At 58.1% G+C, this 52,691-nt stretch carries 63 protein-coding genes and 9 pseudogenes (2 of these 72 cut by a window edge); 36 read left to right on the forward strand and 36 right to left on the reverse strand.

All coding sequences use genetic code 11. The features are described 5' to 3' along the window. On the reverse strand, nucleotides 1-299 hold the 5' portion of the coding sequence (locus DTW90_RS28520; protein WP_149342760.1) for a hypothetical protein. The gene continues 253 nt to the left of window position 1, outside the view; 299 of the gene's 552 nt are visible here — the first part of the coding sequence; its start codon is at nucleotides 297-299; its stop codon lies off the left edge, out of view. A 122-nt stretch (nucleotides 300-421) separates the two neighbouring features. On the opposite strand from DTW90_RS28520, the gene DTW90_RS28525 reads away from it, so the two are divergent. Continuing rightward, nucleotides 422-1,003, forward strand: coding sequence for a TetR/AcrR family transcriptional regulator (locus tag DTW90_RS28525; protein WP_132528272.1), 582 nt, complete (start codon nucleotides 422-424; stop codon nucleotides 1,001-1,003). Between the two features lie 129 nt (nucleotides 1,004-1,132). Here DTW90_RS28525 and DTW90_RS28530 read toward each other — a convergent pair whose 3' ends face one another. From DTW90_RS28530 to DTW90_RS28540, 3 genes are all read right to left on the reverse strand, one after another. Continuing rightward, nucleotides 1,133-1,975, reverse strand: a complete 843-nt coding sequence (locus tag DTW90_RS28530) for a hypothetical protein (RefSeq protein ID WP_149342762.1) — start codon at nucleotides 1,973-1,975, stop codon at nucleotides 1,133-1,135. Between the two features lie 294 nt (nucleotides 1,976-2,269). Further along, complete coding sequence (locus DTW90_RS28535) at nucleotides 2,270-3,364, reverse strand: DNA topoisomerase IB (protein ID WP_149342764.1); 1,095 nt, start codon at nucleotides 3,362-3,364, stop codon at nucleotides 2,270-2,272. A 172-nt stretch (nucleotides 3,365-3,536) separates the two neighbouring features. Continuing rightward, entirely contained in the window at nucleotides 3,537-3,938 is a 402-nt protein-coding gene (locus tag DTW90_RS28540; RefSeq protein ID WP_149342766.1) for a response regulator, read from the reverse strand. Nucleotides 3,939-4,330: 392 nt separating this feature from the next. Here DTW90_RS28540 and DTW90_RS37790 point away from each other — a divergent pair. Beyond that, a pseudogene (locus DTW90_RS37790) lies at nucleotides 4,331-4,513 on the forward strand (hypothetical protein); the annotation flags it as partial. 200 nt (nucleotides 4,514-4,713) lie between these two features. On the opposite strand, the gene DTW90_RS28550 reads toward DTW90_RS37790, so the two are convergent. The 3 genes from DTW90_RS28550 to DTW90_RS28560 are packed head-to-tail and all read right to left on the reverse strand — an operon-like array spanning nucleotide 4,714 to nucleotide 6,118. Then, nucleotides 4,714-4,962 carry a hypothetical protein gene (locus tag DTW90_RS28550; RefSeq protein WP_132528764.1) on the reverse strand — a complete coding sequence of 83 codons (249 nt, stop codon included), beginning with the start codon at nucleotides 4,960-4,962 and terminating at the stop codon, nucleotides 4,714-4,716. 59 nt (nucleotides 4,963-5,021) lie between these two features. Beyond that, a complete protein-coding gene (locus DTW90_RS28555) occupies nucleotides 5,022-5,429 on the reverse strand; it encodes a hypothetical protein (protein WP_132528763.1) in 408 nt (135 codons plus the stop codon). Between the two features lie 26 nt (nucleotides 5,430-5,455). After that, entirely contained in the window at nucleotides 5,456-6,118 is a 663-nt protein-coding gene (locus tag DTW90_RS28560) for a hypothetical protein (RefSeq protein ID WP_149342768.1), read from the reverse strand. A 10-nt stretch (nucleotides 6,119-6,128) separates the two neighbouring features. On the opposite strand from DTW90_RS28560, the gene DTW90_RS38095 reads away from it, so the two are divergent. After that, entirely contained in the window at nucleotides 6,129-6,320 is a 192-nt protein-coding gene (locus DTW90_RS38095) for a DUF892 family protein (protein WP_132528761.1), read from the forward strand. Between the two features lie 453 nt (nucleotides 6,321-6,773). Here the strand turns inward: DTW90_RS38095 and DTW90_RS28570 are convergent, their stop codons facing one another. The 3 genes from DTW90_RS28570 to DTW90_RS28580 all read right to left on the reverse strand — a co-directional run bounded on the left by DTW90_RS28570 (nucleotide 6,774) and on the right by DTW90_RS28580 (nucleotide 9,430). Beyond that, nucleotides 6,774-6,971 carry a hypothetical protein gene (locus tag DTW90_RS28570; protein ID WP_132528760.1) on the reverse strand — a complete coding sequence of 66 codons (198 nt, stop codon included), beginning with the start codon at nucleotides 6,969-6,971 and terminating at the stop codon, nucleotides 6,774-6,776. A gap of 240 nt (nucleotides 6,972-7,211) precedes the next feature. After that, nucleotides 7,212-7,880, reverse strand: coding sequence for a hypothetical protein (locus DTW90_RS28575; protein ID WP_149342770.1), 669 nt, complete (start codon nucleotides 7,878-7,880; stop codon nucleotides 7,212-7,214). 620 nt (nucleotides 7,881-8,500) lie between these two features. Then, nucleotides 8,501-9,430: a cation diffusion facilitator family transporter gene (locus DTW90_RS28580; RefSeq protein WP_149342772.1), complete on the reverse strand. Its 930-nt coding sequence runs from the start codon at nucleotides 9,428-9,430 to the stop codon at nucleotides 8,501-8,503. A gap of 350 nt (nucleotides 9,431-9,780) precedes the next feature. Here DTW90_RS28580 and DTW90_RS28585 point away from each other — a divergent pair, with 350 nt between their 5' ends. Next, a complete protein-coding gene (locus DTW90_RS28585; RefSeq protein ID WP_132528695.1) occupies nucleotides 9,781-10,014 on the forward strand; it encodes a hypothetical protein in 234 nt (77 codons plus the stop codon). An 85-nt stretch (nucleotides 10,015-10,099) separates the two neighbouring features. Here DTW90_RS28585 and DTW90_RS28590 read toward each other — a convergent pair whose 3' ends face one another. Both DTW90_RS28590 and DTW90_RS28595 read right to left on the reverse strand, forming a co-directional pair. Continuing rightward, nucleotides 10,100-10,450, reverse strand: coding sequence for a type II toxin-antitoxin system YafQ family toxin (locus tag DTW90_RS28590; protein WP_348642667.1), 351 nt, complete (start codon nucleotides 10,448-10,450; stop codon nucleotides 10,100-10,102). Further along, on the reverse strand, nucleotides 10,425-10,706 hold the full coding sequence (locus DTW90_RS28595; RefSeq protein ID WP_132528693.1) for a type II toxin-antitoxin system RelB/DinJ family antitoxin: 282 nt from the start codon (nucleotides 10,704-10,706) through the stop codon (nucleotides 10,425-10,427). Before DTW90_RS28595 ends, DTW90_RS28590 begins: the two co-directional genes overlap by 26 nt. 290 nt (nucleotides 10,707-10,996) lie before the next feature. Here DTW90_RS28595 and DTW90_RS28600 point away from each other — a divergent pair, with 290 nt between their 5' ends. After that, entirely contained in the window at nucleotides 10,997-11,545 is a 549-nt protein-coding gene (locus DTW90_RS28600; protein WP_188080091.1) for a winged helix-turn-helix domain-containing protein, read from the forward strand. A gap of 157 nt (nucleotides 11,546-11,702) precedes the next feature. On the opposite strand, the gene DTW90_RS28605 is transcribed toward DTW90_RS28600, so the two are convergent. Further along, nucleotides 11,703-11,900, reverse strand: a complete 198-nt coding sequence (locus DTW90_RS28605; protein ID WP_207910671.1) for a hypothetical protein — start codon at nucleotides 11,898-11,900, stop codon at nucleotides 11,703-11,705. Between the two features lie 335 nt (nucleotides 11,901-12,235). Between DTW90_RS28605 and DTW90_RS37300 the strand changes: the two genes are divergently transcribed. The 7 genes and pseudogenes from DTW90_RS37300 to DTW90_RS28635 all read left to right on the forward strand — a co-directional run bounded on the left by DTW90_RS37300 (nucleotide 12,236) and on the right by DTW90_RS28635 (nucleotide 15,480). Continuing rightward, nucleotides 12,236-12,397, forward strand: a complete 162-nt coding sequence (locus DTW90_RS37300; protein ID WP_165928053.1) for a hypothetical protein — start codon at nucleotides 12,236-12,238, stop codon at nucleotides 12,395-12,397. A gap of 167 nt (nucleotides 12,398-12,564) precedes the next feature. Then, nucleotides 12,565-12,798, forward strand: a complete 234-nt coding sequence (locus DTW90_RS28610) for a hypothetical protein (RefSeq protein ID WP_348633773.1) — start codon at nucleotides 12,565-12,567, stop codon at nucleotides 12,796-12,798. 351 nt (nucleotides 12,799-13,149) lie between these two features. After that, nucleotides 13,150-13,650, forward strand: a pseudogene (locus DTW90_RS28615) (Ku protein); the annotation flags it as partial. A gap of 12 nt (nucleotides 13,651-13,662) precedes the next feature. Next, nucleotides 13,663-14,474: pseudogene (locus DTW90_RS28620) on the forward strand (Ku protein). Continuing rightward, complete coding sequence (locus DTW90_RS28625; RefSeq protein ID WP_149342776.1) at nucleotides 14,471-14,806, forward strand: hypothetical protein; 336 nt, start codon at nucleotides 14,471-14,473, stop codon at nucleotides 14,804-14,806. Before DTW90_RS28620 ends, DTW90_RS28625 begins: the two are co-directional and overlap by 4 nt. An 11-nt stretch (nucleotides 14,807-14,817) precedes the next feature. Next, a complete protein-coding gene (locus tag DTW90_RS28630) occupies nucleotides 14,818-15,063 on the forward strand; it encodes a hypothetical protein (RefSeq protein WP_149342778.1) in 246 nt (81 codons plus the stop codon). Between the two features lie 222 nt (nucleotides 15,064-15,285). Further along, complete coding sequence (locus DTW90_RS28635; RefSeq protein ID WP_132528689.1) at nucleotides 15,286-15,480, forward strand: hypothetical protein; 195 nt, start codon at nucleotides 15,286-15,288, stop codon at nucleotides 15,478-15,480. 112 nt (nucleotides 15,481-15,592) lie between these two features. Here the strand turns inward: DTW90_RS28635 and DTW90_RS28640 are convergent, their stop codons facing one another. Then, a complete protein-coding gene (locus tag DTW90_RS28640) occupies nucleotides 15,593-15,880 on the reverse strand; it encodes a hypothetical protein (RefSeq protein WP_132528631.1) in 288 nt (95 codons plus the stop codon). A 280-nt stretch (nucleotides 15,881-16,160) separates the two neighbouring features. On the opposite strand from DTW90_RS28640, the gene DTW90_RS28645 reads away from it, so the two are divergent. The 3 genes and pseudogenes from DTW90_RS28645 to DTW90_RS37305 form a co-directional block, all read left to right on the forward strand. Then, a complete protein-coding gene (locus tag DTW90_RS28645; protein ID WP_132528630.1) occupies nucleotides 16,161-16,460 on the forward strand; it encodes a hypothetical protein in 300 nt (99 codons plus the stop codon). Nucleotides 16,461-16,507: 47 nt separating this feature from the next. After that, nucleotides 16,508-16,756, forward strand: coding sequence for a hypothetical protein (locus DTW90_RS28650; protein ID WP_149342779.1), 249 nt, complete (start codon nucleotides 16,508-16,510; stop codon nucleotides 16,754-16,756). Nucleotides 16,757-17,245: 489 nt separating this feature from the next. Further along, a pseudogene (locus DTW90_RS37305) lies at nucleotides 17,246-17,358 on the forward strand (helix-turn-helix domain-containing protein); the annotation flags it as partial. A 218-nt stretch (nucleotides 17,359-17,576) separates the two neighbouring features. Here the strand turns inward: DTW90_RS37305 and DTW90_RS28655 are convergent. Then, nucleotides 17,577-17,930: a metalloregulator ArsR/SmtB family transcription factor gene (locus DTW90_RS28655; protein ID WP_165928049.1), complete on the reverse strand. Its 354-nt coding sequence runs from the start codon at nucleotides 17,928-17,930 to the stop codon at nucleotides 17,577-17,579. Between the two features lie 1,063 nt (nucleotides 17,931-18,993). On the opposite strand from DTW90_RS28655, the gene DTW90_RS28660 reads away from it, so the two are divergent. Further along, nucleotides 18,994-19,632, forward strand: coding sequence for an acyloxyacyl hydrolase (locus tag DTW90_RS28660; protein WP_149342781.1), 639 nt, complete (start codon nucleotides 18,994-18,996; stop codon nucleotides 19,630-19,632). A gap of 267 nt (nucleotides 19,633-19,899) precedes the next feature. Here DTW90_RS28660 and DTW90_RS28665 read toward each other — a convergent pair. Next, nucleotides 19,900-20,505, reverse strand: a pseudogene (locus DTW90_RS28665) (ABC transporter ATP-binding protein); the annotation flags it as partial. Between DTW90_RS28665 and DTW90_RS28670 the strand changes: the two are divergent. Then, nucleotides 20,499-20,909: pseudogene (locus tag DTW90_RS28670) on the forward strand (IS21 family transposase); the annotation flags it as partial. The pseudogenes DTW90_RS28665 and DTW90_RS28670 overlap by 7 nt on opposite strands. A gap of 12 nt (nucleotides 20,910-20,921) precedes the next feature. Continuing rightward, nucleotides 20,922-21,659: an IS21-like element helper ATPase IstB gene (gene istB, locus DTW90_RS28675; RefSeq protein ID WP_104825865.1), complete on the forward strand. Its 738-nt coding sequence runs from the start codon at nucleotides 20,922-20,924 to the stop codon at nucleotides 21,657-21,659. A 206-nt stretch (nucleotides 21,660-21,865) separates the two neighbouring features. Here istB and DTW90_RS37800 read toward each other — a convergent pair. From DTW90_RS37800 to DTW90_RS28710, 8 genes and pseudogenes are all read right to left on the reverse strand, one after another. Beyond that, a pseudogene (locus DTW90_RS37800) lies at nucleotides 21,866-22,061 on the reverse strand (LysR family transcriptional regulator); the annotation flags it as partial. A 48-nt stretch (nucleotides 22,062-22,109) separates the two neighbouring features. Next, nucleotides 22,110-23,600, reverse strand: coding sequence for a phospholipase D-like domain-containing protein (locus DTW90_RS28685; protein ID WP_149342783.1), 1,491 nt, complete (start codon nucleotides 23,598-23,600; stop codon nucleotides 22,110-22,112). A gap of 146 nt (nucleotides 23,601-23,746) precedes the next feature. Beyond that, nucleotides 23,747-24,367, reverse strand: coding sequence for a BA14K family protein (locus DTW90_RS28690; protein ID WP_132528624.1), 621 nt, complete (start codon nucleotides 24,365-24,367; stop codon nucleotides 23,747-23,749). Between the two features lie 60 nt (nucleotides 24,368-24,427). Next, nucleotides 24,428-24,826, reverse strand: coding sequence for a DUF1236 domain-containing protein (locus DTW90_RS28695; RefSeq protein WP_132528623.1), 399 nt, complete (start codon nucleotides 24,824-24,826; stop codon nucleotides 24,428-24,430). Nucleotides 24,827-25,287: 461 nt separating this feature from the next. Continuing rightward, nucleotides 25,288-25,698: pseudogene (locus DTW90_RS28700) on the reverse strand (low affinity iron permease family protein). A gap of 15 nt (nucleotides 25,699-25,713) precedes the next feature. Then, complete coding sequence (locus DTW90_RS28705; RefSeq protein ID WP_132528622.1) at nucleotides 25,714-25,944, reverse strand: hypothetical protein; 231 nt, start codon at nucleotides 25,942-25,944, stop codon at nucleotides 25,714-25,716. A 68-nt stretch (nucleotides 25,945-26,012) separates the two neighbouring features. Then, nucleotides 26,013-26,165: pseudogene (locus tag DTW90_RS37805) on the reverse strand (cysteine hydrolase); the annotation flags it as partial. A 22-nt stretch (nucleotides 26,166-26,187) separates the two neighbouring features. Then, complete coding sequence (locus DTW90_RS28710) at nucleotides 26,188-26,472, reverse strand: MarR family transcriptional regulator (RefSeq protein ID WP_246665090.1); 285 nt, start codon at nucleotides 26,470-26,472, stop codon at nucleotides 26,188-26,190. Nucleotides 26,473-26,500: 28 nt separating this feature from the next. Between DTW90_RS28710 and DTW90_RS28715 the strand changes: the two genes are divergently transcribed. Further along, a complete protein-coding gene (locus DTW90_RS28715) occupies nucleotides 26,501-26,770 on the forward strand; it encodes a helix-turn-helix domain-containing protein (protein WP_246665091.1) in 270 nt (89 codons plus the stop codon). A gap of 112 nt (nucleotides 26,771-26,882) precedes the next feature. Beyond that, nucleotides 26,883-27,107 carry a hypothetical protein gene (locus DTW90_RS28720; protein WP_149342785.1) on the forward strand — a complete coding sequence of 75 codons (225 nt, stop codon included), beginning with the start codon at nucleotides 26,883-26,885 and terminating at the stop codon, nucleotides 27,105-27,107. 1,725 nt (nucleotides 27,108-28,832) lie between these two features. Here the strand turns inward: DTW90_RS28720 and ligD are convergent. Both ligD and DTW90_RS28735 read right to left on the reverse strand, forming a co-directional pair. After that, nucleotides 28,833-31,493 (reverse strand): DNA ligase D, encoded by a 2,661-nt coding sequence (ligD, locus tag DTW90_RS28730; protein WP_149342787.1) that lies wholly within the window; start codon nucleotides 31,491-31,493, stop codon nucleotides 28,833-28,835. Between the two features lie 150 nt (nucleotides 31,494-31,643). Beyond that, nucleotides 31,644-32,033, reverse strand: coding sequence for a DUF2934 domain-containing protein (locus DTW90_RS28735; protein ID WP_149342789.1), 390 nt, complete (start codon nucleotides 32,031-32,033; stop codon nucleotides 31,644-31,646). Nucleotides 32,034-32,180: 147 nt separating this feature from the next. Between DTW90_RS28735 and DTW90_RS28740 the strand changes: the two genes are divergently transcribed. From DTW90_RS28740 to DTW90_RS28755, 4 genes are all read left to right on the forward strand, one after another. Continuing rightward, nucleotides 32,181-32,393, forward strand: coding sequence for a hypothetical protein (locus tag DTW90_RS28740; RefSeq protein WP_132522647.1), 213 nt, complete (start codon nucleotides 32,181-32,183; stop codon nucleotides 32,391-32,393). A gap of 24 nt (nucleotides 32,394-32,417) precedes the next feature. Continuing rightward, nucleotides 32,418-32,675 (forward strand): hypothetical protein, encoded by a 258-nt coding sequence (locus tag DTW90_RS28745; RefSeq protein ID WP_132522649.1) that lies wholly within the window; start codon nucleotides 32,418-32,420, stop codon nucleotides 32,673-32,675. A gap of 158 nt (nucleotides 32,676-32,833) precedes the next feature. Beyond that, nucleotides 32,834-33,541, forward strand: a complete 708-nt coding sequence (locus DTW90_RS28750; protein WP_149342791.1) for an MgtC/SapB family protein — start codon at nucleotides 32,834-32,836, stop codon at nucleotides 33,539-33,541. Nucleotides 33,542-33,652: 111 nt separating this feature from the next. Next, a complete protein-coding gene (locus DTW90_RS28755; RefSeq protein WP_149342793.1) occupies nucleotides 33,653-33,967 on the forward strand; it encodes a plasmid stabilization protein in 315 nt (104 codons plus the stop codon). Between the two features lie 137 nt (nucleotides 33,968-34,104). Here the strand turns inward: DTW90_RS28755 and DTW90_RS28760 are convergent, their stop codons facing one another. The 3 genes from DTW90_RS28760 to DTW90_RS28770 all read right to left on the reverse strand — a co-directional run bounded on the left by DTW90_RS28760 (nucleotide 34,105) and on the right by DTW90_RS28770 (nucleotide 37,718). After that, entirely contained in the window at nucleotides 34,105-36,036 is a 1,932-nt protein-coding gene (locus DTW90_RS28760; RefSeq protein WP_149342795.1) for a PAS domain-containing sensor histidine kinase, read from the reverse strand. 162 nt (nucleotides 36,037-36,198) lie between these two features. Beyond that, the gene (locus DTW90_RS28765; protein ID WP_281025482.1) at nucleotides 36,199-37,113 is read right to left on the reverse strand and encodes an SDR family oxidoreductase; all 915 of its coding nucleotides are present in this window, start codon (nucleotides 37,111-37,113) and stop codon (nucleotides 36,199-36,201) included. Continuing rightward, entirely contained in the window at nucleotides 37,110-37,718 is a 609-nt protein-coding gene (locus DTW90_RS28770; RefSeq protein ID WP_149342797.1) for a flavodoxin family protein, read from the reverse strand. Before DTW90_RS28770 ends, DTW90_RS28765 begins: the two co-directional genes overlap by 4 nt. 181 nt (nucleotides 37,719-37,899) lie before the next feature. On the opposite strand from DTW90_RS28770, the gene DTW90_RS28775 reads away from it, so the two are divergent. After that, a complete protein-coding gene (locus DTW90_RS28775) occupies nucleotides 37,900-40,176 on the forward strand; it encodes an FdhF/YdeP family oxidoreductase (RefSeq protein ID WP_132522659.1) in 2,277 nt (758 codons plus the stop codon). Nucleotides 40,177-40,245: 69 nt separating this feature from the next. On the opposite strand, the gene DTW90_RS28780 is transcribed toward DTW90_RS28775, so the two are convergent. The 4 genes from DTW90_RS28780 to DTW90_RS28790 all read right to left on the reverse strand — a co-directional run bounded on the left by DTW90_RS28780 (nucleotide 40,246) and on the right by DTW90_RS28790 (nucleotide 42,315). Then, nucleotides 40,246-40,440 (reverse strand): hypothetical protein, encoded by a 195-nt coding sequence (locus DTW90_RS28780; RefSeq protein WP_132522661.1) that lies wholly within the window; start codon nucleotides 40,438-40,440, stop codon nucleotides 40,246-40,248. Nucleotides 40,441-40,494: 54 nt separating this feature from the next. Continuing rightward, entirely contained in the window at nucleotides 40,495-40,731 is a 237-nt protein-coding gene (gene rpsU / locus DTW90_RS28785; protein WP_132522663.1) for a 30S ribosomal protein S21, read from the reverse strand. 36 nt (nucleotides 40,732-40,767) lie between these two features. Beyond that, complete coding sequence (locus DTW90_RS37310) at nucleotides 40,768-40,920, reverse strand: hypothetical protein (protein ID WP_165927805.1); 153 nt, start codon at nucleotides 40,918-40,920, stop codon at nucleotides 40,768-40,770. A 267-nt stretch (nucleotides 40,921-41,187) separates the two neighbouring features. Then, the gene (locus DTW90_RS28790; RefSeq protein ID WP_246665092.1) at nucleotides 41,188-42,315 is read right to left on the reverse strand and encodes an NADP-dependent oxidoreductase; all 1,128 of its coding nucleotides are present in this window, start codon (nucleotides 42,313-42,315) and stop codon (nucleotides 41,188-41,190) included. Here DTW90_RS28790 and DTW90_RS28795 point away from each other — a divergent pair. From DTW90_RS28795 to DTW90_RS28810, 4 genes are all read left to right on the forward strand, one after another. After that, a complete protein-coding gene (locus DTW90_RS28795) occupies nucleotides 42,302-42,832 on the forward strand; it encodes a DUF4142 domain-containing protein (RefSeq protein ID WP_132523297.1) in 531 nt (176 codons plus the stop codon). The genes DTW90_RS28790 and DTW90_RS28795 overlap by 14 nt on opposite strands. A 46-nt stretch (nucleotides 42,833-42,878) precedes the next feature. Beyond that, on the forward strand, nucleotides 42,879-43,448 hold the full coding sequence (locus DTW90_RS28800) for a type 1 glutamine amidotransferase domain-containing protein (RefSeq protein WP_132522665.1): 570 nt from the start codon (nucleotides 42,879-42,881) through the stop codon (nucleotides 43,446-43,448). Between the two features lie 65 nt (nucleotides 43,449-43,513). Then, on the forward strand, nucleotides 43,514-44,371 hold the full coding sequence (locus tag DTW90_RS28805) for an SDR family oxidoreductase (protein ID WP_149342799.1): 858 nt from the start codon (nucleotides 43,514-43,516) through the stop codon (nucleotides 44,369-44,371). A gap of 253 nt (nucleotides 44,372-44,624) precedes the next feature. Beyond that, the gene (locus DTW90_RS28810) at nucleotides 44,625-44,900 is read left to right on the forward strand and encodes a hypothetical protein (RefSeq protein ID WP_188080093.1); all 276 of its coding nucleotides are present in this window, start codon (nucleotides 44,625-44,627) and stop codon (nucleotides 44,898-44,900) included. A gap of 122 nt (nucleotides 44,901-45,022) precedes the next feature. Here DTW90_RS28810 and DTW90_RS28815 read toward each other — a convergent pair whose 3' ends face one another. Next, nucleotides 45,023-45,664 carry a TetR/AcrR family transcriptional regulator gene (locus tag DTW90_RS28815; RefSeq protein ID WP_132522668.1) on the reverse strand — a complete coding sequence of 214 codons (642 nt, stop codon included), beginning with the start codon at nucleotides 45,662-45,664 and terminating at the stop codon, nucleotides 45,023-45,025. A 104-nt stretch (nucleotides 45,665-45,768) separates the two neighbouring features. Between DTW90_RS28815 and DTW90_RS28820 the strand changes: the two genes are divergently transcribed. Next, complete coding sequence (locus DTW90_RS28820; RefSeq protein ID WP_149342801.1) at nucleotides 45,769-46,173, forward strand: VOC family protein; 405 nt, start codon at nucleotides 45,769-45,771, stop codon at nucleotides 46,171-46,173. Between the two features lie 223 nt (nucleotides 46,174-46,396). Beyond that, complete coding sequence (locus DTW90_RS28825) at nucleotides 46,397-47,020, forward strand: DUF5666 domain-containing protein (RefSeq protein WP_149342803.1); 624 nt, start codon at nucleotides 46,397-46,399, stop codon at nucleotides 47,018-47,020. A gap of 33 nt (nucleotides 47,021-47,053) precedes the next feature. Here DTW90_RS28825 and DTW90_RS28830 read toward each other — a convergent pair whose 3' ends face one another. After that, complete coding sequence (locus DTW90_RS28830; RefSeq protein ID WP_149342804.1) at nucleotides 47,054-47,938, reverse strand: helix-turn-helix domain-containing protein; 885 nt, start codon at nucleotides 47,936-47,938, stop codon at nucleotides 47,054-47,056. A 115-nt stretch (nucleotides 47,939-48,053) separates the two neighbouring features. Here DTW90_RS28830 and pobA point away from each other — a divergent pair, with 115 nt between their 5' ends. Next, nucleotides 48,054-49,226, forward strand: coding sequence for a 4-hydroxybenzoate 3-monooxygenase (pobA, locus tag DTW90_RS28835; protein WP_149342806.1), 1,173 nt, complete (start codon nucleotides 48,054-48,056; stop codon nucleotides 49,224-49,226). A gap of 53 nt (nucleotides 49,227-49,279) precedes the next feature. Here pobA and pcaQ read toward each other — a convergent pair whose 3' ends face one another. Next, a complete protein-coding gene (gene pcaQ, locus DTW90_RS28840) occupies nucleotides 49,280-50,206 on the reverse strand; it encodes a pca operon transcription factor PcaQ (protein ID WP_149342808.1) in 927 nt (308 codons plus the stop codon). 94 nt (nucleotides 50,207-50,300) lie between these two features. Here pcaQ and pcaD point away from each other — a divergent pair, with 94 nt between their 5' ends. The 4 genes in view from pcaD to pcaG are tightly spaced (at most 1 nt apart) and all read left to right on the forward strand, a layout consistent with a single transcriptional unit that may run on beyond the window. Further along, nucleotides 50,301-51,110, forward strand: a complete 810-nt coding sequence (gene pcaD / locus DTW90_RS28845) for a 3-oxoadipate enol-lactonase (RefSeq protein WP_149342810.1) — start codon at nucleotides 50,301-50,303, stop codon at nucleotides 51,108-51,110. Next, nucleotides 51,107-51,523, forward strand: coding sequence for a 4-carboxymuconolactone decarboxylase (gene pcaC, locus DTW90_RS28850; RefSeq protein ID WP_149342812.1), 417 nt, complete (start codon nucleotides 51,107-51,109; stop codon nucleotides 51,521-51,523). The genes pcaD and pcaC overlap by 4 nt, the downstream gene beginning before the upstream one ends. A 1-nt stretch (nucleotide 51,524) precedes the next feature. Then, nucleotides 51,525-52,274 carry a protocatechuate 3,4-dioxygenase subunit beta gene (gene pcaH / locus DTW90_RS28855; protein WP_149342813.1) on the forward strand — a complete coding sequence of 250 codons (750 nt, stop codon included), beginning with the start codon at nucleotides 51,525-51,527 and terminating at the stop codon, nucleotides 52,272-52,274. Beyond that, nucleotides 52,274-52,691 carry the 5' portion of a protocatechuate 3,4-dioxygenase subunit alpha gene (gene pcaG / locus DTW90_RS28860; RefSeq protein ID WP_149342815.1) on the forward strand. 197 nt of this gene lie beyond the right edge of the window, so the window shows 418 of its 615 coding nt (coding positions 1-418); it begins with the start codon at nucleotides 52,274-52,276; its stop codon lies off the right edge, out of view. The genes pcaH and pcaG overlap by 1 nt, the downstream gene beginning before the upstream one ends.

Consider the following 52,691-nt stretch of genomic DNA (forward strand, 5'->3'; position numbering starts at 1 on the left):
CGTGAAGCCGGACTTGTGGGGCTCTCCGGACGCTTTGCCAGAACGAAACGTCGATTTACTGTCGAACCAATGATCGCCATGGCGAACAATCTCCAAAAGAAAGTGAAATTTGAAAATGAATTGCGGGAAGCGGCCGTGGCGTCGCCCTTGCGATAGTCGTTTTTAAGCTCGTCGAGCTTTGCCTTGAGGTCCTCGTCAGTCTGCATTCCGAAGATGCCGGTGCCGATGCAGAGCTCCGAAACCGTCAGCCCGTTCGGCTGAATTTTGTGTATTTCATTGCGGCGTCCTTTCGCAGCCACGCGATCAAGTGGCCGCTGGAAGTCAACTATAGTGATCGCTATATTTGAAAGGGCTGGAAGTCGTCAGGAATTTTTTGTAGTGATCACTATATATGACAGATATCTGAAGGCGGATCTGAGGCATGGCACGTTCGAGGGCATTTGATGTGAATACGGCGATCGAAAAAGCGACGACGCTTTTCTGGCAGAACGGCTACGATCGTACATCGCTCGCCGACCTGACTGCATCGATCGGCATCAAGCCGCCGAGCTTCTATTTCGCTTTCGGCAGCAAGGACGGCCTCTTCAGGCAGGTTCTCGGCCGCTATTATGACACCTATCTCGGCTATGCCGAAGAGGCGCTGAAAGAGCGCACGTCCCGCCGTGTTGCCGAAGTCATGCTTTACCGACTTGCCGAAATTTATACGGACCCGTCCCATCCTCCGGGATGCCTTGCAGTCAGATGTGCAATGTCTGGGTCCCAAACCGGCGAAGCCGGCGACAGCAGGCACTTGGAACTGCGCGCTGCTCGCCGGGCAAGGCTCCGGCAACGATTGGAGGAGGCCGTTGCAAGTGGTGATTTGCCGCCTGAGACGGATCCGGAAGAACTCGCAAAATACCTGCTGACAATCGGGTGGGGCATGGCTGTGGATGCACAATCGGGCACCAGCAGAGAAGACCTATACCGGACCGTCGCCCGCGCTCTTCAAGCTTGGCCCACCTGATATTGGGAACGGCACAAATCCGTTCTACTAAGTGCTTGTATTCTTTGAAAAAGAAAGCGAGGTATGATTCTAATGCCAGGGCAAAAATTGATTCTGCGTCATGATCGTCCTGCGCGCCTGGGCTTCGCATCATACTCGCGCGGCCAGCCTATTGCCATAATAAGCTTCCACGGCGGCTCTCTCCCGAAGCGCTATGCTAGTTCTCCGGCGTTTGGCGCCGATCTTGTCCGAGCCAATCAATTCCAATTCATTGTTGATGTATGTGGGGTGACGAACCTCTCCGGCAATCCTCAAGCGACGCTGAACTTCCGAACTGGAGACGAACGCCTCTCGGAACGAAAAAACGTCTGCAAGAGTAGGATTGCTGGGGAGAAACTCACCTCGCCGAAGTAAGAGGACGCTTGCTTTGCTCAGATCGAGAACCGAAGACACAGATCGGACATCTGCTGGCATATCACAAAAACCTGCCGTCTCAGCTTCGCCTTGAAGCAACTGACTGACCACAGCGAAGTCGCGTACGCGAAGCCTGGCCATCAGAGGCAATTGGCCCGGGACAAGCCAGACTGACAACCGCGCAGACAAGATTGCCGACATAGCTGCAGCTAAGCAGTTCACCCTTCTTCTGGAAAGGGTAGCCAAAACGTCGATCAGCGGCAGTGCCTCAACAGGAGCGTCCTCCTTCACCGCATTCTGAGCCACCCTCACCTCTAGCATCTGTGATGGCGGCGTTGCGACCGACCCAAATGCTGCTCGATGTCGGGGTCGAGATCCTCGATAACATTCCGAGCAAAGAGATCGACGATAAAGGGCGCTGGTATTCCCGTTCGTGTCGAAAAATCGCTGATAGCCGGGCGGTGTCGAATACGACAGCATCTTGGCCACGCTGTCGCGCGATACGTTGAAATGCTTTGCTGCCTGACGCTGCGTCATCCCTTCGGAAACAGCCAGGCGAACCCTCAAATAAAGTTCCACGGTGTAGATCCCCTGTCCTCCTGCGATCATTGCAGAAAGGAAATAGGTGGCCGGATTTTACTCCGCCCGCGGCTGGACTATTCCGCCGCTACCGTGGCCGACTTTTCCACCGCCGATCTCAACAGTGGCGCGGATGACGAAATCAGACCAGCGAGGGTGTAGATCCCGGTAGGTCCAGATCCGATGATGGCAATTCGTGGCATGGAGGTCGTTGGGTCCGGAAGCGAGGTTAGAGACTTGAATGGCACCGTTGAGCAACGTCGCTGCGATCGGGTCGTTCCGCTTGCCGGTACTTCACGTTGATCCCGGCGGTGTCGGAAGAAGCTGCTTGCGGTCCCGCTTCTTGAGCCAGCGGAGAACGCGGATTTCCTCTTCATCCATCCAAGTCAGCAACCGCTCGCTTCTGATCCTCATCTTAACGACCTCCGAAAGCATTCCCGCTTCGAAGTCCTCAAATACGGCGGGATGTATGTAGGATGCACGGCAAACCGATCGTGTGTTGACGAGCCTGGCAGCAACAGAGTCGATTGCTTCGTTGAGTTGGCGAGCGAGCGCTCGTTTCGAGGGAGCCGCGTGCAATGAGGCCAAGGCTTCAACTGCCATGCAAGTTGCGCCCCAGGTACGAAACTGCCGTGAGCTAAAATCCTCACCCGTCGTCTCTTTGATGTAGGAGTTGACGTCGTTCGACGAAATCTGACGGCATCCGCCCTCGTCGCACAGGTACTGAAATAGGTGCTGTCCGGGTAGCTCCTGCAGTTTGCGGACGACATTGGCGATCCTGCGGTCGCTGTGAGCGAGGTTCCATTCCTTGCCCGACTTCCCCTTGAAACGAAATTTGACGCTACCGCCCTCGACCTTGACGTGACGGCTTCGAAGGGTTGTGAGGCCGAAGGACTTGTTTGCTTCGGCGTAGGCCGCGTTCCCGATACGAATATAAAGATTGTCGAGCATCCACACGACCGTGGCGATCGCCTTCTCCATGTTTAGACCGCGCGATCGAAGCCCGGCGTCAACCCTCTCGCGCAGGTCAGGTAATCGTTCCGCGAAATCCCCGAGGCGCTCGAACTTCGCCTTTCCGCGCTCGGCGTGCCAGTCAGCGTGATATCGATACTGCCGCCGTCCCCTGGCGTCCGTTCCGATCGCCTGGAGATGCGAGAACGGATTGGTGGATATTATAACGTTCGTATATGCGGGCGGAATTGCCAGCGAATTCAGGCGAGCGATATCCGAAGTCTCGGTGATCCGTTTACCGTCGGGCTTGTAGTAGAGGAAGCCGTGCGCGCCCATCCTACGGGTGATGCCTGTCTCCAGCCCTGGGATATAAACAAGGCCAGAAGCAAGCTTGGCCTCGGCTGCGATCGTATCGATTTCGGTAAGGATCTGGTTCATCCTGTTATAATTCAAAGGCAGGTTCCCGGTTCCACAAAGGATGTTCGCGCAGTGGATTGGACCTCGGCTAGCAGATGTCACTCGCCTGACTTAGAAAACTTCTTCTGCCCACTCCAACTGGGTCACCAGTTTCGGTCGGCAGTCGGGCAAGATTCTGACATTGAACCGGCCACTATGCTGCCTGAAGCGCTTGGCTGCTCGCATCGTCAAAGGTATCCGTTTCGATCATCGCCTTCAGCATTGCGGTCATGTTCTGAAGGTCATACGGTTTGGAAACGAAGCGCGCACGATCGGGCAGCTGCTCTGGCCCGAGACGATGGCCACCCGACGCGATAATGAGCGCGACGTCGTGATGGGTCGAGGACACAATGCGAGCAAGTTCGAGGCCGTTCAGTCCTCCGGGCATGTCGATGTCGGTGATGACTGCAGCGAATGCGGCGTTCGCCAACAACGCGATAGCCTCAAGGGCGTTTCCCGCTTCCATCACGTCGTAGCCCTCGTCGATCAGCGCATCGGCAAGCGCCATCCGGAGCAGAGGTTCATCTTCCACGATAAGCACAGTACGTTGATCCATGGCTGTCTCCATTGTCCGCTGCGAGATGAACTCGCGCGCCCAGATCAAGATCGCCCTCGCACACGAATATTTGAGAACAAACTTAATAAAATGCGAACAATGCCGAGGAGGATCAACATGCGGGTCGTTTCCAGCCGGTTGCTCCGTGGCGGCTGGCCCCCTAGTCGTCGCTCCGCTGTTGCCGCGCGGGCCCACCGGCCCCCCTATACTTGCTGCAGAGGCCGGGTCCATCATCTGGATCGATCGGATCACTCACGGCCAGCTTCTCCGCTCGGAGCGTTCTCATTTGCAGCGGGCCAGTCGTTCGAGGGCTCATCGACCTCCTATCCAGCTGTTCCCCAGACGGACGCGAGACGCCAGCTATGGTCTAAGAGCACCGTCTGAGGCGTACCCTTGCAGTCCCAGGCGTCGGTCCGTTCGTTGCTGCAGGACGGCTTGCGGCGACGGCTGCAGGTGCAGTCGCAGATGCGGTTGCAGGCGGAGCCGTTGGCGGCATCGTCGGTGCCATGGTTGAAGCCGGCGTGCCTGAAAAGGATGCCAACTTGTCCGCCGAAGGCATCGGTCGCGGCGGATCGACTGCAACGCTGGGGCTCGGCGACATGGCTCAAGGTCTTGAAACGCTCCTGTGATCCCTACGTGTTTTGTAGGTCTCCAGAGCCTAGGCCGCTACAAGGGGGAAAACAATTGACTTTACGTTGCCGCCCAATTGGCGGCCAATCTTTAGTTTTTATGGCGCGCGAAAGCCGAAGCGAAACTGCTCGGCGCCAAGCCAGTTCTACTGAAGCTTCGCGTGTAGTGTGAATCGCCGCGCCATTTCGGGCGTCGCTTCGAAGGCGCGACCCAGATTTCGAACTTGTGCTTCAAGAACCAAGAGAACATCGGTCATCTTCTGCGATTCCACGTAAACGTTATAGCTCTCGACTTCATCGAGGCGGCCGCTCGCGACAGCGCGATGCGCCTTCCGCACAAGATCTTCGGTTCGACGTATCACCGAAGACAACCCGATTAGGATGGTGTCCAGCATAATTGTCCCCACATTTGCCCTCCGCCGAGTTGAGGGCGAATCAAGGCATATTGCAAGTATCAAATATTAAGTCGGGCGCGCAAAGCTTCGACGAAATCGGCGACATCGTCGCGTGATCTTTCGTATCGCGATCTCGGCGGTTGCGAACGACCGCCCGCAAGCGCAAAACCGACGGCGGTGGCGATAGCGGCCACGGTCAGAAGCGACGAGACCGGGTAGAGCTTGACCGTGGCTTCACCCTGCCTTGCAAGGTGGACCGTCTTTTTTCTGGCGTTTTCGGCTAGTGCTGCAATCTGTTCGTTGAGCGCGCTCATCTGTGCGCGGAGATCACTCAACTCGGCCTCGTAACCCGCATGTCCGGGGATGCCAGTTTCTATCGGGGTGGCTTCAATAGCGGACTCCGGCACTTCCTCGGCAATCGCCGCAGTCTCGGCTCTCAGGTCCGTTGTCGTCTTTCGCGGTGGCATAGTCGTCTCCGTTATTTTGCAGTTGATTAACGCCTGGCGGGCGCTGTCTGGCTCAGCTTTCTGAGGGCGATTGGCGCAAGGGCGGACAAGATGGCCCCTACCGGAAGCCTCGCGAACAAGCGCGTTGCCACAGCAGTCGCCAGCATGGCGGCACCAAGCTTTGCCCAAGGTGCGGGGCCGAGCTGGGCATGGGCGCTGGCGTCCAGCCATCTGGCATGGGCCTGGACAACTGATGCTGATTGATCGGTTATCGAAGCCAGCCTCAGCCTCACCGTTTCGATGTCGGCCCGAAGACGCGCGAGCTCTTCTTGGAACTGTTCAATATGAAGGCGTTCTGGGAGAATATCTTCGCGAGCTTGTTCCGCAAGGAACTCCGGTTGGATTTCGTCCCCGGGCGCGTCGTCCGCCAAGGCATCAATATGCCGATCGTATTCGGCTTCAGACGAAAAACCTTCAGGTATTTGCCGGGCAGTGCTCACGGGTTCCTCCTCTTCCCACCCTCGTAAGGTCGATTCGATGGCTTCGATGGCCGTCGTTGCAGAAACGCGCGAGCAGCGGAAAAGATGCGGCCGATAACCGACTGTTCTATGGATCGCGGTAAGACCAGGCTGCGATGGCGTTAGGCGACTACGAGACCGTCTCACCTGCTCTCGGAGCAAACTTTGCGTCCCGTTGATCTGCAGCGGCATTTCACTTTCAGTGGCCAGCGCCAAAACCCTCGACGACCTGTTGTTCGACGCGCTCGAGGGTATTTATTTTGTCGAGAAGCAAATTCTCAAAGCCTTTCCGAAGTTGGCCCGAGCCTCGCAATTCGAAGAGATCACGAACGAGTTCGAGGACTCGCCCGCCCTGAAGGGTAACCCCAATTGCAATCATGGGGTCGCGGGGTAAGCTGTCACCACTATTGGGACAGCAGCGGCGGTGATTGCGATGCAATGCTTGAACCCACAGTGTTCTGTAACGCTCGGTTCGCGTAGTGTCGTTTTTCGCAAGCGGAATGCTTTCTTTTGCTCTGCTTGCCATCCTGACGAAGGCGACGATTGGCGCGAACCTTTGCCGTGCCAGATTTGCGGTAGGCTGGTCCGGACGTATCGACGGTACGTTGCTCCTGTCGTTTACGTCTGTAGCCGGAAATGCAAGGTGCGCCACAATACAATTCATAGGTCGGAAAATCGAAGCCGATCGCTTATCGTGTCCCATTGCAAGTTATGCGGTGACGCCTTCACATCGCTCCGAAAGACCGCTTGCTACTGCTCGAAAACCTGCAAACAAAAAGCTTACCTCAGGCGCTGCGGAATACCGAGTATCGAAGACTGCCTTCGCGATCGACGATGCCTCTTCTGCCTAAAGATTTTCAGCCCGCTGGGCAAAAATGCCATTTACTGTTCCGACACTTGCAGACAGCAGGCTTATCGAAGGCGCCGCGCGCTCAAGCCTTTTGATAACTTCGATCATTGCAATCGGGATGTTTGACTTCGCGGCCTTGAAGGTTTGTAGGTCGGACCGATAAACACGCCAACCTTCAAACGCGACGACGCCCATCCTCCGGATCGGCTGCTGGTGCCGAAAGATCCGTCTGGGACTACAAGAAGCATGAAGGGAATTTCGGTCTTACGGATAGTGACCGATCGCTCAAACCTTTTCACGCCTGCTCGATTTGGTGATCTTCCGAGATGCTTGGTCATCGTCGCAGAAGTCTCATCGTGCAATGACACATACTCACCTATCGCGCCGCCCCACCCGTGACACCCTAAATGGAAAACGGCGCGATCGCACGACTGTTCACTCGCCTTCTTCACCCGTCTTTGGAAAGAGATAAGTGATATTGGAACCAGGCGCCTGAGCCAACCCTGCGGTCTTCCTGACGCCCGTGCTACGTTCTCCAGCAGCTTGTACGACCGAGGCCAACCCTTCGCGCTGCCTGTAGTAACCGGGCTTTTCAGGAAGGTTAAGATCGAAATCCGCGAGCAGTCGTTCGATAAGGTCCATCGCCGTCGCCGCAAGCACCGCGTATCCCTCCTGACGCCGCTCGAAAAAGCGGTCGAAGCCTGGGCTGGAGAGATCAAGGCTGTCTAGCGCGTTGCCGAGATTCGTCACGCGGTTCGATAGCCATAAGGTCTCGTTGAAAAGTTCCTCGCCTAGGACGCCCAAATCTTGCGCCCCTGGAAGGACGAGAACAGGCTCGGGGGTGTGAAAGACGAACTCGCCTTCGTTGGCCGGGTTGAACTCGGGCGTATCGTGCACCGCTGCGTAAGCTGCACCGACAAAATCGTCCAATGCCAAAGCTGTCAGCATCGCCGCGCTGCGCGCGTCCGCTTTTGGGTTCCGTGCGTGTTTAGCACTCGCCCACCGCAGTGCGCTCGGTACGAGTGTACCCCCGGCAAAACATCCAGTCCCGATCATCGCTCCGACTAACATGATGCCTTGAGTTGTTTCGAAGAACTGCGTCAACATCTACCTCGTAGAGTTCGAGAAGCGATTTGCATCGGTCGCACGCAGGACGGAATCAGTACCGGCTTTTGCAGTGTGCCTCGCTTGAAAGCGATTAGGAATGCTTTCTCGCAAATGAGATGTCGGCAGAGGAGATTCAAGGTCCAGTCCGACGCACCCCGTCCGGCCGGATGACTTCGAACTGCTCATTCTCGCCCTTCCCTAAATGTTAGACTGGCCAACAGAAATTTAGGCTGGAGCCTGCTGCTTTTTACACTCTGGCGTCTTTGCCCCGAATTGCTTCGATTTCCTCTGACAACCAAACCCGGTGTTTGAAAAATTCTGGGGAGATCAACTTAAAAGAGTCCTTGCAACCTGGTTCGCCAATCGGCCATCCTGCGTGCATCTCACACTACAGGTTCCCGCTTCCCCCTCCAGATGACGCGCATGCAAGCTGCAAATATGCCGCTCACCATCGAGTGCGAGCTCGCAAGAATGACATTTTCGGTAGGACGCGTCCCCGAAAAGAAGCCGCCCGAACACCCTCCATTAACCAACGGATCCCTACGGCCTCCCCCTGAAGAATAGCCGCGCGCTCGCAGAAACTCGTCCCCGCTCAACCTTGGGGGTGAGAGGAGCTTTTAACCCTGACCCTCAATGAGATGCTCACGAGTCGGCCGATTTCGCTCTGCCTGGAGCGTTACATGGCCGATGCCAAAATGCTCGCGCAGTTCTTCGGCCGCATGTGCCAGCGTATCGTCCGCGGGCGCGCCGGCCGGCATTACAAGATGGCAGGTCAAAGCTGTTTCCGTCGTGCTCAGCGACCAGACGTGCAGGTCGTGGATCGACTCGACGCCGGGGAGGCCCAAAAGAAACTCCTTGACCTTGTCCATGTCGATGCCCGCCGGCACGGCGTTCAGGGTCATGGTGATCGAGCCCGTCAGAAGGCTCCAGGTCCCTGCGACAATGACGAGATTGATGATGAGGCTCATCAGCGGGTCGATCCAATGCCACCCGGTGACCAGGATGATCAGGCCGCCAACGACGACGCCGAGAGACACCAAGGCGTCTGCCGCCATATGAAGGAATGCGCCCCGCACGTTCAGGTCGCCCTTGCTTCCGGAGGAAAGCAGCCAGGCGCAAAAACCGTTGAGCACGATACCGCATGCGGCGACGATCATTACCGTCTTGCCCGCAACGATCTGAGGTTCGAAAAATCGCCCGATGGCTTCCCAGCTCAAGCCACCGACAACGACGAGAAGGAACACCGAGTTGAATAGCGCAGCCAGGATCGACGTGCCTCCGAGACCGAACGTAAAGCGTTTGGTTGGTCGGCGCTTGGCAAGGATGACGGCTGCCCAGGCGACGCCAAGTCCCAATGCGTCGGAGAGATTGTGCCCCGCGTCGGCCAGTAGAGAAACAGAGTTGCTCGCGAGGCCGAAGATTACTTCAAGCGCCACGAAAGCTCCGTTCAGGGCGACGCCTATCGCAAAGGCTTTCCCGAAGTTCGCCGGCGCGTGCAGGTGACCGAGCGCATGTGAATGGCCGTGTTCATCGTGGTCATGCGCCATTGTCGGTCTCCCTTCCGCTTTTGGGCGACCCTACAACCTGCAGCCACTAGAGATGCAAGCGGAAAATGAAAAGGTGGCTCCCCAACTCGCACGGGACCGTCGAAAAATCGTGCCGCTGAGCATTGGGGACGTGGGTCGGACGGTTCTGGCTGCATCCACCTAATAAGTCTAGCATTCCCCGACGAAACCAGGTTCGCGACTGCGACGTGATCAAATCTCTGTCCAACCACGAGCTCTGCGCTTTCGACCACGATTGATCACGCTCCGTTCATCTTGCTTTCCAACCTAGAGTGCAGTCTGTTGCCACTTGGCTCGCTCAAAGATAAGGTCCCATCACCTAACGGGAGGGTATGGTCATTTCTGACGATTCCAAGATGAGCGCAGATCGTTCGGGGGTGGCAGGCTCCCTACCGACCATTGCCGCGCACACTGTGACCATCGCGCTTCCGAACGACAGGTTAGCAGATGTGGACGCGCTTTCCGGTCGAATTTCCATCGACAGCCTGGAGCCGAGTTCCCTGGTCACCTACGGTCAGGAAGCGGTTTCGGGATTCGGCGCTTGCCAGATTTGCGCAATTATGTAGCACTGCCACCATTTCGTGGCGAAAACTTTTTCGTTGCCAAATCAAAGCCAGAGGCTTGAAAAATGCCTATGTCGCTTCTCCAAGCTCATTCAAAGAGTTCGGCGTGCGTGCCAGTCGCTACGAATACGATCAGGTTTTTCTTTTCCTCAAGGGTATAAATAAGAAGAAAATCCCCTCCAACATGGCACTCCCGGTGATCGTCCCATTTGCCGTTGAGTTCGTGATCTTTGTATTCCGGCGGGAGCGGAGCATCATTCGCCATCAAAAGAAGCATAGAGGTTTTTAATGCTCCCATGTCGTACCGTCCGGACCGTGACAGCCGCTTCCAGTCTTTCAGAAACTGCTTCGAGTAGCTAAAAATCCGTGGAAGCGAAGCCCGTTTTGTTGAAGCGGGCTTCGACCGTTTGTCATTACTTGGCAACCTTACGGCCCTCAAGTGAATTGAACAGTTCGTCGGCGGTATCGAATACCTTGCCGTGGCCAGCCTTGATGGCTCTCGCCTCTTCCATCGCAGCGATTGTTCTCGCGTTGGGGCGGGTCAATTCCAGCGGGAGAGCCTTATCACGGTCAATTCGAGTCATTACCATACGTATAATATCCGAGGGCGTTAGACCCAGACTATCAAGCACCAAGGTGGCACCCTCTTTCACCGAAGGATCAATGCGGGCTCGCACATATGCATTTGCAGCCATTTGACGACTCCTTCTTTAAATTCCACGTACACCTATGTAGCCCAATTGAGCATCATTTTCAAGGTCGCGGCGGCCCTAAATGTCAATGGGAGAAAAATGATCGACTGCGTCCTGATATCGATGCGCTGGGCAGGGTTAATCTAGGAAGAGGTCGATATCAAAAACTCATGAAACGGTAAGTCTCGTGCCTGGTGGCAGTTGCTACCTAATACCGAAGCTTGATGAGGGCGACTCACGCGATTCCATTTTCCGGCAAATCATGATTCAACATGGCGAAAGGAGATTTCGCCATGGGAACAGCGCTGACCATTCGTGGAGATTATACGGCTGATGATCTGCGTCGGCTGGCAAGGCAGAGCCGTGACGCGGATTGGTCGCGCCGATTGTTGGCCTTGTCGGTCATTTACGAAGGTGGTTCGCGCAGCCAGGCAGCATCGATGGGCGGGGTCGGTTTGCAGATCGTCCGTGACTGGGTCGAGCGTTTCAATCTGCATGGTCCAGACGGCTTGAAAACGGGAAAGGCGAAGGGACGTGAGCCCTTGTTGAATGATCAGCAGCGCAAGGCGCTGGTCGAGGCGGTTGAGAACGGTCCCGTTCCCTATCTCGATGGCGTCGTGCGCTGGCGGCTGGTCGATCTGGCGCAATGGCTTTGGCAGGAGCATCGTATCTCCATCAGCCGCCAGACGCTTGGGCGCGAATTGAATGCCCTGGGCTATCGCAAACTCACTGCCCGACCGAAGCATCATGCGCAGGACCCGAATGCGATTGAGGAATTTAAAAAAACTTTCCCGCCGCAGTGGGAGAAATCGCCGCCGGGGCCGCTAAAGGCAAGCGAATAGAAATCTGGTTCCAGGACGAGGCCCGCATCGGCCAGAATAGTCAAGGGAGGGCGACGCAGCGGCAGACTGAATGGATCGGCAATTCGCACCTCCCCTCACCTTGGCTTGCTGTGTTTGGTCCGACCACCAGCCTTGTCATCCGCCAGTTAAATCGCGGTCACCGTGTCAGCAGCCGACTCGCGCTTGCCACGCATCCCACCGCTGCAAAGACGGCGCCGAGCAGCAGGGCCAATGTCGGCCCGTGTTCACCAGTTATACCGAAGCTGAAAGCGACAAGGGCAGCGCCAGTTGCTTTGTCGATCAGTCTGGCCGTTGCGAGAACGGCCAACGCGATCGAGAACATAAGCGCGGCCATCGCCAGACGGTCTCGTCGCGCCTCGCGCGGCGGACGCTTCTCTTCTCGCGGTGGCGTGCGTGGCCCGCATGTTTCGGTACGATGGCGCTGATGGCGTCGCTCCGGTGTTGCTCGCTGCAACGATGGGACGGTCACTCGAAAAACAAAGCCAGCACCGTTCTAGGGGGACAGCTAAAAGCATTGAGACGATCCTCGGAGAGCGCGAAATCCGGCCACAATCGTCTGCCGATTCATGCCAGGCTGGCAAGCGGATCAGCTTATTCTTATATAAATTATGTGAGGCGGCACCCTCGCCTACGGCCTCTAGCGGCCAGAACCTCCACAGGAGCAAAAATATGTCAGATACCAATGGCGCTTCCGCGTCCGAGAAGCCGTATGAAGCGGTTGTCCTCGCGAAGAAGCATCGGATTTCCATCGAGGACGCAAAGGAAATAATCGAGAAGTACGGGTCGGATCGCAAGGCGGCTGACAAGGCCGCGCGGCGCATCGCCGCCTGACGCGTAACCGGAAACTTCAATAACCTATAGAAGGCCGTCTCCGATCTGATGGCGGCCTTCATCGTCTGACGTGTCGCAATCCACGCACGGGCGCCACCTCGAAACATGAAGGATGGTCATATTGGAGATTTCTGATACATTCCGCGGCCTTGGTGGGAGTGAGCGTAATGACGAATTGGGTTCCCGGTGCATTCTATTTTGCGCGATCCGGCAAGCATTCCAATGGAAACACGACGGTCGTTCAGGTCTCGACGGTATTCGGCAAAGATCCGGAATATTGGACGGTAGTGGCGATCGGATCGGATCAGCACTACATGATCGGCGATTTCGACCTGTTTGTCGCGCATCGAATTTCCGGAGGAGTGTCCAGCCCGGCAGGCTGCCGAATAGCATCCAACTGAGTGCTGCGGGAACTGCTGTCTGCTTCGATAATGTCAAGAGAACTCGATGACCGTTAGGTACCTTTGGACACTTGAGCGACATGGACATCCAGCGCTCATTGGCCTCGATACGGGGGAGGATTTGATCTCGATCCTCCGATCGCAAAACCTATCCGGTGTAATGCCTGCGGACTGGATATTCGCGGCTCTTCACTTCGATGCCGGGAATGCGGGGGTGGCAATCCACGATTCCATGCTGGGCTGGACCCGCACGGCCAAACGCCTGCAAGCTGACCAATAGCAGCGCCGCTGGAGAGACTCCCGCCTCTCTTTTTGACCGCGCCGCGAGAAGCCCACGGTCTTATGTAATCGCGGTCCAAGGTCGCGGCCATCGCCCGGACGGTCCTTTTCCGCCGGATGCGGACGGTGCTCATACGGCCGCACGGCAAGAGCTTGGTCGCCACCACGCTGAACTACGACTACGAGGTCCGGTCCTCGAAGAAGGCGTTCGAGGATATGCCGAAGATCAATATCGAGGGCGAGATGCTCGACCTCGCCAAGCACATCATAGGCACGAAGAAGGGCGAGTTTGATCCGGCGTCGTTCGACGACCGCTACGAAGCCGCCCTCGCCAACCTCGTGAAAGCCAAGATTGAGGGTAAGGCTTTGCCGAAGCCGAAGAAGGTCGAGGTTTCGAAGCCGAACGATCTCCTGGCCGCACTCCGCGAAAGTGCCGGACTGGCGGGCAAGTCCGCAAAAACACCGAGGCGCACAGCCGCCAACGCCAACAAGGGCGAAGGCAGGCAACGTGCCTCTCGCGGGGCTGCATCGAAATCCGCCGCGAACGCCGCCCCGCAACGCAGAGCAAGCTGAGGAGGCTGACCAATGGCACCGCGCCCTTACTGGAAAGGCTACCTGAAGCTGTCGCTGGTCACCTGCCCTGTGGCCATGACCCCGGCGACGTCGGAGAGCGAGAAGGTTCGTTTCCACACGCTCAACAAGGAGACGGGCAATCGTGTCGTCTCGCAGTACGTCGATTCGGTCACCGGAAAGCCCGTCAAGGACGAGAACGAGGCAAAGGGCTACGCTCGTGGAGAGAACGACTACGTCATCCTGACCGACGACGATCTCGATCGGGTGGCGCTCGACACGGTCAGGACGATCGACATCGACAAGTTCGTCTCCGCCGACAGCATCGAATGGGTCTATCTGAGAAGCCGCACTATCTCATGCCCGACGACGCTGTCGGCAACGAGGCTTTCGCCGTCATCCGTGACGCCATGAAGGCGGACAAGGTCGTGGGGGTGTCGAAGCTCGTCATCGGTCGCCGCGAGCGTGCCGTCATCCTGGAACCTCGGGGCGAAGGAATCGTCCTCTGGACTCTTCGCTTCGGCGACGAAGTGCGTCCAGAGGAGAGCTACTTCGAGGATATCGAGGAGAAGGCGGACCCGGAATTGGTCCCGCTCGTGCAGCAGCTGATGAAGAAAAAGTCTGCGCGGTGGTCGCCGGAGATGGTCACCGATCCAATCCAGACTAGCCTTTTAAAGCTGATAGACGAGAAGAAGGCGGCGCTAAAGCCCAGGAAGACCACGAAGGGAAAGAAGGAAGCGGCCGCGCCCGCCTCAAATGTTGTGAACATCATGGACGCGCTGCGAAAATCGGTCGCCGACGAACTCAAGAGCAAGAAGGCCGGATGATGGACGAGGAACGCGAATTTGAACTCTGTGAACCAGCACCGTTCCTGTACTTTGAAAACGGGCAGATGGCGGTGACCGACGGATGCTCCGTCTGGCAGGTGATCGTCACATGCGAGGCGATGATGGCGACTGCGAACCCACCCCAGAAATCGCTCCGCCGTCTTATGCGCTATGCTCCCTTCTACAGGGAGCTGGCGGCGACCGCGATCAGGCGAGGCGACGATGTCGACGGCAGAGTTTTGATCCGGGAGGCGGATGTTCTCGCCGCGCGACCACGACCTTTGGGTGGGATGCTGGAACGGTTCCCAGACGGACAACGTCGCTCTAACTGAGAGGACTGCGAGTGCCAAGCCAGGTGCACCATCATCGCGGTTACAGGATCGCGATCTACAGCCCCACTGACAACTACGCTGTTATCACGCCGCCCGGCAGCAACGCCGTCATCGACTTCAAGGAGCGGCAGCCTCAGTCGACCGTGGTCGAGGGACCAAACGTGTGCTTGGAGCGGGCCATCGACCTCATTGATAGCCTCGTTCCTGCCAGCACTCGCCCCGACCACCCGGATCATCCGACCCGCTTGCCCTCTTGAGTGAATTGAGCGGGCCTGTTTAGGGTAAAACGCGTGTGACTATAATTTTCGCCCGCCCCGCTCCGGCGGGTTTCTTTTTGAAACTTGCGGCCCCATCCGCACTTCATCCGGGAACCAAAATTATCTACTATTGGCGCGCTCCGCGTGCTTTTGACGTGGATGCAGCTAGACCCATCTCGACATGCTTCGGCGCTGGCACGGCTCAACCGCAAGGGTAGGAAGATGAGAACGAACTGGATCGTTACGAATTCAAATGGCGTCCACACTTTTGACACCGCCAGGAATGCCTCCGCCTTCGTCCAGGCGAGTATGGACAGACATGAATACTTTGAGCTGGATGCACCACCGACGCTCAGCGCCGAAGATCGAAAATACTTTGGGGCCATGCTGATCGAAGCAACATTCGAGCAAAAGTGATGACCGTAGAGTCCGTTGGTCGTGCAGGACGTATTCACCGCCCTGCCGCGAGGGTCCGTCTACCGTGACTTGTTGCAGTTAACTGCCCGACCACCTAGGCCCCAGTAGACTGCTAATGAATTGCGATGCTCCGCCACCGGTGGGGATGGCTGTCCTCGAACTGTCGAAGCAGATTTGTGGCCTGACCCAGGACATGATGTGCCGCCTGCACATCCTCACGGGCGAACTCATCGGCCTTGACGAACATCGCTTCCGCCACATTCTTGAAAAACTGGGCGAACTTCACGTTGCCCTCGAAGAGAGCCTCCATCGCAGTCCTGTCGAGGTTCCTGGCTATATCGAGGAAGACCTCTTCGCGTTCTTCGATGCTAAGACCACTGATATCATTTACGAAATGCATTTGCGACTAGCTCTCCTTTCCCTGAAGCCGCACGGCACTGCGCCGTCATCAAGGAACTAGGTATCGCCCCACCCGGCTTCAATACTCAGTTTGGCACTCGTGTGCTGGGAGTGCCAAATTTTCCTTGGCGGGATATTGAACCCCTTTGTCGCCGAAAATAAATTATGTGGGTCGGCACGGTAGCTGGGCCGACAAAAGCGGGAATTCCAGCGCCGAGACAGGCGTCGGCTTCCCTACCTGGAGATTTTCATCCGCCCCTGGAGATTTTTGGGAGATTAACATGAACACGAACGGCAACGGCAAGTCGAGCCCGATCCCGGTCGACATAATGACTGCGTGGGAAATCCTGCGCCGAAATTTCACTCGTCCTGAAGACATTCTCGAATGCCAGCTTCTGGACGCGCAGGGAAAGCGTTCCATCCTGGCCTCGTGCGCGTCGGATCGTTATTCGGTCGAATCCGCGCCGGAATTTAGGCATCCCGCTCAACTGCCGACGTCAGTCCGCTATCGCGACACCGTGGAGGCTCTCAAGGCGCTCGACCGCATTGGTTCTCGGCGCCCTGGAGGCGCACTGTCATGAAGGGCGACCTAAATTCCCGCACCCCTCAGGCCGTAGAACAAGATCTTGTGAGCGATAGGCTTGCCCTCGCCTCCCGATACGCCGACTGCCTCCGACGCCTGGCGGCGACGGCATCCCGTCTTGGGCTGGCGGACCTTGCGGATGCAATCGCCGATCTTTCCCGTGCAGTCGACCGAATGGCAAATGACCTCGCCGTCTCCGATTACGGCGTCGTCGTCCTAGGCCGCGCGGGCCGCTTGATCGGTACGGTGGAGCGCGTTCTTGCGAAAAAAAGCAGGGAGGCCGTCCTCCATTAGCCGAGCCGTTAGTATCCGAGGAGTGGAGGCTGTGCGGCATCACCAGATGGATCACTTTACAGCGATGGGACGGGTCGCCCTGTTGAGTTTCCGGCTCGGTTTGCGCTTTGATTTAAGCTGTCGCTCCCATTCGATATCTTCCGGCAAATTTGGGAGCCCCCCACCCCAGATCGCAGCCTTTGTCGAACACCACTCATCGCCGATACCACCAAAGCCTCGACAATCTCACCCCGGCTCACGTCTGCTTCGGACGCGGCCAAACCGTCGCGCTCGCCAAAAGTGCAGATGGGACCTAAAGGAGCGCAACCTCTGATTGCAGCTGTCTGCTCTTGAACTGGCGCTTCTGCGTCTGAAGAGCCAACAGGCGGCACCGTCCGCTTTAGCGGCCACGATATGACCAATCTGCCGGGGGCGACCCTTCGGCCGCTCCGCCGCAGCATGCAAATGGTCTAGCAGCACGTTCAAGATCGACGAATGGGATACTCTGTCACCGAGAAACTTGAGATCATCCGGCTGGTCGAACAGTCGGATAAGTCAACCAAGCAGACCCTCGATAAGCTCGGCATTCCAGGCTGACGTTCTACCGCTGGTATGATCGTTTCCTGATTCTGCGGGTGGCCGGTAGCGCCGTGGACGCAATTGTCGCCCGGACGAACCAAATGCCTATCCAGAGCGTTGTCGTTCGTTACGGAGCTGCGACAAATCATGATGACGAATTTTTCAGGTCCAGCCCTCGGATTTGCGTTCGATCCCACCGTCCGCGGCCGGGGCCCGGCTTGGGACGTAGTCCATTCTTTCGCGAACCCCTAAGCTGAATGGATCAGGATCTGACCGCACTGATGCCATGAACTGTTGCACGCAGTTCAATGTTTGCCTCGTTCCGCAGCCGAGGAGGTTCTAGGGAGGGGAACAGTTCTTTTAACGTATCAATCAAACTTTTTACGGCGACATTCTCGCATCTGTAGAAAACAAGCTGCATGTGTTTGCGCGTTTTGACAACGCCCGCGTCCCTTAACCTCCTCAGATGCTGGGATACGGCCGACTGATCAAGGCCTATCGCCTCGTAAATGTCGGTGACGCAAAGTTCTCGTTCACAGAGAAGGAGAACTATCGTCAGGCGATGGGGATTGGCGACTGCGGCCAGCAGTGTCGAAGAAGCATCGATGTCGATCACATGCACTTCCCTTAAACGCGTCGTTTGCTAGACGGTAGCCAACCGCAATCACTACAGCGATTCCGCATTTTCGCACCCTTACTGGCCGAAACTGCACTAGACAAGACGCAGGACGATCTTAAAGATTTCCGTGGGTCGAAAAATCGACTTTCGGGCCGATCGCGTTGCCGCACCGGCAGCGGCGAAATAATCGTGTGCATCAATTATGATCGCAAATTTGTCAGCCCGCTCCACCCGCCGTACATTAGGCGGCAGAGACGTAGGCGCAGCAAATGGAGGACCATTTATTCGGCTGATCTGGTTTCCGTCGAGCCGGCCAACGCGGGCACCGTTTCGATTCTCCGCGGCGAGTTTGCGCAGGCAACGCCGCCTACGCAACTTGGATGGTATCTGAAATCCCGCCTATTCTGGTCAGGCCGGGTTGGTTTCCGTCTGACCAGCGCCTTAGGCAACTCCAATAGCTTACGAACCGGCTCAAGTGGCCACCGAAATCGATGGACTCGTCCATGATTTCGTTAAGGCACGTCAAAGCTTAATCGCTTCCACCACTAAGGTTCCGGGGCTGCTGTAGCGGCACCAGACGGAGACCTCCAATAGTCCGGTCACCGCCTGCATATTACCTTCCGAAGCGGGGATGACGGTGAATTTCTCAACCAGTCTGGCGCAGTTGCGGTCATCGTCCCTATAGTCCAGCGACCGGGTCGCTTCGTCGATCGATTTCCGCAAAACAAAACTAGACGCATGATCAAAACCATTCTTGATATAGTTCTCATGCTCGCTCTCGCTATCGTTTGGGTTCTCGGGCTCGCTTGGGTCCTTGTCGAGATGTCAAAAGCGCTTGGCTGGCTCAGCTAGGCCATACCGCCATCTGCGATAACTCGATGACGGCTCCGCAAGCTACGATAGCTATGGCTGATTTTGCTAGCGCAACGGCTGCTGTTGCGGTTTTACATCAGAGTTTTCAAATACCTCTTCGAAATGCGAACTCTCTTTAACATCTCGTTGGCGATGGTAGGAATTGCGTAGCCTGCCCGCGAGTCGGGGGTTTCTTGAGGATTCTTGCATGAGCCTGCACGTCGATCTCATTCAACGTTTTTCGAGAAACGCATTGTCCGCTTTTGTGCTTTTGAGTTCGGTCGCTATTGCCTGGCAGCCAGCGTCCGGTGCCGATCTTCAGCCTGCTTCGGCCCCTCCCGCAGCCCCCGCGCTTCCCACCGCTGCAAAGATTTTTGATGAATTGCGCTTTGGCTTGAGCGGTTCGATCGAGGATGGTCACGATCGCGAAGACGGCGTGATGCCCGATTTGATGCTGCTGTTCAATCCGTTTGGCTACAATCCGGCCGACGACTGGAAGGGCCAGCTCCTTCATCCGCGCATCCATATCGGCACATCGATCGGCACGACCAGCACGGCAGCGCAGCAGCTCTATGGTGGTCTGACCTGGACGCTGACGAATCCCAACGGCTTCTTTACCGAAGCTGGCTTTGGCGGCGTCGTCCATAACGGCAACCTGACGGACGAAAACGATGGTCCGAAGCTCGGCTGTCACTTGCTCTTCCACGAATATGTCGGCGCCGGCTATAATTTCGACAGCCATTGGAGCCTGATGGCGCAGGTTGCCCACTCCTCGCACGCCAATCTTTGCGACGGCCCGAATGGCGGCATGACCCGCGCCGGTCTTATGGTTGGTTACAAGTTCTAAGTCCGTAGTAGGCTTTGGCCGGCTTCCGGATATGCAAAAACATCGTTGCCAACCGCTTGGTAATTCGTGAGGACTGGCACAAGCCTGCGTTCGCGAATCCAATCTCGGAGAAGGCCGCGGGGATCGCGAACGGACCGACCTCGTCAGCAAGCGCGCGGCGCCCGAGTTCCTCCGCGCCAGCTGCAATGTCCCCTCGTCCGAATCCGCGACGACGACGGCGCCAGGTTACGATTTCATTTTCCAGAAGCATAGACGTTCAAACCTCGGCTAAGCCGCCTTGGATTTTTGCGATAACAGTTCTTTGAACATACCGTTCTTCTCTAAAAGATCGTTGCTTGTGCCGCTTTCGACCAGGGCCCCATGATCGAAAACGAGAACGCGCTCGAAGAGTTCCGCCAAGGTCGGATTGGAGAGAACCCAGATGATCGCCGGCTTGTAGTCGTCCCCGTGCAGATCGTTCAGAACGTTGCGCACGATCTGGTCCTGAAAGCGGTGATCGAGCCCAAGCAGTGGACGATTGAAAACCATGTAGTCCGCGCGCTTCAGCAAGGCGCGGGCAAGATTGAGCTTTTGCCGTTGGACGATCGTCAGCCGCTTGCCGCCCGAGCCGACATCGAAGTCAAGGCCGATGGACAATACGCTATCCTGCAGCCCAAGCCGATCGAACAGATCGCGCATGATGGAATGAATGCGCTCCGGCGCATCCGCCTGCTGATGAGCGATCCTTCCGAAAAGCACGTTATCCATCAATGTTGCCGATGCGATGAAGCGTTCGGGATCGTAGCGCTCTATGACAGCATTGAGATCGGCGGGGATATGTTCATGGAATTCGGCGCGCGCTGCGACGATCTTTGCCATCAATGCGTCGGTTAGCCGCTCATCGCCGCTCCAGCGGTAACGGTAAGCACACGACGATCCCAGATCACATGCCCTCGGCCCACCGCCGCTTTGCCGACTGGACGATCGAACGCATTCAACGCGAGGCTTCTTCCATCGGGCCGGAGGTTGCGTTGCTATGCGAGAAGATCCTCGCCGACCGGCCGCACCCGGAGCAGGGCTTTCGAGCCTGCATGGGAATTATACGTCTGAACAAAGGCTTTGGCCGCGACAGAGTGAACGCTGCTTGCAGCCGCGCGCTGGAGATCGGAGCCCGTACCTACGGTTCCGTGCGCTCCATCCTCGACAATCATCTCGATCGAGCTGCCTCCACCAATGGACCGGCTTCGCATGAGCCGATCCATCACGAAAACATCCGCGGACCTCGCTATTACCACTAAGGAGAACGAAGAATGCTTGCTCATCCAACACTCGACAAACTCAATTCCATGGGCCTGGCCGGCATGGCGAAGGCCTTTGGGGAGCTCGTTACCAACGGCGAAGCCGAACATCTCTCGCACGCCGAGTGGCTCGGACTGCTGCTCGAACGGGAATGGAGTTCCCGCTACGATCGCAAGCTTGCCGCACGCCTCCGGTTCGCCAAGTTGCGCCACCAGGCGACCCCCGAAGATGTCGATTATCGCAGCGAGCGTGGCCTTGATCGCGCGCTCTTCATGAAGCTGCTTGGCGGCGACTGGATCAACGCTCATGACAATCTGGCCATTTGCGGACCCTCGGGTGTCGGAAAAAGCTGGTTAGCCTGCGCTCTCGGTCACAAGGCTTGCCGCGACGATCGTTCCGTTCTCTATCAGCGCGTCCCAAGACTGTTTGCCCAGCTTGCGCTCGCTCGTGGCGACGGCAGGTATGCCCGGCTGCAACGCACACTGGGTCATGTTCAGGTCCTGATCCTCGATGATTGGGGCCTCGAACCGCTCAACGAACAGGCGCGGCACGACCTCCTCGAGATCCTGGAAGATCGCTACGGCCGTCGCTCTACGATCATTACCAGCCAGCTTCCCGTATCGGCCTGGCATGGTGTCATAGGTGACCCGACGTACGCAGATGCCATACTGGATCGCCTCGTTCACAATGCCCACCGCATCGAACTCAGCGGCGATAGCCTACGTCGAAACCTACCCCGAAAAGCTTGACACCCCGCCCAAATGAACTGACAACAATCACTGCCTGCAGACCCCACTAAACAGGGGGCGAGATCAGCCCGGAATCAAGGGGCGACATCATCTCGGAACAAAGGGGCGGCTTCATCGGAATCGGCAGAACGGTTTTTGACCCGCTCGTTAAAGCTGAAGAACTGACTCTGCCAGGACTAACATTGCCGGTTTCTCCTGCAAGGGGCGCGCAGGAACTTTAGCGACGCGATGACTGCATTGCTGCGCTTCAGGCCATAAACACGTCTATCATGTCGTTCGGGACCAGATCGGCCGGCCTCAGGCCCAGGTCGAACCGGCCGCGACGATATCGACGAGCCGTCCCCCGGTGACCAGGTCGACATGCACCTTAGGATAGCGCTGCTGGAATGAAAGAACGAGTGGCCCCTTACTTGAGCGGGCGCTCAGGGTTCAATCTCCCTGGGTTTCCGTCTAAGACTGACTGCGACTCCTCTTTAACGGTGCCATCAGGTGTCCGCGGAATAGCCCACGCCGTTCCATTGGCTCGATCACAGCCTCGGGGCCTTCCGGGTCGAGGATCTCGTTGTCCGCCAGCCATTGCTCCATATCCGATATTTCCGGGGTGTGATAGGGGACGAGGGTCGATCCGCTCCCCGGATGACCCGCCGTTCGAACCTCCCTTAATACTTCGATAGCCCCAATGACTGATGCCGTCCGAGCAACAGTCTGTGTGACTTCATCTGGATCGACGCCGAGGTGTTCGGCAAGCAGGTTATCGCGCAATTGAACGAGTTTGCCTGAAAGGTGATCGTCTTGTCCGGCTTCGAAGGCAACGTCGCACTCGTTATCGAAACGCATGGATCGATTGTTGAAGTTCGAGGAGCCGACACGGATGACTTTATCGTCGACGATCATCAACTTCGAATGGACGTAGATCGGTACGCCGTTCGCGGTCACTGGGTGATAGATCCGGAATCGCCCGTGAGGATCATGGAGGCTCAGCGCTTCCCTCAGTCGTGCCCTAGCCGTGTCCATGGCAAGTTGGCCAAGCCAGTTATCTGCTTGAACAGGGTTGATGAGAATGACTTCCGGACCGTCTTTTTCCTCAAGGCGTCTGGCGAGAGCCTGAGCGATAACACGGGACGCGAAATATTGGCTCTCCGCATATATGACCCGCTCGGCCGACATGATCATATCGACATAAAGCCGTTCTATCTCCGCAACGCCCGCCTGATCTCCATAGGCAGGACTTGTACGGGAAATGCCGAGGGTCACAGATCCAAACGAGACGGCGCCCTTGAGGGATGGCGGCTCATGTGGAAAATCGACCGGTGCCAATTGCTGGCCGCCCGCGGATCGCCATCTTGAGCGGCAGAGGTCGCCGAGCGCTTTTGCAGCCGGTCCCGCACAAAAGCTCGAAGCGTCATGCCAAGGTCCGTAAGAGGCGCCATTCGGACGCCTGCGGAGCGGATCATCATCCACGTGTTTGCGTGTATCCCAGCGCCCTGCGGTGACGTCGATACCGCCACAGAAAGCGATCGCATCGTCAATGACAAGGATCTTTTGATGGTGCGAACTGCCGACGGGATGATTTCCATCCAGAAGAACGGTTATCCGGCCGTGGAGCTTCCACCGCAAAAGATAAGGAAGGTTTGAGAGTTTCGCCCAGTTCGACAGAAAACCGGGATTCCAAAGGAGAAGCCGTATTTCCAGGTCCGGGCTTTCCTCGGTTAGCCAAAGAAGATAATCCCCAACGTGTGCAGGCCCCTCATAATCTTCGCTCGGGCGGCCGAGGGTGATCGATGCATCGAAATCCCAACCCACGAGGAAAATCGACTTTCGGGCTGATCGCATGGCCGCCCGGGCCGCGGCGAAATAATCGTCTGCGTCAATTACGATCGCAAATTCGTCAGCCCGCTCCGCCCGCCATACATTCGACGACAGTTGAAGCAGTCCCGCCATTGGATTTTTCCTAATTCTAAACGTCTCGTCGCATGGGCGCTCGAACCGCTTTTGAATGACGAAACATTGGTTGCGTCAAGGGCGCCGCTTTGGAACGCCGTTAGAGAATAATCACGGGATCATAGACCCCGACTTTGCGTGACGGTCTAAAACCGGTGAGTATCGTTTCGCGCCGACGCCATGTCTGCATGTGAAGGAGGGACGCATCTGCGACGCGGACCATCGTAACGCCGATAACTATTGTCGTCTTGCCTATAGGATGCATACCGTGCAGCGCACCAGGCAGCATCGGCACGACTAAGCGCGGATATTTCGTGACCGCGATTGGCGAGCTGAGCAACGGAGCCTTCCTGGCCGATTTGCGCGGCGGCATATGGAGACGTGCAGCTACGTGTCTCGCCGCTGTAGGAGCAGTAGCTGTTGGTAGCGGGATCAAAAGAACGGTAACGAGCAGCGCACCAATCGAGGTGCGCCGTCGACATGACCGGCCGGGCAGCCTCGGTCCTCTCTTGCAATGGGCCTTCTTGGCGATGTTCGGCTGTCGGCGCTTGAGTGACATAGGTTGAATAGGCGGCGGGTAACCGCTGGTAGTGCTGGCTGCTGGGTTCGACGCGAACCGGGGACGTCGTCCATAAGTCAGGGGCGGACAGGCTAGCGGATTCGCTCGACCGTGGATCCGCCATGACAAATGACGCGAGCGAAGCAGCAGTGATGCACGCGCCGACGGAACTCGCCATACCAAATGCCACTGTTGCGATTGCCTTCATGTTGATATCCTGCGTTGGGCGCGAGAAGCAGGCGCGGCAAGTGCCGCGCCTCCCATATGCTTACTTAATGACCTGGATCACCTTCCTAGACGACGGCTCGACGATCACCCGCTCGTCGTTGACAACGGCGTAGGCATAAGTCGGATCATCGGGAATGGGCTTCACGACAACGGTTTCAGGGAGGGGCTGGCCGACCACGACCTTTTCCCTGACGACGACCCGGGCCGAAGGCGCCGGAGCTTCCCGAACATAGGTCACCACCTTCTGCGGCGGCGGATCGATGGCCGTGCCAATAGCTGCACCAGCAACGCCGCCCACGGCAGCTCCAACCGGCCCTCCGACGATTGCCCCTGTGACAGCCCCGCCGGCAGCACCTTTGACTGTCGAAGACTGGGCGAAAGCCGAACCAGACATCAGGGCTGCAGACACCGCCGCACCTACAATTATCTTGCGAAGCATTTGATCCTCCATCTAAACCGGTCCTCTGACCGTGGCCAGATAACGGACAAGTTTGGGGCGGGTTCCATAGGTAGGACCTTGGTCGGAAAGACACCTCGGATTGTGATCGTAGCATCTACGCAATCCGTTGCCGTTCGTTTTGCCCTACAGCCCGCGGTCCAAAGCCGACCCGAAAGCACTCTACAACTTTAGATAAATTTCATGGGAGCCGGGAGACATATTGCCGAGAACCCTGCCCGCAGGCACCGTGATAATCTTGGCCGTTCGGCGACGGAAATCACATGGGTCCAGCCAGAAGTATGGCGAAGACTTCGCGAGCATCGACAGGGAGTCGGAGACGAAGTGCGTTGTGACGCTCAAGGCACTGTCAAGAAAGGGATGAAGCGTGGTCGCCGGAGATGGTTTCCGGTTCAATCCCGGAAGGAACTTGAGGCGATCATCGAGAATCGAACAGAAGAGGCCTAACCGGTCTCGCGCGCTTTCGCCTTGTCGTCCGTGACGTCTTCGACGAGTTCGCCCTTTTCCGCCAGCGTCCTGCTCATCTCCCTTAACTGGGCCTCCTCGAGCTTTTCTATGCGGACGAACTTGTTCTGTGCCTGCGACGTCAGGATCAGTTTGTCAAGCTTCGCCTGTAGTGCCTTGCCATCTCGATTCTGCGAGTTCTGCAGCACGAAGACCATCAGGAAGGTGATGATCCTGGTGCTGGTGTTGATGAAAAGCTGCTAGTTCTCGGAATAGCCGAAGAACGGCCCGGACGGGGCCCAGACGACGACCAGGGCGACGGCAAGCACGAAGGTGACGGGCGTGCCTGACCGGTCGGCTACGGCGCCGGCGAACTCGGAGAAGAACTTCGAGACAGTATTGTCGCTCATGGGAGCCTACCCGCATTAGTGAATGGCCGAGGACGTGGGAGCGTTTACCTTCGTGGACGAAATGCCGATGTAGGTGCCGATCAGGGCGGTCGCGAGGTCGTCGACGCTCCGATAACCTTCGTTGTAGAGGTTCATCACCGCGGTGCAGAGAAACTGTGAGGACTGCTCGTCCGGTGGCACTCCGTAGTAGTGATACCAGTTCTGCACGGCTTCGGACATTGCTCGGAAATCAGGCGGTTTGTTCATCGCTCCTCCATCCTTAATTAGCTAGGAGGCCGCCGTTGATCGTCAACGCCGGCGACGGAGTGATGCAGCTATGGACGCCTTAGGAACCTCTCGGCTGTGAGCACTTCCACCTGGACCGAAAACCGATCCGTGAGAAGCTGCAGCGTCGCGTCGTGAGTTTCATCGGCGGCGCTGCACACAGCATCGCTGAGAAGCTTGACCGCGTAGCCTAGTACCTCGCCACAGAGATTATGACGGTTTGTGTTATCGTAGAATGGGCAGGGCTTCTGGCGGGATGAGAAGTTGGATGCTGCGTGCGGCGCCTGGCACGCGGGATATAAAGCCCGCCTTCTCGAGGGTGAGCACCATCTGGTGAACAGACGGAGCCGTAACGCCGAAGTGGCGACGCATTTCGGCTTCGGCCGGAGGCTGTTTGAAGATGCGGCTGTAGGCGTAGATGAAGGCCAGGTACTGGCCTTGGATCTGCGTAAGGTTCGGTCTTGCCGTTGCAGCTTGCGGGTCAAGTGAGGGACTCATTTTGGGATTCATCTGCGTCTCCACGCTGAAGGAGGTGTCGATGAATATAAAGTTTCACATAGAGCTTAGCCAACCGGAACGTGACCAACTGGCCGCTTTGTTGAGCGCAGGGTGCCACAGGTCGCGCAAGATCAAGCGCGCCCAGATCCTGGTCGCAGCGGACGAAGGCTTCAGCGACGAGGTGATCGCGGCAACCTTGAACGTCAGTGGATCGACGATTTACCGGACCAAGCGCCGGTTTGTGGAAGCCAATCTCGACGGGGCGCTCAGCGAGGCCAGAGGGGTCAAGGCTGTTAGCTGTCATTTTTAAATGCACTTGCATTTCTTATAGGCAATCATAAGCTCGCAAATGTCGGTAGGCGTAAACCTCAGCAGTGACCGTCGGAGATTTATCGTGGTCCAGTCCAAGTAGGAGCACCGTGATGTCTTTGCTGACCCTTCTCAGCTCGCAAGATGAGCAAATCGAAATCGTCACCAATACCATCCGGCAATGGTGCGACGAGCACAATCACGACATTCACGACGAGCGTGGCAGGTTCGCGCTACAAGCGGCTGTTGCTCTCGCTCTGACGGACAAATGGGACCCGTCAACGTTCGCTTCCCGACTTAGAAGGGAAATGGACAACTGCCCTGACCTGACCATGTAGGGATGGCCATCCTATGTCTGATCATCTCGGACGGAATCTCCAAGTCTGTTTCGAGATCTCTCTCGATTCGACGGTCGCCAAGCTAACCGGTCAGGAAACGAGTTGTTCCGTCGCTCGGCTGCTAAGTCAGGGCCGAGCCCGCTCGCTCTCGAAAGTGCCAGCCACTCTAGCTCAGCACCAACGCAGGTGGCTTCGGGCAGGTATCCCGAACAATTGATCGGCCCCCAGTTGGAAATCGCACCTGGGGGTACCATCGGCACTGTCCGAGAGTCTTTGCGCGCACGGCTCGCTGTCCAGAGGCGCAAATTTTCATGCGCCAGCATTCTTGCGGTGCCACCGATCCAATCGCTGTGTCGATAACGGCCTCGATGCGCGACTGCGAGAAATGTGCCTGTTCGCAGGAATTGCCTCGCATTTCCTCCACCTGGAACACCACCACGACCAGGGAGTTGTGTTCGAAAGGAGAGCATCATGGTTGCCGAACACGAGCAGGATCGTATAAAACCTGCGATCGGTCTCGCGCCCACGTCATCGATGTGACAGTCGTAGCAGGCGATTTTGTGTTCGGTAAAGGCATGCTGAAGTGGGAGCATTTACCGGGGCAGACCATGGACCGACACAGTTTCCCATCAGAATGATTGCGATATCAAAGACCTTCGGGTAGCGCTCTCGCTGCTATTCGCCTGATGAACTGCCATGTCGAAATCGCCCTTGCCTGCAACCGAGGTCGGCTGAGCGAAACCCGTTCAATGGCCGCCTGCTTTCGAAGGTCTTCCCTATAGCCGGGAGGATGTGGCCGCCGCCAACAGGTCCGAAATCGAGCGGCTGTGGACTAAGACAAGCTCGTTTGCTCGTCCGGGAACCGAGGCAGCGGTATGGAGTTCTCCCTGCAGCGAAGGAGAACGCAATGCCCAAGGACTCATTAGATGACAAAGACATCCTAAACGGAGTCGGCCCACTGGATTATGATCTAGGCGCGGTCGATGACCAGACATCCAGTGCAGCCACTGATGATGAAAGATCTACGGATTCCTGCGCTCGCGATGCTGGTCGGGCCGCAGACGCGAGCGAGGCAGCAAGCGCTGTGCGAGAAGCCGTGAGGTCCACGACCCCACGCTCAGGTCCGTCCATAGAGCGAGACATAATGATGGTGGTGGCAGCGGGCTATATCGGCTACTTCATTGCTCGACTGGCAAGATGATTGAACGATGACGGCGACGACCTCCGAAACCTGACAGTTCGAGTGCCGCCTCTTGCGGCGTTCATCAGCGGATGCCTCGCAAGTCTCGCCGGACAATCGCGACAGTAGCCTCTCATTTCGTGCAATGCTTTGCCCTATGCTCTCGCTTTTCGCAAGCGAGGGACGAGGCAATGGGCGAAGATCACACGAAAGGACATGATTCTTGAATTCCTGAGGAAGCAAACGTTGCGGTCATCGCGATATGCCACCGCAACGGAACGTCGGAGGCGGGTACGGTCGACTTCTCGGTGCGGGACAATCTTGAGATCTTGTTCAATACTTTTAAAGACACACGGAAGTTCAACAATATCGCGGAGAGTCCTGGAGGGAAAATTCCTAACGCTGCCAATTCCGCAGTACCGACCTCAACCTGGAGTCGTCGCCCGCCTCGCGGCACATCAAACTCTGCAGCGTAGCTACTGCAAAATAAACCGACTATGGATTGCATGGCCATTTTTACAGCAATAACAGTCCTGTCAAAGCTCCTATCCGCGGGCTGCTCGCGTCTTGCCCTTGTTTAAACGCTTGATCGCTTGCTCAAGTGACCGCTGGCCGTCGCAGTAGTCCTCCCATGCCGTGCTTTGTTTGAGCAAGGCCGGTACGGTCGGAATCGTGAACCGTTTCGGATCGAGTCCTGCTTTGACCTGTGTCCAGTTGAGCGGCATCGAGACCGTCGCTCCGGGTCTCGCACGAGGCGACAACGGCGCTACCGCTGTCGACGTTCGGTCATTCCGCAGGTAGTCCAGAAAGATGCGCCCATTGCGCTCAGCCTTGGACATCTTGGTAAGATACAGGTCGGGATTATCGCGTGCCATCTCTACGCAGACATCATGCGCGAAACTTTTTCCTTCATCCCATGTCAGCTTTTTACCTTTCGGCACCAGCAGCGGCGTCACCACATGGAGCCCCTTGCCGCCTGTGGTTTTGCAAAAACTGACAAGACCGAGCTCCTCCAGGCGGTCCCGGATTTCGCGTGCGCCCTCGATCACCGCCGCGAAATCGACATCCGGTCCAGGGTCCAGGTCGAATACCAACCGCCCAGGAACCTCCGGTTGGTTTGGTTCGCAGTTCCACGGGTGAAGTTCGGTACCGCCGATCTGGGCGATCGCCGCCAATCCTTCAACCCGATCGATCTGCAGATAGGGCTGCTTGTCACCGGACACCTTGACCTGCTCGATCAGATTGGATGTCCCTTGCATCGCGTGACGCTGGAAGAATTGCTCGCCACCGATACCGTCAGGGGTCCGGATAATCGAACAGGGCCGCCCCTTGATATGATTGATGAGCCAAGAACCCACGGCCTCGTAATAGTGCGCCAGGTCGACTTTCGTGACCGGCTCACCGCCAAGGGCGTCCGGCCATAGCTCTTTGTCGGGACTCGAAATCAGGACACCCATCACGTCGACTTTTGCGCCCTTGCGCAGCCTCGACGGTTTCGCGCGCGTTGGCTCGGGATCAGGGACATTCGCTTCGGCGGGGGCGGCTGGCTTTTCGGCTTCGACCTCCTCCGCAGGCTTGTCTTCGCGAAGTCCCTTGAACGCCGCCTGCCTGACCTGGCCGTCGGCAGTCCATCCGGCAAACTCGATTTCTGCGACCAGTTCAGGCTTCACCCAAACGATGTCCGGGTTCTTCTTGGGAGCGTCAATGCCGGTGAATGGAGATTTCGGCCGCTCAATCTCTTTCAAGCGTGGCAGCAGTTTATCGACGACGCTCGCGCCATATCCGGTCCCGACCCGGCCGACATACACGAAATGCTCGCCACGATTGACACCCACCAGCAACGACCGGAACTTGCCGTTTGTGGTGGCGTAGGCGCCAATGACGACCTCATGCCCTGCCCGGCATTTTGATTTTGCCCAGATTTTCGTCCGACCGGACTCGTAGGCGGCATCAGCTTTCTTGGAGACGATCCCCTCCAACGAAAGCTTGCAGGCAGACCGCAGGACAGCATCTCCGCCCGTTTCAAAGTGTTCAACGAAGCGCAAACGCGGATCGTCGCCAGCAGCTTCCGACAACAAAGCCGAAAGACGCTCCTTTCGCTCGGACAGCGGCAACTGCCTTAGGTCGTTACTGCCGTCACACATCAGGTCGAAGGCGAAATAGACGAGATCATCGGTTTTGCCTTCGGAGAGTGCTGCCTGCAGAGCCGCGAAATCCGGGGCGCCATTCTCGTCGAGGGCACAGATCTCACCATCGATAATGGCGTCGGGAAGGCTCGACCCCGATCGAGCGATCGCAGAATACTTGTTCGTCCAGTCAAGACCCTTGCGGGTCTTCAGAGTTACCTTGCCATCCTCAACGCGCATCTGAATGCGGTAGCCGTCGAACTTGATTTCGTGGACCCACCCCGTGGTGGAAGGCGGTCGATCCAGCGTTTCGCAAAGCTGCGGAGCGATGAAATCCGGCATGGCAGAAGCTTCGGCCTTTTCGCCTGGCTTGTGTTTGACCATCGCCTTGGTCCCTGCTTTCCGCTCATCGGCCGCCAGCCCCTCACTGTTATCCCATACAGCGTCCGCTTCGACGACGCCGCCTGCGGTCATGAAGGGCTTTGGCTTCTTCCCTTTTCCTGCCGCGATGGCTTCCATCGTTCTGCCGGATGCGACGGATGTGTCGTTCTCCTCCAGGACCGCCGCACCGTCCTCGTCCACGGAGAAATCGTCATGATGCTTGATCAGGAGCCAGTTGGTACGTTTTTCGCCCTCGCGTTCGCGCATGCGGACCAGCACGAAGCTGCCATGAAGCCGGTCACCCTCCAGAGTGAATTTGAAATCGCCTTCGGCCAAAGCCTGCGCGGGGCTCTTTTTTCCTTCCGGCTCCCAATAACCTCGGTCCCAAAGCATGACGGTGCCACCGCCATATTGTCCCTTGGGGATCGTGCCTTCGAAGTCGCCGTAGTCGAGCGGGTGATCTTCGACCTCAACCGCGAGCCGCTTGTCTTGAGGGTCAAGTGATGGACCTTTGGTCACCGCCCAAGATTTGAAGACTCCGTCCAGTTCGAGTCGCAAGTCGTAATGAAGGCGGGTGGCGTCGTGCTTCTGAATGACGAAGCGGCGGCGGTTCGAAGATTTGACTGTCACCTCGCCGCTGGGCTCGGCGGTCTTCTTGAAATCACGTTTTGCACGGTATTTTGAAAGATTATCGGCCATGGCTCTTCTCGATCGCGATCGAGAGTCGAAATGCGACCACCGCTCTCATAGTTCCCGGCAGGACAAGCGCACTCCGCTCGACTTCGAAGCTGTGCCTCATCCGGACACACCAGGCGGGACGGGGGCGAGCGGATCGGTCACCTTCAATCCTCAGCGGGCGTTGATGCTGGGAAGAAGATTTTCGACCTGCTTGCGATCTCCTACCGGAAGCGTCTCGATCCGGTTTTGCCAGAATTCCTCAGCTGAAGGAGGATCGGACTCCCATTGCCGGACATCGGTGATGTTGTCATCGATCTTCGATAGTCTTCTGCCGCCCAGCGACAGATATTCCTGGGCAAGCTTATGCGTTCTCGTTTCCAGGTCGTCGCCGGATGGCGCCGACACGCCGCTGTTGTGATCCGAGGGCATAGTCTGCGGCATTCCTCCAGCGTTGCGATGTTCCTCTTCCGCCTCCAGCCAGTGGCGCTCGTGGGCGCCTTCGGGACGAACTTCGTCCTCCCACTTCCAATAGGCTGCCTTTCGGATTTCTTCCTCGCTCATCATTCTCTCCTGGGTAGGGCTTCGGAGCCTAAACCTCCCATCGCCATCATCGTTCCAACACTTGGCGCGCCGGGGCGAAAACCGTGCGCTTTCCCGCCCTCCGGAACACCATGCTGGTCTCGGCGTTGTCCGACAAAGGAGAGCAAGATGTCCAAGATCACAAACGGCCCGAACGACCGCCCGCGGGACGAAAGCATCGCGCAGAGCGGCCCTGGCATTCCTGACGACAGCAGCGCGCCTGTCACCGCGTCGGACAAGGAGATCGAGGAGGCTCGGCGCAAATTGAGAAGCGGCTATCGTCCATCGGAGAGCGTTGAACTGGAGCGCCAGCTTGAGCGCCCAAAGCACGGAACCGCCTGAAGAATTTTCGCTGGAGACACCGCGATGACCTACGTTGCATCCCCGAGCCACGCAATCAATGATCCCGCCAGAACAGACGATCTTCGGCAGTGTCTGGAAACGGCGCGCAGGCGTCTGGACGAAGTGTCAAAGTCTTCAAGTGTCGAGAAAGAAGCGGAGATCATTTCCTCCGCGATCGGGGCCGGGTGGAACGAGGAAGAGGTCATAATCGCCTTGAATCCCGCACGCGAGCCGGACGGCCGGAAACCTACGATCGGTCTCGTGCCTTCTTCATCGATGTGAGTGATCGTCCGCGTCGTCGTCGGTGAAGCTCTCTGAGGCTGTCGCGTTCACCCGTGCTCACCATGGGCCGACATAGGTCCCGACCAGAATGGTCGCGATCGTCGATCTGCTGATCGCGGTAGAGCGCGACGTCGCGGCTTCGGAAGGAGATGTGATCCATGTTCGATTTGATGCCAACCGTGCCAACTTGGTGGGATATCGGCCTGAGGCTTCTGTTGACGGTGCTTGCCGGGGGCGTCACCGGAATGAACCGGCAGGTCGGCGGGCACGCAGCTGGATTCCGCACGACGATACTCGTCGGACTTGCTGCATGTCTTGCGATGATCCAGGCGAATCTTCTTCTGGCGACGGTCGGAAAATCCGAACAGTCCTTTGCCGTCATGGATACATTGCGGTTTCCGCTTGGAATTCTGACCGGCGTCGGCTTTATCGGCGGCGGCGCAATCCTGAAGCGCGGCGACTTGGTGACGGGGGTGACGACCGCTGCCACGCTGTGGATCGTCACCGCGATTGGCCTCTGTGTCGGCGGAGGCCAGATCATTCTTGGATGCGTCGGCGCGGTGGTGGGCTTTTTGGTGCTGTCACCGTTCAAGTGGCTCGATGAAAAACTGCCGAGACGTCAGAAGGCGCGAATGGTGATCAGCTCGAAGACTGGACGGGTTGCCGATCTGATCGCTGCGCTTCAATCGATCGGGTGCCGTGCGCGTTTCATGGAAAAACGCCGCTCCTCCGAGAAAGGCGTGCTGCTGCTGACCTACGAACTCAAATGGACCGGCACTGCCGAAGACGACCCGGAGCGGATCATTTCCGTCATCGAAAAATCCCACCAGCTGGATAGCTTCGAAGTGCTGAACCCGACTGCCTGAATCACCATCCAGGAGGAAGCTGCAAAATCCGCACAAGTCGACGGTTGGGAACCTGTGCCGTACCCGGAAGTTTAGCGAGAGCAAAGGAAACCGACGAACACGGAGGCGACAATGCCAAAGGGAGACAAATCCCCGTACACCGACAAGCAGAAGCGCAAGGCCGAACATATCGAGGAAGGCTACGAGGATCGTGGCGTGTCCCATGGCGAGGCCGAGCGCCGCGCGTGGGCAACCGTCAATAAGGAAAGCGGCGGCGGCAAGAAGTCCGGATCAGGCCGCGGCAAGGCGGAAGACCTTTCCTCATCGAAGAAAGGCGGAAAGATCGGCGGTCACGCCGCGGCCTCCCGATCCGAGGCTGATAGGTCAGCATCGGCGAAGAAGGCTGCGGCAACACGCAAGCGCAACGAACATCATGCCGGCCATTGATCGTTCGCGTAACGCGCTGGCATGAAGTTCGCCACCCATGCCCGCTGCCGCACCGTTCGCCGCTGATTTCGGAATCCGAAACCGTTCTTATGCCCGGCCGCGAACACATCCAATAGATTTCAATGAAGACGGCGCCGTCAACTTATCGCAACCGGTGTCGCAAGGGCGGCTTTTAGCTGCCGCTGGTTGAACGGCTTTGACAGACGCTGGGCGTCCACCTCGGCGCCATCCGGAAGCTCGGCATATCCGGTCGCAAGGACAATCCTTACGTTCGGGTAACGAGACGCCACCTCTCTGGCAAGATCCGCTCCTGTCATGTGGGGCATGGCATGGTCTGTAATCAGGACGTCGGGCACCGGTCCGCGCTCAAGAACTTCCAGTGCCTCCTTGCCGGACTGCGCCTGCATTGTCGCGTGCCCGAGGTCTTCCAGCATGAGGACCGTGTTCATCTGAACGAGGCTATCGTCGTCGACCACGAGCACGGTGAGCGGTCCCACGGGATCGACTGACGTTTGCTCGGCGGGCGGATTCTCGACCTTCTGCTTGTCTGCTATTGGCATCCAGAGTTCCGCCGTCGTTCCCTGACTGCGCACAGACTTCAGCGTCAGTCTGCCGCCCGATTGCGCCATCACGCCCTGGACCATTGGAAGACCAAGGCCAGTCCCCTTGCCGATTCCTTTTGTCGTAAAGAATGGTGTGGTCGCCTTTTCCAGCGTTTCCGCATCCATGCCTTCGCCCTCGTCTCTGACGGAAAGGCAGACGTATTCCCCCGCGGGGAGATCTGGAACGTCTCCCTTATCCAGTACATGCTTGCGCGCCGAGACGGTAATCATGCCGCCGCGTGGCATTGCGTCTCGGGCATTCACCACAAGATTGAGCAACGCGCTTCCGAGCTGGTTCGGGTCGGTTCTGGCCAGCGGCAGCGACAGGGGGAATACAGTGCTGATCTCGACCGCCGGCCCGATTGAGTGCTGCAACAGCTCGGCCATCTCTTTGACGAGGTTCTGGAGGTCAACCAATTCCAGCTTCAATTCCTGCTTGCGGGAGAATGCGAGCAACCGTTGCGTCAGCGACGCGCCGCGACGGGCGCCCTGCATGGCGTTGTCGATGAGCCCGAGGACCTCGGGCATTTCGGCGACCCTCTTCCTTGCGATTTCGAGACTTCCGAGGATCGCCGTCAGGAGATTATTGAAATCGTGGGCGATGCCTCCGGTCAATTGCCCGACGGCTTCCATCTTCTGTGACTGGAACAGCTCTTCCCGCGCCCTATCCAGCGCCTCTTGTGCATTGCATTTTTCCGTCACGTCCCGGGTAATCTTTGCGAAGCCGATTAGGTTCCCATCGTCCGCGTGAATGGCGTCGATGATGACGCTGGCCCAGAAGCGCGTTCCGTCTTTGCGTACACGCCAGCCCTCCCTCTCGAAGCGGCCTTCCCGCGCCGCGGTCTCAAGCGCATTTCGTGGAAGTTCCTTTTCCTTGTCCTCGTCCGTGTAGAAGCGCGAGAAATGTTCGCCGATGATCTCGTCGGGAGCGTAGCCCTTAATTCGTTGCGCGCCTGCGTTCCAACTGGACACGCGGCCCTCCGGGTCCAGCATGTAGATTGCATAGTCGGTCACCCCCTGCACCAGCAGGCGGAATTGCTCCTGGTTCCGCTTCAGGACTTCTTCGGTCGCTTTCCTTTCCGAGAGGTCGCGTGTGATCTTCGCGAAGCCGACGAGCTGTCCGCGAGGGTCGTGAACCGCATCGATGATCACGTGTGCCCAAAAGCGTTTCCCATCCTTGCGGACACGCCAGCCTTCGGCTTCAAACCTTCCTTCCCTTGCCGCCGTTGCCAATGCCATCGCCGGAATTCCCGCCGCCCTGTCCTCGGGAGTGTAGAAGCGCGAGAAATGTTCACCCAGGATCTCCTGCTCGCTGTAGCCCTTGAACCGTTGCGCTCCGGGGTTCCAACTGCTGACATAGCCCTCCGGATCAAGGAGATAGATGGCGTAGTCGGTGATGGCATCGACCAGGATGCGGTATCGGCCTTCGGTGGAGGCCTGCTGGAGACCGGCGACTGTGGGGTTCATGAATTCCTCGAAGCTTTCGGGCGCATATAGCGCAGCGCGGAAGCAAAACCATTCGGACACGTCGGAGTTCCGCCTCGTGCTGGAATTGTGGGCAGGCGAAGACCCGACCGCTTCATTCTGTCCGGAAAAGGCTGCGGGCGCTCTCCCGGCGAGCACGGCCAGTTAGGGCTGGCCACTGCCGCCGGCAGCGCCATAGACCTGCCCGGTCGCGTAGCTTGCGGTCGGATCGGCAAGCTGGACATAGATCGAGGCGAGCTCGGCAGGTTGGCCTGGACGTCCCAGTGGCGTCATCGCGCCGAACTTCTCAAGCTTCTCCATGGTGGCTCCACCCGCGACCTGCAGCGGCGTCCAGATCGGACCCGGAGCGACGCCATTGACCCTGATACCCTTCGGACCCAGCTGCTTGGCCATCGATTTCGTGAAGCTCATCCCGGCCGCCTTCGTCATCGCATAATCGACGAGATCCTTGGACGGATCGTAGGCCTGCTCTGAGGTCGTGACGATGATCGCGGAACCCGGCTTCAGGTGTTTCAGGGCAGCTTTGGTGATCCAGAACATCGCGTAAACGTTTGTCTTCATGGTCGCGTCGAATCCTTCGGTCGTGATCTCCGACAACGACGAAGCCTGCTGCTGACGACCGGCATTGCTGACGAGGATATCAAGCCCGCCCAAAGCTTCGGCGGCGTCGGCAACAAGCCTTTCACAGAAAGCTTCGTCGCGAAGATCCCCCGGTAGCGCAACGCCTTTGCGTCCCTCCTTTTCAATCAGCGCAATTACCTCCCTGGCATCGGGCTCCTCGTCGGGAAGATAATTGATGGCGACATCGGCTCCCTCGCGCGCGTAGGCGATAGCAGCGGCTCGCCCCATCCCGGAATCACCGCCCGTAATCAGAGCTCTCAACCCTGCGAGGCGTCCATATCCCCGATAGGAGGCTTCGCCATGGTCCGGCTTAGGATTCATCTTGCCAGCAAGCCCGGGAAAGGGCTGTGACTGCTTCTCGAAGGTCGGTTTCGGATATTTCGTGGTGGGATCTTCCATGGTAACTTCTCCTTCATCTCGGGGGCGGTCGACGATCATTGGCCCGGATACTGTTCTTCCCTAAGCAGGCGGCTGAGATGCACGGTGTTGCGAACCAGCATGTCGACGGCCTTCGTCACGACCTTCGGCACCGATTTCAGATCGACGAAATTGGTGCTGCCCATCGCCTCCCCTACCCAGTAGGCGACAGCGTTAGCCGGGATCGTGAAGCCGACGTCGTTCAGCGCCTGATAAAGTTCAGCGGACACATGATGCGCCCCATCCTCGTTGCCGACGACGGCGACCGCGGCGACGCGTCCATAGGACACCATCCGGCCCTGCTCGTCCGTCTCCGAGAGAAACGCGTCCATGCGCTCCAGCGCACGTTTCGTGACCGACGACGGTTGGCCCAACCATATCGGCGTTCCGACCACCAGGATGTCGGCCGCCAGCACAGCCTCACGGATATCCGGCCACGCATCGCCTTTTCCTTCATCCGACGTTACGCCCGGCTTGATGTCGTGGTCGGCAAGACGGATGGTCCTGGTCGCAACGCCCTGCTTTTCCAAGCCGTTTGCAATCAGTCCCAACATACGATCCGTCGAGGATTTTTCTCCGCCACTGGACTTGAGCGTTCCGTTGAGAGCGAGCGCAGTGAGGGGCATCCGTATTCTCCTGGTCATTACGTTGCCGGACTTAACCAGTGACACGTTCTCTTGTTCCGTTCGCCACCAGACAGGTTCGCGGCCGCCCGCTGCCATTTATCTGGGTCGCAATCGGACGCTTGAGGAACCTACGATCGCTTCGGAGATTTGATTTGCAGAAGCGAATGTCCGTGAGGCGAACATGGCAGATCAATATCCGACTACCCATTCCGAAGGTCCGGCTGGCGGCTGGAGCTCGTTGAAATCGATTGCCCGCATCTATGGCGAGAGCTGGCCGACACCAGCAGCAATCGACACCCTGCGCCGCCAGAACAAGCCGGGTGGCTTCATGTGCGTTTCCTGCGCCTGGCCGAAGCCCGTGAACTACCATCCCTTCGAATTCTGCGAAAACGGCGCGAAAGCGACGCTCTGGGATCTCACCAACAGCCGATGCACGCCGGACTTCTGGGCCGAACATACCGTCGAAGAACTCCGGGGGTGGAAAGATCACGACCTGGAAATGACGGGCCGGCTGACCCATCCTCTTCGCTACGATGCCGGGACCGACCGCTATGTCGAAGTCACATGGGACGAGGCTTTTCAGCACATCGGAGCCGCGCTGAAGCGTCTCGAAAAGGAGAGCGTGGTCTTCTATTCTTCGGGACATGCCGGACTGGAGGCATCCTATCTCTACGCACTTCTTGCCCGCGCCTACGGCAACAACAATCTGCCCCAGAGTTCCAATATGTGCCACGAGACGACGTCCGTCGGGTTGAACAAGGTCATCGGCTCGCCCGTCGGAACCATCGTCTGGGAAGACCTGGAGAAGGCAGATGCGTTTTTCTTCTTCGGCCAGAACCCCGGCTCGAACAGCCCCCGCTTCCTCCACCCGCTGCAGGAGGCCAAGAAGCGCGGAGCGAAGATCGTCACCTTCAATCCGATCATCGAACAGGGCCTCGTTTCCTTCGTCAATCCTCAGGATCCGATCGCCATGCTGACCGGGCACGAGACGAAGATCTCGGATCAGTATCTGCAAGTGAAGGCCGGCGGCGACATCGCGGCCATCCTCGGTCTCTGCAAGCGCGTGATCGAAGCCGACGACCATGCCCAGGAGGCCGGAACAGACAGGGTGATCGATTGCGATTTCATCGCCGAACACACGACGGGCCTCGAAAAATTCGCGGCTGTCGTCCGTGATGTGCGTTGGAGCGACATCGAACGTGAAAGCGGCTTGCCGGAAGCAGCGCTTCGCCAGGCGGCCGATACCTATATCGAGGCGAAGAACGTCATCGGCGTCTACGGCATGGGCTTGACCCAGCATGCGCAAGGGGCGCTGAACGTCGCCATGGTCGTGAACCTGCTGCTGCTTCGCGGCAATATCGGTCGCAAGGGCGCTGGCTGCTGTCCGGTCAGGGGCCACTCGAACGTGCAGGGCCAGCGAACGGTCGGCATCGCCGAAAAAACCAAGCTGATCCCGATGGACAAGCTGAAGACGCTCTTCGACTTCGACCCGCCGACCAAGGATGGCACCACGATCGTCGATGCGGTGAAGGGCCTGATGGAGGGCCGGATCAAGGGATTTATCTGTCTCGGCGGCAACCTTTTGCGCGCCGTGCCGGACCAGAAGGAGATGGAGTGCGTCTGGGCCGCCCAGGACCTGACGGTGATGATCTCCACCAAGCTTAACCGAAGCCACCTCTTTCCGGGCAAGGAAGCCTTCATCCTGCCGTGTCTGTCGCGCACGGAGTTCGATCAGCAGGCAACAGGGCGGCAGGCGGTGACGACGGAGGACAGCTTTTCCCATATTAGCGGCAGCCTTGGAAAAAGAACGCCTGCCTCGCCCCACCTGAAAAGCGAGCTTGCCATCGTCGCGGGTATCGCGAAGGCCGCTCTCGATCCAAACCCGAAGATTCGGTGGGACGACTGGACGGGAGACTATGGCCTCGTCCGTGACCTGATCGAGTTCACCTATCCGAAGGATTTCAAGGACTACAACCAAAGGCTCTTCCAGCCGGGCGGCTTTTATCGGGGCAACAGCGCCCATGATCGTGTCTGGAACACCGAAGAGAAGAAGGCGGTTTTCACAACGCCCGACCGCCTCAATGCGCTATCATTCAAAGACGAACCGGGTCGGTTCAGGCTGATCACCATTCGATCGAACGATCAGTTCAACACGACCATCTACGGCTATTCCGATCGGTTCCGGGGTATCGAGGGTACACGCGACGTCGTGCTCATGTGCGAGGACGATGTCGCCGATGCAGGATTGCAGCCCGGACAGACCGTTACGCTTGTCAGCGATTTCGGCGATGGAAAGCGACGCGAACTCGGCGGGCTCGTCGTGACGCTCCACGACCTCCCCCCAGGCACGATCGCTGCCTATTATCCGGAATGCAACGTGCTCAATGCCATCGACCATCACGACGAACTGTCGAAGACGCCAGCATCGAAGGGAATCCCTGTCAGGATTCGAGGTTAGGTCGCCCGCCCCAGGAATGTGTATGCTGTTTCGTCATGCTCATATTTAGTTCTCAAGCTGCCTGTCGTCTCAATGGACGCTCGGCGTCTTCATCACGGTCGCAAAGTCCTCGGCGACCAGTTCGCTGACGGCGATCAGGACTTCCTCACGCGAAAATCCCGTCCGTAAAGCACTCAGGATCAAGTCCTGCAATTCCGGCTCGATGACGTCACGGCAATCCTCCAGGCGCTCTTCGGAGATCGTTATGCTGGTGAGCTCTTCCATCTTTATCCTTTCAAACAATGCCGCTCCGCCCAAAGCGGAGCGACGAGATTAGTTCTAGCGAACGGGAGCTTTGCGCTTCGGCGCGGCGATCAACCCTTCCCGTTGCAACTTTTTGCGTGCGGCCTTGCGATGACGGCTGATCGCCTGCGCCTTTTCCCGAACGCGACGTTCGGACGGCTTTTCATAGGCGCGCCGTTCCTTCATTTCCCGAAACAGCCCTTCGCGCTGCATCTTCTTCTTCAGCACCCTAAGGGCCTGGTCGACATTGTTGTCTCTGACGAGCACTTGCATCGAATTCTCCTTCTTTCTTGTTTGAGGTGCCACCGGTCAGCCGAGCTGCTCGGCGATGAGCTCCTGCAGTTCACGACGGGTGAGGAGACAGGGGGATATTTTCCTGTTCATGGTCGGCGGCACGACGGTCTCATCGCGCTCACGCGGCTTCACGACCGCGGGTGCGGCAGTGATCTTTGTGTTATTCAATAGGTTTCCTTGCCTGCCAGTCAGCAGACGTCATCAGGTTGATTGGAGAATTACCCGTCGCGAAACGTTCGGTGGGCGCACATTTGCCTTGTAGCCAATCACAGCGACAAGCCTACGGGTGTCTAGCAAGTCATCCATATGGGCACTCACAGGGAACATTGCAATCGTTACCGCAAAGTGCCTCTACGCAGTAGGGAAAACGGAAAGAGGGCTTCAACAGTTTGGTCGAATCCCTCGTTGGGCGCAGCCGTCTCGGGGTTCTCGCAATCAGTCGGCAACTTTCAGGACCACCTTGCCGCGGATATGGTTTTCCTTCAGGGCCGTTTGGGCTTGTCCAACTTCGCTAAGCTTAAATGTGCCGGCGACCACGACCTTGACCTTGCCTTGATCGATCAATTCCGCGATTTCCTGTAACTGGCTGCCGTTTGGTTGCGCCGTGTATCTGCCCACGCGAATGCTCAATTCCGCGGCGCGGGCCTTATCCGGCTCCTTCAGTGTCGAAATAAGCGCACCTCCCGGCTTGACCACATCGAAGCTGCGATCCTGTGTCTCCCCACCAATCAGGTCGAACACCAGATCCACCGGCTCGATCACGTCCTCGAATTTTTCGGACTTGTAGTCTATCACCAGATCGGCCCCGAGGTCGCTTACGAATTCCCTGTCGGCGGTGGATACGGTGGTTGCGACCCAGGCGCCCTTGTCCTTGGCGAGCTGGATGGCGAAATGACCGACACCGCCAGCACCGCCATGGATGAGAACACGTTTGCCCGAGCGAAGACCGCCGTGATCGAAGAGACCCTGCCACGCGGTGATCCCGGCAAGCGGCACGGCGGCCGCGCCGACCGCATCCAGCGATTTTGGCATGGTGGCCACCTCGTCTGCTCTGGCCAGTACAAATTCCTCGTACCCCCCGTGATCCGGGGAGAGAAATGCAAAGACGTCATCGCCGATGAGGAAGCTTGATACGTTGTCGCCAGCGGCCGCGATTTGTCCGCTGACGTCGCGGCCGAGCACATAAGGCAAGTCCTTTTCAGTGACGACCGGATACTTGCCCTCACGCATCTTCGCATCGACGGGATTGACGCTTGCGGCAAGGACTTTGATGAGAACTTCGTTCGCGGACGGGATGGGACGATCGATCTCCTCGATCGTCATGACCTCCGGTCCGCCGAAGCGATGAATGCGAACAGCCTGCATGATGATGAAACTCCTGTGATGTCCGGGATCCCTGCTTTCTAGTGCGGAAACAGCGCTGCAGAACGATTGTTCCCTGGCTGTTGTCGACTCTGTCTTCCGACCGCGCGTTGGCACCGCGCCATCGGAACATTGTCGCTGCAAAGAGGTTTTGGCTCGGCAACCCGCTAACCGGAGCTTTAACATGATGAAGAAGACCATCGCCTTTGCTGGCCTCGCCCTTTTGATCGCGGCCCCTGTATTTGCTCAATCCGCAGCAGAAAAGACCGGCGTCAATTCGGTTCTCGGCATGGCGCCGAAGACGCAGGACTTCGTGTCCGAGGCAGCCACAAGCGACATGTTCGAAATCTCATCCAGCAAGCTCGCCCTTGAACGTTCCGATGCCGCCACCAAGACCTTCGCCCAGCAGATGATTGCCGACCATGAGAAGACGACCGGCGAACTCAAGGGGCTGGTGTCGAGCGGCAAAGTTCAGGCGACGATTCCGACAGCGATGACATCCTCGCAACAGGACATGTTGAACAAGTTGAAGAGCCTGCAGGGCGCGGACTTCACCAAGCAGTACCACTCCGACCAGGAAAGCGCCCACAAGGACGCCGTCGATCTATTCAAACGCTATGGGGATGGCGGCGACAACGCGGAGCTGAAGGCCTGGGCCGCAAGCACCCGCCCGGCGCTTGAGCATCACCTGCAGATGGCCACAGATCTGAACAAATGATGGATCTCGGCTGAGCACTTCTTTCACGACAACAATGGAGAGAAACATGACCTTGGAAGGCAAAAAGATCGCAATCCTGCTCGCCCCCCGCGGCACCGAGGAGCCGGAATTCGTGCAGCCGAAAAAGGCCGTCGAGGATGCCGGAGCGACGGTCGTTGTCGTTGGTCTTGAGGCAGGCGAAGCCCAGGCCGTCAACAACGATCTCGACCCCGGATCGACGTTTTCGATCGACAAGGCCATTGCCGATGTTTCGGCTACGGAGTTCGACGGCCTGGTCATTCCGGGCGGTAGCGTCGGCGCCGACAAGTTGCGTGGCGACAAGAAGATCGTTTCTTTCGTGCACGACTTCTTCGCGCAGCAAAAGCCGGTCGGCGTCATCTGTCACGGGCCATGGGTTCTGGTGGAAGCCGATGTCGTCAAGGGCCGCACGCTCACCTCCTACCCGACCGTCTCCACCGATATCCGCAACGCCGGCGGAAACTGGGTCGACAAGGAGGTGGTCACGGACAAGGGCCTCGTGACCAGCCGCAACCCGAAGGATCTTCCAGCCTTCTGCGCCAAGATAGTCGAGGAGTTCGCCGAAGGACGGCACCAAGCCCCGGCCCGCAGCGCCTGATCGCAAAGCCCCCCGGACGCATCGGAAGCGTCCGGCTTCCACCGTAGACCCCAAGGAGAAGAGATATGACCAATTATCCGAGCCCGCCATTTGACACGCCGCGCCAGCCGATGCCGGGCATAACGAATGTGATGTCCCCGCTACCCGATCATGGCGAAGAGACCTATCGAGGCTCCGGACGGCTGAACGGCAAGAAGGCAGTCATCACAGGCGGCGATAGCGGCATCGGGCGCGCCGTTGCGATCGCCTTCGCCCGCGAGGGAGCGGACGTGCTCATTGCATATCTTAAAGAGGACAGTGACGCGGAGCAGACGAAATCCTGGGTTGAGAAGGCCGGGCGTAAAGCAGTGCTCGTTTCGGGTGACATCCAGAAGTCCGATCACTGCCGTCACATCATCGACACGGCCGTGGCGGAGCTCGGCGGCATAGACATACTTGTTAACAATGCTGCCCATCAGGCGAGCTTTTCCGATATCGGGGACATTTCAGACGAGGAATGGGAGCTGACATTCCGAACGAACATCCATGCGATGTTCTATCTGACGAAAGCCGCGGTCGAGCATATGAGGCCCGGTAGTGCCATCATCAACACGGCTTCCATCAACGCCGACAGCCCAAGCCCGCATCTCCTCGCGTATGCGACGACCAAGGGAGCGATTCAGAACTTCACGGCGGGTCTCGCGCAGATGCTGGCGGATAAAGGCATCCGGGCAACCGCAGTCGCTCCCGGCCCCATCTGGACCCCGCTCATTCCGTCGACCATGCCCGAAGAAAACGTCAAGAACTTCGGCAAGCAGGTTCCGATGAAGCGCCCGGGACAGCCAGCCGAGCTTGCGACATCGTACGTCATGTTGGCGGACCCGCTCTCCAGCTACGTGTCCGGCGCGACGATTGCAGTTACGGGCGGGAAGCCAATCCTCTGAGGGGAACGGAGACGCGCGCTCGCATCGACGATTGCGAAGCCTTTCCGGGCGGCGACGGAGACTTCCTCTTCAACCCAGTGAAGTGGATATCGAGCATGGGACTGCGAAGGGCGCGGTTGTGGCGTGGGCGTCTGGTTCGGTTAACGCGATCATCCTTTTGGATTAGCGTCGGAGGCCACTGGCAAAGGCACAGGGCTACGAGGTCGACAATCTGGTCTGCGCCGGTGACCTTCCGCAAGGCCGGCCGACGCCGATGAACATGTACAAATGCTTCCTCGATCTCGGCGTCTGGCCGGCCCATGCCGTCGTCAAAGTCGACGACACCGGCGTCGGTATCGACGAAGGCGTGGCGGCCGGATGCTGGACGGTCGGCGTCGCGCTCAGCGGTAACGAAGCCGGCTTGACGCCGAGCGAACTCGCGGCCCAGTCACCAGATCAACGCTCCGAAGTCTGCAGCTTCTGCCGCCCTGAAAGAACGAGGAGCCCATTACATCATCGACACAGTCGCCGATCTGCTCCCCGTCATTGAGGAAATCGAAAGCCGGCTTAGCAAAGGCGAGCGGCCCTGACATTGGCGATTTCGCCGGAGTTGGATGCATCCAGGGCGAAGCAGTCGTGCTGGATTGTGCGTCTGATCATCTTTGTATCCGATTAGCGATTATTTCGCCCGCTCCCATAGATGACAAGAAATGCCTCGACCGAGGCATCCGCATGCCGTTCAAGTTCTGCCTTTGAACGAGGCTTGCTGTTTCCGGTAAACATTGCCTCGTTCATGGGGATCCAAAGCAGCATTCCGAAAAAGTGACTGGCTGCCAAATGGGGGTCACTGGTTTGCATCAGCCCGCGACTTGTGAGCTTTTCAAAGCAGGATGCCATTGAAGCCAGCATCCGCTCGAAGCCCTTTTGGTACCAGCTGCGACCGAGTTGAGGCATGCGATCGGCATTGGCGATGATCAAACGCCGCAGCTTCAGCAATTCGTCATCCATCAGCATCGCCATCAAGCGTCGGGCGAGCTGATGCAGGCCGCCTTCCATATAGGTCACTTCGGACAGCAGTGTTGTCACGACCTCGACGACATCGTTGGTTTGGGTCGCCGTCGATTGAACGACCTCGCTGAAAAGCGTCTCCTTATCTCTGAAATGCTTGTAGATGGTCTGTTTGGAGACGCCGGCATTGGTGGCGATTTCCTCCATACTCGTTCCATCATAACCCTTGCTGACAAAGGCTAGCGTAGCTGCCTGGATGATCTCGCGGTCCTTACGTGCGGATCTGGTTTCATTCTCGATTTTCATGAAATCCTTCGACCGGTACTAGACAGTACCGTACTCTAATGTTAGTCGTGCGACACGGTACTGGACTGACCAGTACTCGTCAACAGATCACAAGGAATAGACAGATGACCAAGATGATCTTCGTGAATCTTCCGGTTCGCGATCTTGCTAAATCGACAGCGTTTTATGAAGCGGTAGGAGGAACCAAAAACCCGCAGTTCTCGGATGAGACTGCCTCATGCATGGTGTTTTCCGAGACGATTTACGCAATGCTGCTGACGCATGACAAATACAAGATGTTCACTGAGCGGCCGATTGCCGACACCAAAAAATCCAGCGCGGTATTGCTTGCCCTGACGGTCGAAAATCACGATGACGTGGATAATGTCGTTGATCAAGCCGTCAAGGCCGGCGGAATTGCCGATCCTAATCCCAAGCAGGATCATGGTTTCATGTACGGCCGCAGCTTCGAAGACCCGGATGGCCATGTATGGGAACTGATCTGGATGGCAGGAGCGCCGGCTGAATAATCGCCTGATGAGATCGCCAATCGAACCGAAGCTTCCCGCTTCGGTTCGCAATTGATGCCTCTCCTCACTATTCCTTGATCGAGCTTTGATTGGCGCAGCCGAAACGCTCCGCTAGAATGGCTTTGTTTATTTAGGATCGATTTCGACGATCTCATCGCTATTCGGTCGGCCGCACAATTTGATTTAACGGCCTGCCGATTGGCGGCCATCGGGGAGGAATACCATGGGTCCCAGCTATTTTCGCAAGACTGCCCTCATGCTTGCGAGCGGCGCCCTCGTTGCGCTCACAACAATTCATGGTGCCAGTGCTGCAGACAGAATTCGCATGCATGGCACAGTTGAAAGCCTCGACGGCGACACGCTGAAGATCAAGAGCCCCGATGGCAAGGACGTGACGGTCACGATGAAGTCCGGCATGAACGTCCTTGGGGTCAAGAACGCCTCTGCCGCTGACATCAAGCCGGGCGACTTTGTCGGTGTCGGCTCGCAGCCGACCGCCAGCGGCGTCAACGGTGCGGTTCAGGTGGTCATCTTCCCGGCTTCGATGAAGGGTACGGGCGAAGGTGACCGTCCCTGGGACGTCAAGCCAAACGGCTCGATGACTAACGCCACCGTTGCGAACGCCGTCAAGGACGTAAACGGCCCCACCCTGACGCTCGCCTACAAGGGCGGAGAGCGCAAGATCAGCATTCCTGATGGCACGAAGATCGTCGCACTCGCCCCGACGACCAAAGACGACCTGAAGGCCGGTGCCGGTGTCTCCGTACAGGGCGTCATGAGCGGCGATAACATGGTCGCAGCAGACCGCGTTTCCGTAGGTCTCGATGGCGCGACGCCACCCAATTGATCTCTGGGCCAGCCACGTTCAACGGACCCTCGGTTATAGGCCGAGGGTCTTCCTTTGCGCGATGCGCCAGGCCCGCGGCGTCTCTCCGGTCTCCTTCAGGAAAAAGCGGGAGAAATAAGCCGGATCAGCAAAGCCGAAACGATCACCGATCTCCTGCACGCTTGCGAAGGTGAAAACCAGCTCCCGCTTTGCTTCGTCGATAAGCTTGCGGGTAATCAGTTCATGCGTCCCCTGCCCGGTCATCGGCCGGACGATGCGATTGAGATGCGTGGGTGAGATGCCGAGCGCTTCGGCATAAAAGGAGGCGGGCTTTCGGGATCGAAAGTGCCGCTGGATGAGATCGTTCAGAAGTTCGATCCGCCGCTCGTTCTCCCGCGCCGAGCCTTGGCTTTCCCCTTCCTGCGACGACAGGCGAAAGGTTAGTTGCAGGGCCGATGTCAGATAGGCGTCCAGCAGATCATTGCGCCCTTGGCGGCGCTCGTCGAAGGTCCGCCCGAGACGGCGAAGCGTCATGGCGATATAGGCCGCGTCTTCATTGCTGGGATCAAGCCATGTCACATGCGGCTCGGCGAGCCATTCGCCGAAACGGCTCGCGTCACCCGGTATCGTCTTCAAACTGGAAAGCAATGTGGTGACGACGAGACCGTCGATATCCTTCGAAAAGCGAAATCCATGATTCAAGCCCGGCGGAACCGTCACGACGGAATGCGGACGGATGGCCTGCCTGTTGTCACCGAAGACGACATCGCCTGCACCGGCGCTGATGTAGAGAATCTGAAAGAAGCGCTCATGGCGATGGAGCCGGATCTCCCAGTGATGAAGCCGGCTCCGCGAGGGAATCGTCTCGCAATGTAGCCAGAGTTCGGTTTTTGCACCGCTGATCTCGCCATAGAGATCATAGGTTGGCACGGAATTCATCGCCTGTACTCCCACCGCGGATGTTCGATTTTTGCAATTTCAGGCGCGAAAAGTCCATTGCTGCGGCCTCCTTCCGCCATCACAATTGCAATAAAAGCAAGCGCGGGAGGAAAGAATGCGCACCCAAGTCGTCATCATCGGGTCCGGTCCCGCGGGGCTTCTGCTTGGTCAGTTGCTGACGGAGGCCGGCATCGACAACGTCATCCTGGATCGCGCCAGCAAGGACCATATCCTCGGCCGTGTCAGGGCCGGCGTATTGGAAGAGGGAACGGTCGGGCTGATGGACCGGGCGAAGGCCGGCAGCCGCATGCATTCCGAAGGCCTGCCCCATAACGGCTTCTCGCTCACCTTCGATGGTCGCGACCATCGCATCGATCTCCATGAGCTTACCGGCGGCAAGCGCGTCATGGTGTACGGCCAGACAGAACTGACCCGCGATCTCATGGAACGCAGGGAAGCCGGAAACGCGCCGACGATCTATGACGCCGACGATACCTGCCCGCACGATTTCGGCGGCGACAGGCCCCATGTCACCTATGTGAAGGACGGCATCTCGCATCGCATCGATTGCGATTTCATCGCCGGCTGCGATGGCTTCCATGGTACCAGCCGCAAGGCAGTTCCCGAGGGCGCGATCAAGACCTTCGAAAAGATCTATCCGTTCGGCTGGCTTGGCATCCTGTCGGAGGTCGCACCCGTCAGCCACGAGTTGATCTATGCCAACCATCCCCGTGGCTTCGCGCTCTGTTCGATGCGATCGATGACCCGCAGCCGCTACTATATCCAGTGCCCGCTGGACGAAAAAATCGAGGATTGGAGCGATGATCGTTTCTGGGATGAGCTTCGCCGGCGCCTGCCTGCCCATCATGCCGAAGCCTTGAAGCCTGCGCCGTCGTTCGAGAAATCGATTGCGCCACTGCGCTCCTTCGTGGCTGAGCCGATGCGCTTCGGCCGTCTCTTTCTCGCCGGCGATGCGGCCCATATCGTCCCGCCGACGGGAGCCAAAGGTCTGAACCTTGCTGCCAGTGACGTTCATTACCTATTTGCTGGCCTGCTCGAGCATTATCGCGACGGATCGGATGCCGCACTCGACGCCTATTCCGCCCGGGCGCTCGCCCGGGTTTGGAAGGCCGTTCGCTTCTCCTGGTGGATGACGACCATGATGCATCGTTTTCCCGACACGAGCGATTTCGACCAGAAGATCCAGGAGGCTGAACTCGACTATCTCACCCATTCAAAAGCAGCTTCGACCGCGTTGGCAGAAAATTACGTGGGGCTGCCCTACTGAAAAGGAGCCGATGCCTTTCATGGGCTTCCCTCCCCTGGCGGCGCGCTTCAGGGCTAAAGCCTCTTCGATATTTCCTCGGCCGCCTGCCGGATCGTCTGCGTGAGGATAGACAGCGGCAGCGACGGAATGGCGTCGGTGCGCATCGTCAGGCCTACAGGACCTTTCGTCTCGCTGGTGTCGATCGGCAAGGCTTTCAGCAATCCGTCGTCGATGTCGCTGGCCACAACGCCTGCTGAAATGATCCAGATGGCGTCGCTCGACCGAACGAAGGCGCGTCCGAAGGAATCTGAGACGGTCTCGATCTGGCTCAGCAGGTTGGCAACGCCGTTTGCGATCAGGAAACTTTCGACAAACGGCCGAATGATCGAGGCCCGCGTCGGCATCAGCACCGTGTAGCGTCCGAGATCGGAAAACAGCGAGCGGCCAGCTTCGAGAAGCGGATGACCCGAGCGCACGACGAAAACGACCTGCTCGGAATAGAGATACTCAAAGGAGAAACCGCTCATCTTGTCTGCTGCCGCCAGACGCCCGACGACCAGATCGAGATCGCCGACGCGAAGCTGCTCCAGGAGCACCGCATTCTCGCCTGTCACAACCTTGATCCGGCTCCACGTATCCTCCTTGAGAAACAGCTCCATCGCCCGCGGCATGATGTGCGTCGAAACCGTTGGCAAGGCGCCGATGCGGATTGGCGGCGCTTCGCCGAAGCGCTCCTGGCTGACGGAATCGAGCCCTTGGCGCAGCGCGCTCAGGGCCGCGCCGGCGTGGCGAAGGAAGACCTCGCCATAACGCGTGATGCGGATGCCGCGGCCGTCGCGTTCGAGGACAGCCACGCCCAGTGCCTCCTCCAGCTCGCGAATGGTCTTTGTCACGGCCGGCTGGCTGACATGCAGGAGATCGGCGGCCTTCTGCACGCTCTTCTGGCGCGCGACCTCGACAAAGGTCTGCAGATGGCGAAACTTTACGCGGCTATCCAGCATCGCAAAACATAACCTATCAGTTATCAAAGCGTCAGAAAATATCATTTTACCTAACCAGATGAAACTGCCAGTCTCGGCAAGAGGAGATTTTCAAGTGCAATTTGCCCGGATCAACGATGTCACGATCCACTACCAGCTCATTGGCGGGCCGGCGGATAAGCCCGTCATCGTCTTTTCCAATTCGCTCGGCACGGACTTCCGTATCTGGCGGGACGTTATCGTGCGTCTGGCGGGCGATTTCGCAATCGTGCTCTATGACAAGCGCGGCCACGGGCTTTCCGATGTCGGACAGGTTCCTTGCACGATTGAGGACCATGCCTCCGATCTCGCCGGCCTGCTCGATATGCTCTCGGTCAAGCAGGCGATCATTTGCGGCCTCTCGGTCGGCGGGCTGATCGCCCAGTCGCTCTATCAGCGCCGGCCGGATCTGGTTCGCGCCCTCATCCTTTGCGATACCGCCCATAAGATCGGCACGGCCGAAGCTTGGAATACGCGGATCGCGGCTATCCGCGAAAACGGCATTGCCAGCATCACCGACGGCATCATGGCGCGCTGGTTCACGTCCGCCTTCCGCCGCCCGGAAAACATCGCCTATGCCGGCTATTGCAACATGCTCGAGCGCCAGCCGGTGGAGGGATATATCGCCACCTGCGAGGCGGTCCGCGACGCCGACTTTACCGAGGCCGCCGCAAAGATTGCGGTTCCCACGATCTGCGTCGTCGGCGATCAGGACGGCTCGACCCCGCCCGACCTCGTGCTTTCCCTGGCGCGGCTCATTCCCGATGCCCGCTACGAAGTCATAAAGGATGCTGGCCACATCCCCTGTGTCGAGCAGCCGGAGGCGCTGACTTCGGTCATTCGCGCCTTCATCGAATTTGCCATGCATGGAGACAAAGGCTCATGAACGAACCCTCGCCCATTTCGGAACGCTACCGCCGCGGCATGGAAACGCGCCGCGCCGTTCTCGGCGACAGCCATGTCGACCGCGCCCAATCGATATCGACGGAGTTCGACCGGCCATTCCAGGAATTGATAACGGAAGGTGCCTGGGGAACGGTCTGGTCACGGCCCGGCTTGACGAAGCGCGAACGGTCGATCGTCACGATCGCACTTCTCGCGGCGCTGGGGCAGGACGAAGAAGTGGCGATGCATGTACGCGCAACGGCCAATACGGGTGCCTCGCGAAACGATATCTGCGAGGCGCTGCTTCACGTCGCGATCTATGCCGGCGTGCCGGCCGCCAACCATGCAATCAAGATCGCGAAGCAGGTTTTCGAGCAAATGGACGCCGATCAGACGACCCGAGGCGAGGCATGAGATGAGCAACAGACCGAACCGCAAGCCCGAAACGGGCGCCTTCTTTGCAAGGGATCGCGCATGGCATGCGCCGGCCCTGACACCGGGCTACAAGACCTCGGTACTGCGCTCCCCTCAAAGGGCACTCCTGTCGCTCGACAGCACGATCTCGGAAATCACTGGCCCGGTCTTCGGTCACTCCATGCTGGGCGAGCTGGACAACGACCTCATTCATAATTTCGCCAAGCCGGGCGAAAGCGCGATCGGCGAGCGCATCGTCGTTCATGGCCGCGTACTTGACGAACGCGGCCGGCCAGTGCCGGGCGCTTTGGTAGAATTCTGGCAGGCCAATGCCGGCGGTCGCTATCGCCACAAGAAGGAAACCTATCTCGCCGCCATCGATCCGAATTTCGGCGGCTGCGGCCGCGCCGTGACCGATGAGGATGGACACTATTTCTTCCGCACCGTCCGACCCGGCGCCTATCCCTGGCCGAACGGCGTCAACGACTGGCGTCCTGCCCATATTCATTTCTCGATCTTCGGCCACGGTTTCGCGCAACGGCTGATCACGCAAATGTATTTCGAGGGCGATCCGATGATCTGGAAATGTCCGATCGTCGGCACCATCCCCGACAAGGCTGCCATCGAGCAGCTGATCGCGCCGCTGGACTGGGGCAATACGATCCCCATGGATTCCCGCGCCTACAAATTCGACATCATCCTTCGCGGCCGCCGCTCGACCATGTTCGAAAACAGACCGGAGGGAAACTGATGGCCCAGGAACTCGGCTACCTCAAGGAAACGCCGTCGCAGACGGCCGGCCCCTATGTCCATATCGGCCTGACCCCGAATTTCTGCAATATATCCGGTGTCTACGACAGCGACCTCGGCACTACGATGGTGAACGACAAGACGCTCGGGGAGCGGATCACCGTGACCGGGCGCGTCCTCGACGGCGCCGGCTCCCTCGTGCGAGACGCCGTCATCGAAATCTGGCAGGCCGACAGGTCAGGGCTCTACAATAGCCCGTCGGAAATGCGCGGCACCGCCGATCCGAACTTTACCGGATGGGGGCGCTGCCCGACGCGTGCCGAAGATGGCGTCTACAGCTTCGAGACGGTCAAGCCCGGCATCGTGCCCTATAAGGACGGCCGCAAGATGGCCCCGCACATCACCTTCTGGATCGTTG

Source organism: Neorhizobium sp. P12A (assembly GCF_008365395.1).
Classification (GTDB): domain Bacteria; phylum Pseudomonadota; class Alphaproteobacteria; order Rhizobiales; family Rhizobiaceae; genus Rhizobium.

What these genes read in the sequence shown, in the direction of transcription:
- DTW90_RS28525 (WP_132528272.1), top strand. Translation starts at nt 422, where the DNA reads ATGGCACGTTCGAGGGCATTTGATGTGAATACGGCGATCGAAAAAGCG.
- DTW90_RS28535 (WP_149342764.1), bottom strand. Translation starts at nt 3,364, where the DNA reads ATGAACCAGATCCTTACCGAAATCGATACGATCGCAGCCGAGGCCAAG.
- DTW90_RS28540 (WP_149342766.1), bottom strand. Translation starts at nt 3,938, where the DNA reads ATGGATCAACGTACTGTGCTTATCGTGGAAGATGAACCTCTGCTCCGG.
- DTW90_RS28550 (WP_132528764.1), bottom strand. Translation starts at nt 4,962, where the DNA reads ATGCTGGACACCATCCTAATCGGGTTGTCTTCGGTGATACGTCGAACC.
- DTW90_RS28555 (WP_132528763.1), bottom strand. Translation starts at nt 5,429, where the DNA reads ATGCCACCGCGAAAGACGACAACGGACCTGAGAGCCGAGACTGCGGCG.
- DTW90_RS28560 (WP_149342768.1), bottom strand. Translation starts at nt 6,118, where the DNA reads ATGCCGCTGCAGATCAACGGGACGCAAAGTTTGCTCCGAGAGCAGGTG.
- DTW90_RS28570 (WP_132528760.1), bottom strand. Translation starts at nt 6,971, where the DNA reads ATGGGCGTCGTCGCGTTTGAAGGTTGGCGTGTTTATCGGTCCGACCTA.
- DTW90_RS28580 (WP_149342772.1), bottom strand. Translation starts at nt 9,430, where the DNA reads ATGGCGCATGACCACGATGAACACGGCCATTCACATGCGCTCGGTCAC.
- DTW90_RS28585 (WP_132528695.1), top strand. Translation starts at nt 9,781, where the DNA reads ATGGTCATTTCTGACGATTCCAAGATGAGCGCAGATCGTTCGGGGGTG.
- DTW90_RS28595 (WP_132528693.1), bottom strand. Translation starts at nt 10,706, where the DNA reads ATGGCTGCAAATGCATATGTGCGAGCCCGCATTGATCCTTCGGTGAAA.
- DTW90_RS28600 (WP_188080091.1), top strand. Translation starts at nt 10,997, where the DNA reads ATGGGAACAGCGCTGACCATTCGTGGAGATTATACGGCTGATGATCTG.
- DTW90_RS28605 (WP_207910671.1), bottom strand. Translation starts at nt 11,900, where the DNA reads ATGGCCGCGCTTATGTTCTCGATCGCGTTGGCCGTTCTCGCAACGGCC.
- DTW90_RS37300 (WP_165928053.1), top strand. Translation starts at nt 12,236, where the DNA reads ATGTCAGATACCAATGGCGCTTCCGCGTCCGAGAAGCCGTATGAAGCG.
- DTW90_RS28610 (WP_348633773.1), top strand. Translation starts at nt 12,565, where the DNA reads ATGACGAATTGGGTTCCCGGTGCATTCTATTTTGCGCGATCCGGCAAG.
- DTW90_RS28625 (WP_149342776.1), top strand. Translation starts at nt 14,471, where the DNA reads ATGATGGACGAGGAACGCGAATTTGAACTCTGTGAACCAGCACCGTTC.
- DTW90_RS28635 (WP_132528689.1), top strand. Translation starts at nt 15,286, where the DNA reads ATGAGAACGAACTGGATCGTTACGAATTCAAATGGCGTCCACACTTTT.
- DTW90_RS28640 (WP_132528631.1), bottom strand. Translation starts at nt 15,880, where the DNA reads ATGCATTTCGTAAATGATATCAGTGGTCTTAGCATCGAAGAACGCGAA.
- DTW90_RS28645 (WP_132528630.1), top strand. Translation starts at nt 16,161, where the DNA reads ATGAACACGAACGGCAACGGCAAGTCGAGCCCGATCCCGGTCGACATA.
- DTW90_RS28660 (WP_149342781.1), top strand. Translation starts at nt 18,994, where the DNA reads ATGAGCCTGCACGTCGATCTCATTCAACGTTTTTCGAGAAACGCATTG.
- istB (WP_104825865.1), top strand. Translation starts at nt 20,922, where the DNA reads ATGCTTGCTCATCCAACACTCGACAAACTCAATTCCATGGGCCTGGCC.
- DTW90_RS28685 (WP_149342783.1), bottom strand. Translation starts at nt 23,600, where the DNA reads ATGGCGGGACTGCTTCAACTGTCGTCGAATGTATGGCGGGCGGAGCGG.
- DTW90_RS28690 (WP_132528624.1), bottom strand. Translation starts at nt 24,367, where the DNA reads ATGAAGGCAATCGCAACAGTGGCATTTGGTATGGCGAGTTCCGTCGGC.
- DTW90_RS28695 (WP_132528623.1), bottom strand. Translation starts at nt 24,826, where the DNA reads ATGCTTCGCAAGATAATTGTAGGTGCGGCGGTGTCTGCAGCCCTGATG.
- DTW90_RS28705 (WP_132528622.1), bottom strand. Translation starts at nt 25,944, where the DNA reads ATGAACAAACCGCCTGATTTCCGAGCAATGTCCGAAGCCGTGCAGAAC.
- DTW90_RS28710 (WP_246665090.1), bottom strand. Translation starts at nt 26,472, where the DNA reads ATGAATCCCAAAATGAGTCCCTCACTTGACCCGCAAGCTGCAACGGCA.
- DTW90_RS28715 (WP_246665091.1), top strand. Translation starts at nt 26,501, where the DNA reads ATGAATATAAAGTTTCACATAGAGCTTAGCCAACCGGAACGTGACCAA.
- DTW90_RS28720 (WP_149342785.1), top strand. Translation starts at nt 26,883, where the DNA reads ATGTCTTTGCTGACCCTTCTCAGCTCGCAAGATGAGCAAATCGAAATC.
- ligD (WP_149342787.1), bottom strand. Translation starts at nt 31,493, where the DNA reads ATGGCCGATAATCTTTCAAAATACCGTGCAAAACGTGATTTCAAGAAG.
- DTW90_RS28735 (WP_149342789.1), bottom strand. Translation starts at nt 32,033, where the DNA reads ATGAGCGAGGAAGAAATCCGAAAGGCAGCCTATTGGAAGTGGGAGGAC.
- DTW90_RS28740 (WP_132522647.1), top strand. Translation starts at nt 32,181, where the DNA reads ATGTCCAAGATCACAAACGGCCCGAACGACCGCCCGCGGGACGAAAGC.
- DTW90_RS28745 (WP_132522649.1), top strand. Translation starts at nt 32,418, where the DNA reads ATGACCTACGTTGCATCCCCGAGCCACGCAATCAATGATCCCGCCAGA.
- DTW90_RS28750 (WP_149342791.1), top strand. Translation starts at nt 32,834, where the DNA reads ATGTTCGATTTGATGCCAACCGTGCCAACTTGGTGGGATATCGGCCTG.
- DTW90_RS28755 (WP_149342793.1), top strand. Translation starts at nt 33,653, where the DNA reads ATGCCAAAGGGAGACAAATCCCCGTACACCGACAAGCAGAAGCGCAAG.
- DTW90_RS28760 (WP_149342795.1), bottom strand. Translation starts at nt 36,036, where the DNA reads ATGAACCCCACAGTCGCCGGTCTCCAGCAGGCCTCCACCGAAGGCCGA.
- DTW90_RS28765 (WP_281025482.1), bottom strand. Translation starts at nt 37,113, where the DNA reads ATGATCGTCGACCGCCCCCGAGATGAAGGAGAAGTTACCATGGAAGAT.
- DTW90_RS28770 (WP_149342797.1), bottom strand. Translation starts at nt 37,718, where the DNA reads ATGCCCCTCACTGCGCTCGCTCTCAACGGAACGCTCAAGTCCAGTGGC.
- DTW90_RS28775 (WP_132522659.1), top strand. Translation starts at nt 37,900, where the DNA reads ATGGCAGATCAATATCCGACTACCCATTCCGAAGGTCCGGCTGGCGGC.
- DTW90_RS28780 (WP_132522661.1), bottom strand. Translation starts at nt 40,440, where the DNA reads ATGGAAGAGCTCACCAGCATAACGATCTCCGAAGAGCGCCTGGAGGAT.
- rpsU (WP_132522663.1), bottom strand. Translation starts at nt 40,731, where the DNA reads ATGCAAGTGCTCGTCAGAGACAACAATGTCGACCAGGCCCTTAGGGTG.
- DTW90_RS28795 (WP_132523297.1), top strand. Translation starts at nt 42,302, where the DNA reads ATGAAGAAGACCATCGCCTTTGCTGGCCTCGCCCTTTTGATCGCGGCC.
- DTW90_RS28790 (WP_246665092.1), bottom strand. Translation starts at nt 42,315, where the DNA reads ATGGTCTTCTTCATCATGTTAAAGCTCCGGTTAGCGGGTTGCCGAGCC.
- DTW90_RS28800 (WP_132522665.1), top strand. Translation starts at nt 42,879, where the DNA reads ATGACCTTGGAAGGCAAAAAGATCGCAATCCTGCTCGCCCCCCGCGGC.
- DTW90_RS28805 (WP_149342799.1), top strand. Translation starts at nt 43,514, where the DNA reads ATGACCAATTATCCGAGCCCGCCATTTGACACGCCGCGCCAGCCGATG.
- DTW90_RS28810 (WP_188080093.1), top strand. Translation starts at nt 44,625, where the DNA reads ATGAACATGTACAAATGCTTCCTCGATCTCGGCGTCTGGCCGGCCCAT.
- DTW90_RS28815 (WP_132522668.1), bottom strand. Translation starts at nt 45,664, where the DNA reads ATGAAAATCGAGAATGAAACCAGATCCGCACGTAAGGACCGCGAGATC.
- DTW90_RS28820 (WP_149342801.1), top strand. Translation starts at nt 45,769, where the DNA reads ATGACCAAGATGATCTTCGTGAATCTTCCGGTTCGCGATCTTGCTAAA.
- DTW90_RS28825 (WP_149342803.1), top strand. Translation starts at nt 46,397, where the DNA reads ATGGGTCCCAGCTATTTTCGCAAGACTGCCCTCATGCTTGCGAGCGGC.
- DTW90_RS28830 (WP_149342804.1), bottom strand. Translation starts at nt 47,938, where the DNA reads ATGAATTCCGTGCCAACCTATGATCTCTATGGCGAGATCAGCGGTGCA.
- pobA (WP_149342806.1), top strand. Translation starts at nt 48,054, where the DNA reads ATGCGCACCCAAGTCGTCATCATCGGGTCCGGTCCCGCGGGGCTTCTG.
- pcaQ (WP_149342808.1), bottom strand. Translation starts at nt 50,206, where the DNA reads ATGCTGGATAGCCGCGTAAAGTTTCGCCATCTGCAGACCTTTGTCGAG.
- pcaC (WP_149342812.1), top strand. Translation starts at nt 51,107, where the DNA reads ATGAACGAACCCTCGCCCATTTCGGAACGCTACCGCCGCGGCATGGAA.
- pcaH (WP_149342813.1), top strand. Translation starts at nt 51,525, where the DNA reads ATGAGCAACAGACCGAACCGCAAGCCCGAAACGGGCGCCTTCTTTGCA.